Genomic DNA, 57671 nt, shown 5'->3' on the forward strand with positions numbered 1-57671 from the left:
CGGCGTTCGTGACACCGACAATCCAGAAGATCGTCAGAGGAATGGCAATCCAGCTCTCTAGGGAAGAATAGCTATTATGAAAAGGAATATTTACGAAATCAACCGTTATGCCAAACCCGAAAACTACGATACAGGCAGCGGCAATTTGGCCCAGCAGCTTCACTTTGGCTGACAGCTCAAAACGGTCATCCAAACCGCCGATCAATACAATCAGACCTCCGCCGCATAGCAGCGCCTTAATGAAATTAGTCTCCCGGGGAGTGAAGTCATACGGAATAAACGGCAATACGGCAAGCAGGCCTAACACAAACGCCAGAAATATGCCGAGTCCGCCAAGGCGGGGCATGATCTTCGTATGCACTTTCCGGGCATTTGGCACATCTGTCGCACCGATCTTAATGGCGAATTTCTTCACGAACGGCGTCAAAAGCAGTGCAAGCCCCATGCACACAACGAATCCGGCGATGTATATGATTAACATTTGAAAAGTCGACCCCCATTTCTCTACCGCATTGAATTATACGCTGAACCAAAAACAAATTCCAATACTGTTTTTAGGCGGTAACACGGATTTTTTCGGTAAATATCCTCATTTCACTTATCTTTTGTTACTTTATCTTTCTCTCGCACCACTTTTACTGCGAATTTCGGCAGCGCAAGCATTCTTTTGTAACGCGTGGGTTCCTTGAGCAGCCGGTATAACCATTCTGCCCTTAATTTCTGGAAGGCAACAGGGGCACGGCGGCTCTTGCCGGAGATCACATCAAAGCTCCCGCCAACACCCATCATCACCGGGATCTGCAGCCGGGATTTGTATTTGGCGATCCATGGCTCCTGACTGTCCGCCCCTCTGGCGACAAAGAGCAGGTCAGGCTTCGTTTCAAGGATTCCACCCACAATTTGTTCATCCTCTGCCGGACCAAAATACCCGTCATGATATCCAGCGATGACAATACCGGGATATCTTGTTTGTAACCGGGAAGCCGTCTCGCGAATCACCTCAGGGGTTGAACCGAGCAAATAGACCCGCCAGTTGTAGCTTTCGCCTTGGTGCAATAATTCATGTAAAAGATCAAAACCCGCTACACGCTCTGCTACAGGCTCATGACAATATTTCGCTGCCCAGACCACTCCAGTCCCGTCAGGAACTACAAGCTCTGCTGATTTCATAATCTCCATATAAGACGGATTCTCCAGCGCCGCCATGACCATAATCGGATTGGCAGTAATTACCTGATGAGGTTCACGCTTATGAACCGCCTCCGTCAAATAGGATACGGTGGTCTTCATATCCGCCTTAGATACTCGTATGCCAAAAATAGGCACTGTAGGTAATGTACTTTCTGCTTTCACTTGTCACTCATCCTTTATGGCCGAAATATTGGGCGATTCTCCGGGCCGGAGTCTCAGCCTCTTGGGTCAGTGCCGCAATCAGTGGCTCCCGCTCCTGCTTCCAGCTCTCTCCTGACCTCAGCAGCTCCAGAAGCCCGGCAGCCACCGTGTCTGCCTCCAGCGTATCTGTCTTACCCACCGGCTTACAGGCAACCCGTTCAAGAAAATGATCGATCTTCGGATCATAAGAGACACCCATTACCGGGACACGCTGTCCCGCAGCATAGATAAGGCTGTGCAGCCGCATACCTATAAGCGCCTGGCACTGGCTCACCTCCCGCAGCATTTGCAGCGGATGAAGCGCATCTTCACGGATCGTTACCGATCCCCCATTGTCTTCTATTCTCCGGCCCATCTTCTGCATCACATAGCGGGAAGCCTCATTGTCCGCAGAATGATGGAAGGGCAGAAAGTGAACATGTAGCGGCTGCTCCGCAGAAGCCTTCACCAGGCCTTCGGCCAACGCGTCCAGCTCTTGGCGGGACTGCTCCCAGAAGCGCACGGAGACCCCTACAGTAGCGGGCGCACCTTGCAGCCCGGAATTGGGTGTATCTCCAGCTACCGGATCTGCTTCTGCATGTTGTTCTGTCTGCATATCCTCAGGCAATTCCAGACCCATAACCGGGTCGGGCACAACATCTATATCTTCAATGTTAAGTCCCATAGACTGAAGCAGCAGGCGGGATTGTTCATCCCGCACGGAGATATAAGCACATTTACGGAAAATGGATTTAATCAGCGGATGAAACAGCTTCCGGTTCACCGGGCCGATCCCCTGGGCATAGATAAATGTCGGCTTCCCCATCCACTGAGCCAGCTTGATGATGCCCAAGTAATACGGAATGGTCTTGCTGCTTGTTACATCCTGGAGCAGGCTGCCCCCGCCGCTGATCAGACCCGCACTTTCCGATATGGCTCTGCGCACCTCTCCCAGCTTCATCCGGTGGACGGATTCCACACCGTATGTGGCTGCCGTCCACTCCGGATCAATCGATAATACCACAGGCTCCAGTGTTAATCCCGAGGCCTGGGACTGCTTGCGTACAGCATTCAGAATGGACTGCAGAACAGCTTCGTCTCCGCTGTTGTGGAAGCCGTAAAAACCGGAGATTATAATTTTTTGAGCAGCGGTGACCATCGTTTCCAACACCCTTCCGCAATCTGCCATACCCCAACAGCGATAATACCGATAATCAGGCCGAGTCCCAGACCAAGAAGTCCGCGAACCAGCGAGATCAGCACAGGCGAATGAATATGGGCAAAGGTATCCACCATAGACAGCTGGCCGATGACTGCAATAATCATGATGAAGGCCGCACTCCGGTATTTATAGGCCAAGAATGCACCGAGGATCAGGAGCGGATGCGCCAGCAGGAACTCCTTGTTGCGCGGTCTTACCCCGACGGTGTTCTCCAGGAAGGTGCGCAGGAGCTTCTCCGGTCCACTTACACTTCCGGCATTCCCTGTCCGGCTTAAATAGTACATTCCTACGATACCCAGTACACCGGCGGCAATGACCATAGCGAGTGTTATCGGCGTCCGCAGCAGCTTGCCGGTCTTGTTAAAGGCAAACTCTCCACGGTACAAGAGGACATACAGTGCGGTAAGCCCGATCGGGGCCAAATGCAGCAGACTTACACCGCGGAACTGATCCAGTACCAGGGCGTAGGTAATATTATTCAGCAGTGCAATGACGAAAGGCACCGCACTGAATGTAATTAACGCAGTTCTGACATACAGGACCAGACTGTGCGTCAGCCGGCGGCGCGGGCTCATTACGGCAAAGGTTAACGGATTGGCGCGTAAAGGCGGGCCCATCTCATTAATTTTGCGGATAGCCAGCACTATTGCCAAGGTAGGCGCACTTATGGCTACGGCAAGTGCCAGCGCCTGCTCAAATAATGTCGGCTTCAGAATCAGCAGCCCGGCGCTACCTACCAGTCCAAGTATCCATACAGGCAGAGTAAGCCAAGGAATGAAGTAGGAGAACAGCAGGGCAACCATAGCCACGGCTCCGATCACTGCAATCAGCTTGAAATAACGCTGGAAGGAGGAGTCGGCCACATCAAACGCTGTAGCTTGTCCAAGCTTGAAGCCATTAGACTCAATCTTGGCCACCGCACCCTCAGGTCCGCTGAGACTCTCAATCAGATTATCCAGCGTATCTGTAATGGCAGCCTTCTTGGTATCTCTCGAGGGAATCGTATTCAGATAGATCATGCGGATATTGCGGTCTTTCGTCCCCAGTGCGAACCGGTCTGCAATCACTTCAGTCTTCAGGCTGGAATCCGCCTCACTGAGTGAATACAGGCGAGTCACGTTGTAGTCCAGCATATAGGCCAGCTTGGAGAAGCCCTTCTGTTGAACTTTAATATTCTCGATAGCTGCAATCCCCATCCCGTGCTGCTTCAGGAGATTAGCGAAGGCTGTCAGACTGGCCGTATCCGCATCATCGGAGTAACCCTTAACCGACTCGCCTTCAAAAAGAATCCGCTTGACGCCAAGCTCTGCGTAACGGTCCAGCAGCTTTTTCACGGCATCCTGATTGTACGCCAGAGAGTCTACAAGCCGGGGCACAATGCTGAAGCCCTTATCGTGCAGCATTTCCAGCGTGATCGGGTCCGGCTGCAGCGGCTTGAGCGTTGCATTCTCCAGCGGAGTCTCGATGATCAGCCCCTGCTGTCCGCGGTAGTTCCACTCTTCCGTCCGGATGTCCAGACTACTGAAGGCATCGCGGATAACCGGTGAGAGCATTTCACTGTTCTTCGCACTGGTAAAGAGGACATATGTATAGTTCTCATTCTCCGGAATCACAGTATCAGTAAGATTGGCGATATCAGACGCTCCCCAGATCATCAGGCGGCGCGCCTTGCGGAAATCCTCCAGTGTATTCTCGTAGATAGCCATACTCTGAACACCGGCAGTCTTCAGCCGGTCCAGCTGCTCGTTGATGTAATCCTGCGGATTCTGCCGGTAGCTCGCAACCTCAACCAGATCGCGGTAATCAAAGACAAACTCAACCGTTTTGGAAGACTTCTCTGTCTGTAGACGGTCATATACGACCGGAAGCGCACTGATCAGACCAACCACCATAATAATCCATAACCACTTGCGTGATGCTATATTCCAGCGTTGCCATTTCTGCTGCACCAAAGTACCTCCTCTTTCGCTTTAAAGCTGAATGCCGTACCTCACAGATGCCGTTCCTCTTGCCAGCGGCAAATTTAAGCGGAAACGGAGGTCTCTCCATCTGGAGCAGCTCCGTTTCCGCAGGGAGGTTATTTATTGTGTATTATTTCCCGTCTACCCGTGCCATAACCTGACTGGTCAATTCAGCAACCTTGTGCTTGGCGTTATCCAGTGATTCACCCACAACCGCAAAATACACTTTGATCTTCGGTTCAGTGCCGGAAGGACGCAGGCAGAACCACGAGCCGTCCGATAGCAAATACTTCAGCACGTTCTCCTTAGGCAGACCGTCAAGTCCCAATGAATAGTCCAGCACCTGCGTCACGGAAGCCCCTGCGATTTCGTGCGGCGGGCTGGTGCGCCAGTCATTCATAATTCCCTGAATCTGGGCCACTCCATCCTTGCCTTTCAGCGTGCGGGATTCCAGGCTCTCCAGGAAGTATCCGAACTGCGCATACAGCTCTTGCAGCACATCGTACAGGGTCTTGCCCTGGGCCTTGTAATAGGCACCCGCTTCGGCGATCAGCATCGCAGCAAGGACTGCATCCTTATCACGGGCATAGTTGCCGGCCAGGTAGCCGTAGCTCTCTTCATATCCGAACAGATACGTATACTCGCCGGACTGCTCGAACTGGTTCATCTTCTCCCCGATATATTTGAACCCGGTCAGGGTGTTGAATACCGTAGCGCCATAATGGCTGGCTACAGCAGCGCCCATCTCACTGGTTACAATAGTCTTGACTACAGCGCCGTTGGTCGGCAGCTTCCCTTGTTCCTGTAAACGGCTGAGGTAATAATGAATCATGAGCGCGCCGGACTGATTCCCGGACAGCACCACAAATTTGCCTTCATTGTCACGGACCACGGCGCCCATACGGTCAGCATCCGGGTCTGTACCGATCAGCAGATCTGCATTCAATTCTTCGCCCAGCTTCATCGCCAGAGTGAAGGCTTCGCGCTCCTCCGGATTTGGTGATTTCACGGTCGAGAATTCGGAATCCGGCTGCTCCTGCTCAGGAACTACATGCACCTGAGTGAAGCCGATCTTCTCCAGTACACGGCGGACCGGAAGATTGCCTGTCCCGTGCAGCGGCGTATAGACAATGGAGAAGTCGCGGCCCAGCGAAGAAGCGATCTCTTCACGGCTGACACTTACCGCAGCTACCGTATCCGTAAAGGCTTCGTCCGCTTCCGCCCCCAGCCAGTGCAGCAAGCCAGCGCTCTCAGCAGCCTCCTGAGACAGGCGCTTCACCCCATTGAAGGAGTCCACATTCAGAATATTAGCAATAACCTTCTCTGCTTCATGCGGCACCAGCTGTCCGCCCTGGGCGTTGTAGACCTTGTATCCGTTGTATTCAGGCGGATTGTGGCTGGCAGTGATCACAATGCCTCCCGAGGCCTTCAGATGGCGGACGGTAAATGACAGCTGCGGCGTGGAGCGGAGGGAAGAGAACAGATGAGTCTCAATGCCGTTACCGGCAAGGACAAGCGCAGCCTCCAGCGTAAATTCCGGCGAGAAGCGCCGGGAATCGTGGGCAATGACCACCGAGGGTCTGCCTGCGCCCGTATGCTGCCCCAGAATGTAATCAGCGAAGCCCTGAGTGGCCCGGCCGACCGTATAACGGTTCATCCGGTTACTGCCTGCCCCGATGACTCCGCGCAAGCCGCCTGTACCGAATTCAAGATCTCTATAGAATCGTTCTTCCAGCTCCTTCGGTTCACCGGCAAGAGCCTTCAGCTCTTCTTTGGTGTTCTCGTCGACAGAAGGGTCCTGCAGCCAACGTGTCAGGGTCTCCTGCGCCTTCGGGCTTAATCCAGTCATGTCAATCTCTCCTTCTCCATCTATAATGTATAAGTTTATAACAGGAACTAGCTGAGTGCGAACATAATCTCGCCGGAGGCTACCGTCTTGCCGTCCACCTTGGCGGTGGCTTGTCCTTTGCCGATGCTGCCTTTAAGCCGGGTAATCTCTACCTCAAGCACAAGGGTATCGCCTGGGACAACCTGTCCGCGAAAACGGAAGCCGTCAAGCCCGGCCAGAAAACCGATTTTGCCCCGGTTGGCTTCAACTCCAAGAATAGCCACAGCACCCACCTGAGCCAAAGCTTCCGTAATCAGCACTCCCGGCATGACCGGAAATCCTGGAAAATGTCCGGCGAAAAACGGCTCATTTACCGTTACATTTTTGATGCCGACCGCCCGCTTGCCCATTTCTATTTCAGTAATTTTGTCCACCAGCAGAAATGGGGGCCGGTGGGGGATTATTTCTTGAATTTGATTGGTATTTAGCATGATTATTAAAGCTCCCTTCGGTTATAACCGCGTCTATGAACCTCCGCCTATAGCAGCACTTTTGTTTTATTCTTCGCCGCCCTGCATAAATATGGACAGCTTCGGCAAAAACTATAACTATCCTTCACCACCTGCAGCAGTGGAGGTTGAGATAAGGGGCTTTCTCCACCGCACGCGGCAGCATGGCGGAGAGGGCCCTTTTTGGCGCTCTTAGGGCACGCCATCATTATACATTTTTCAGTATAAAAAAGAAAACTCCCCTGCACAACAAGGGAGCCTCCGATATTGGTATACCATAACGTTTCAAGGTGCGAACACCAGATCATATACATGCTTCCAGGTGCTCCACAGGAGCACATCACTTAGTTCCTTTTTGCCGAGGATCACATACCCTACGACCAGCCCGCCTCCAAGCGCGGCAACCAGCAGCAATGGAATCAGGAACCACTGGATAATGGACCAGGCCTTAATCCTGCGCCGCTTCACCGGCTGCTGCTGTTCCTCTTCTGCATTCTGTGCAGTCTTAACCTTCTCACGACTCATTCCTTCACCTCACGCGCGCATGTTATTAGCCAGGCCCAGCATCTGGTCACTGGAGGACAGCGCCCGGGCAGCAAGCTGATACGTACGCTGAATCTGCATCATCTCCGTCATTTCCCGGCTCAGATCCACGTTGGAGGATTCCAGATAGCCTGAACGCACGCCTACATCCTTCGCTGCGCCCGCTGCTCTTGGCACGAATGCCTGCTGCGCAGTCACACCATCAGCCAATACATAGAAGTTACCATCTACAGCTTGCAAAGCAGTCTTGCTGAGCGGCTCTACAATCATTATGCTGCCTGCCAGGACCGGCGGCTGTTTCTCATCCGTCTTGGTCCACACCTGGCCGCGCTCATCAATAGCAGCACTTACATTAGCCCCTACGGTGAGCGGGGTGCCGTTAGCACCCAGCACTGGGTTGCCGGTATTGTCCACAAGAACCATCTTGTCCTTATTGGCGGTATCCGGGGTGAAGTGGAAATTCCCCTGGCGGGTATATGCCGTTTCACCATTCACCTGAACGCCGAACAATCCGTTGCCTTGAAGCGCCAAGTCCGTAGGCTTCCCTGTCTCCTGGAGCGTACCTTCCTCCCAATTACTTGTAACTGTAGGCACACGCACCCCGAAGCCGATATTGAAGCCCAGCGGCATGCTGCGTCCAGTCTGGTCATAATCCTTGGATTGCTGCTGCACACGGGTAAGCACATCCTCGAACGAGCCTTCTTTACTCTTATAGCCATTGGTATTCATATTGGCAATGTTATCCGCTATAATATCCAGCCGCTGCTGCAGACTGGCCATAGAGACAGATGCACCGATTGTCGAGTTGTTCACGGGTCTAACCTCCCACAAGCTTGATAAGAAACTGGCTTACACTGTCAGAACAATGGTCCGTGCAGCCCGGCTATACTCTGCCGACTTCATTCACGGCCTTCTGCAGGCTGCTGTCGTAGAACTGGATCACTTTCTGATTCGCTTCATAAGCGCGGTAAGCAGCATTCATATCCACAGTGACCTGAGTGGCATCCACATTGGAGTTCTCCAGGTACCCCTGCCGTACCTGCAGATTATCGGTTCCATTAGAAAAGCGGATGTCTGCGGCCTCGGCATCATCAGCGTGGAAGACACCATTACCATCACGCACCAGCTCCTGCGGTCTTGTGATGACACTGATTCCGATCCGGGTGCCCGAAGGCTGTCCTGTCAGATTATTCATCAGGTTACCCTGCCCGTCCACTTTAAGGTTATCCTGGGGCCCTGTCAATCTCAGCGGATTGCCGTTACTGTCGAGCACCTTGAATCCGCCGGAGCTAAGCACTTCCCCTGTAGGGGCGACGGTAAAGCTTCCGTTACGTGTATATAAATTATTGCCTTCATTATCCTGAACTGTAAAGAACGCCTGCGGCCGGTAAGTGACCTCGCCATCCGGACTGATATGTTTACCGGAGCCGTCAAAAGCAAGACTTATACCCGGATTGTCCGGATCATCGACCTGTAAGTCGGTAGATAATGCAAAATCTACACTTTTGCCGCTCTCAATGAGGTCGCCCTGCAGGTATTGGGAGACGGACTGCTCGGCAAAAACTCCGGTATTGATCCGTCCGACAGGCTTAGCAGCGCCCCCGTCCATCGCGGTGATCAGCACCTCGGGAAAGGCGTGGCTGACACTATCGACCTGCTTGTACCCCGTAGTATTTAAATTGACCATGTTCTGCGTCGCCGTATCATGTCTGCGCTGCTGCGTTACCATCCCTGCTGCGGCTGTATATAATCCTCTGAGCATGAGGTCAGTCCCTTCCTGGAATCTGCTGTTTTCCTTATTATCGGCAGGCTAGAACTTTTTCTTAACCACCTTGTCCAAATGATCGAGCATAATTCCCGTGCCCTTAACTACGCAGTGCATCGGGTCCTCAGCCACCCAGACCGGAACATGCAGCTGTTCGGAGAGCAGCTCGTCGAGTCCGTTAAGCAGGGCACCGCCGCCGGTCAATACGACTCCACGGTCAATGATATCTGCCGACAGCTCGGGCGGCGTACGCTCCAGCACCGACTTGGCCGCAGCCACAATGGAAGAGACCGGGTCCCACAATGCTTCCTTCACCTCGCCGGAGGAAATGGTAAGGGTCTGGGGAAGTCCGCTCACCATATCACGCCCGCGGATATCCATCTCTGCCTTCATCCCGCCCGGACGTACCGAACCGATGGTCACTTTGATGTCCTCTGCAGTACGTTCACCGATCAGGAGCTTATATTTCTGTTTGATATATCTTAAAATGGCATCGTCGAACTTGTCCCCCGCGATTTTAATGGAAGAGGCGGTAACGACGTCGCCCATGGATAACACGGCTACATCCGTCGTTCCGCCGCCAATATCGACGACCATATTTCCGCTAGGTTGATAAATGTCCATTCCTGCACCAATGGCTGCAGCTTTGGGCTCTTCCTCCATAAACACTTCCTTGGCCCCGCTGCGCTCCGCTGCCTCACGGATGGACTTCTGTTCCACGGAAGTAATATTGGTGGGAGCACAAATCAAAATACGGGGCCGTGAATACCAGGTCCGGCCGCCAACGCTGTCAATAAAGTATTTGAGCATCATTTCCGTAATGGCAAAGTCGGCGATTACACCGTCCCGGAGCGGACGAATCGTCGTTATATTTCCAGGTGTCCGCCCAACCATCCGGCGTGCCTGTTCACCAATCGCAAGGACTCGCTTCGTATCAGTTTCAAGTGTGACGACGGAAGGTTCATCCAGAACGACTCCCCTTCCCTTAACATGAATGAGCACGTTGGCTGTACCGAGATCGATTCCGATATCCTTGCTAAACATAATGAAAGAGCCCCCAAAGTGTTATTTTAAATGAGATTAGTTAGATAGTACCAAATTTAAAAATACCATACTTTGGGGGGTGTGCACAATGGACTAAACCTGAATTTCGGCCCGAAAATCCGAAAATCTTATGGCTTTGAGGCTACGGCAACCTCACGCTTCTTGCCTGTGGTTTTCTTATATTTAATTTTTGTGGCTTCTCCCCCCCGAAGATGACGGATGGACTTGTGATATTCGAGAATGTGCTTCACCTGATCAGCCAGATCCGGATTGATTTCCGGCAGCCGTTCGGTTAAATCTTTATGCACCGTACTTTTTGAAACGCCAAATTCCTTGGCTATGGTCCGGACCGTGTGCCTGGTTTCTACGATGCAGCGTCCGATTTTAATGGTACGTTCCTTGATGTAATCGTGCACGCTCCCGCCTCCCAACTGTGAATAGTTTGGTACATTATATGAGGGGCGGGCCTATATATTCGCGCTTTCAGGACATGACAAGCTCCGGAAGGCTCATTTTATTTCTCGGACAACCCAAATCACTGCATTTCACAGCCTAATTTCCAGAATAGAACCTGCCGGACTGTCCATTTCAGGTCAAGTTGTATGTTCAGAAAAAAAACAGGAGGCTTTCGCCCCCTGCTGATCTTTTTGGCTTAGCGCTGCGGAAGCAGATCCGAAGGATTCACAATCTTGCCGTCCTCATGCACTTCAAAGTGTACATGGTTGCCAAGGCTCTTCTCCATCTCATTGCGTCCCGCAGTTGCCAGCGTATCGCCCTGCTTCACTTCATCGCCCTGCTTCACTTTGGTTTCGCCAAGACTCTGATAGACCGTCTTCAGCTCGCCGGGGGAAGTAACCTCGATGACCTTGCCCAGTACAGCCACATCTTCCACTCGGGTAACTTCACCGCTGAGTGCCGCCTTCACATCAAACGACTTGTTGTCTTCACGGGCAATATCAATTCCGGTGTTGGTGACAAAGGTATTGTTGTACTGCACCATCGCTGCAATATGATTCTCTTCCGTGCCGTTCTCATCGTAGTACGGTTTGACCACTTCCACTTCACTCGGGCTGGCTACCGGCCAGACCAGGCTTTCGGCTGATGCGACGACTTCCAGGGCTTCGGGATCACCGTTTACGGCTCCGGTTTTGCTGCCGGCCTCACCTTGGGATACTACCGCGGCGTTGTCCGGATTCAGCGGCTTCTGGCCGGCATCCTGATAGACCCACACCAAGGTTAGTATAAGTGCCGCTGCCGCCGTGTAGACTGCCGGGAATACCCACCGTTTGGATAACAGTCTGCTCCATGAAGAAGGCTTGGCGCCTGAATCTCCCTGCTTGTTTTTGAGAGATTCATCATGGGTTGATTTGATTTTGTCTTGTTCATTCATATGGTTATCACCTCAGTAACCAGTGTTACCGGGCGCTTCGCTTTTATACGTATCTTGCAGATTATTTTTTCAGGAGAGTTGAGATTCCGGTAAAAGAGACCCCGCTGTAGTAGTGTTTGAGAATCTGTGTGGCCGTCTTCCCCTGCTTCGCCATGCCGTTCGCCCCCCACTGGCTCATGCCGACACCGTGGCCGTTACCATATGTGGTGATCTGCACCTTCCCCGCTTGGCGCTTCCAGGTGAACTGGCTCGAGCGCAGCCCCAGCTTCTCTCTCACTTCCCGCCCGGTAAACACCGTCCCTCCGATAGAGATCTGTTTGATCCGGTGGCCGGCTGTAAGCGACAGTACCTCCGCTGGCAAGCTGGTAGAGGATTGAGAGGAGACTGGCAGCGCTTTGCCCGAAGCTCCCAGACTGGCTACTGCCGGAAGGTCCTTGGTTCCAAGGCCCAGCTTGCTGCGCAGCTCCGAATTGCTAAAGGTGTAGCTTACCGCCAGGTTCGGGGTAATCTGCAGCTCCCAAGGGCTGGCTACACTGCGCAGATAGGGAACCGCAGCATTCCAATACTCCTCGGAGTTCTCGGTATACCCTCCGCTGGAGGCGAAGAAGGAAGCCGTGATCGGCTGCCCCTGATAGGTCATGATGGTCCCGCGCGTCTCCAGGACCGCGCGGCGGATCTTCGCCAGTCCGGCGCGCTTGCTGCCGGACGCCCAGTCCCGTTCCAGCACGGCCTGCGATACGTAAGCCTGATGGCTTACCGTATCGCTCACATCCGCTTCGGGAACGGGTACCCCGCTGTGGTCGCCGGCGACCAGACGGCGGGCAATGAACGTGCGGGCCGCTACGGCCTGCGCTTTGAGCGCTTCGAGCTCAAATTCGGCCGGCATCTCGGCCGCCAGTACGCCGCTGACGTATTCCTCCAGCGGCAGGGTCTCGATTTGTCCGCTCCGCGACAAATAGACGGTTACCTCCGGCTGCGGCGCCTCTGCGGCAGCCGCCGGTGCCGGCGGCGCCGGAGCGGCCGTGGCCTGCGGCACGGCCGGGGGCGCCGGCGGCTGTTGTCCCCCGCGCTGCGGGACAACAGCCAGCGGCAGCAGCAGCGCCGCCAGCAGGGGCGCTGCCAGCCAGGCGGCGGGGACCAGCCGCCGGAGCGGGGGCGCGCCGCGCCGCGCACGCGCGTAGCGGCGCGGACGCTTCAGGATGCGCCGCAGGTTGTTTAACTCTTTCATCTCTATGGCTCCTTCCGTAAGCACCGGTGATTCTTATAGATATGAATTTCCGCCACCTGCTAGAACGGGATTTTGAGAGAAAGAGAGTTGCGGAATCCCCCGAAACATATAAGTTATATCAAGTGGAAACGGCTTTGCCGTCTTTTTAAAGGACGGTACCGTTTCAGCAAGAAATAGAAGGATAAGTTATCATGTGAAACAAATAAATTCTTATATTTTCAAAAAAAAGGACCAGCCGCTTAGCGGCTGGTCCTAATATTTTTAAGAATAGCTATTATACCCAAGACGGTTGAATCTGGAAGCGGGGTCTGATCTCTTCGGCCTTGGAGGATTCGCTTCTGGCCGGTTCAGGCTTAAGCGCTTCTTCCTTCGCAGCAGGAACAGCCGACTCTTCCATGGAAATACGCCATATGTCCGCACCAAGTCCAGACAGCTTCTCAGCCAAGTGCACATATCCGCGGTCAATGTGATGCGTTCCGCTAACTTCTGTAGTGCCTTCAGCCACAAGTCCTGCCAAAATAAGCGCAGCCCCTGCACGCAGGTCCGTAGCACATACCTTAGCGCCGACCAGACTGGCATTGCCGGTCACGATCGCAGAGCGTCCCTCAATCTTGATCTCCGCGTTCATGTTGTGGAATTCATCCACATGCATGAACCGGTTCTCGAAGACGGTCTCTGTCACTACGCTGGTTCCTTCCGAGCGGAGCAGCAGCGCCATCATCTGTGACTGCATATCTGTCGGGAATCCCGGGTAAGGTAATGTCTTGAGATCGACAGCCTTCAGCGGCTTATCGCTGATGACACGGACTCCGTTCTCATCCGGGATAATCGTAACGCCCATTTCCTCCATCTTGGCAATCACCGGACCCAGATGGTCGGCAATAGCTCCCTCAACATACACATCGCCGCCTGTAATCGCTGCTGCCGCCATGTAGGTTCCAGCCTCGATCCGGTCAGGGATAACATGATGTCTTACGCCGTGCATACGCTCCACGCCTTCAATCCGGATCACTCCGGTTCCGGCTCCGCGCACAATGCCGCCCATACCGTTCAGGTAATTGGCAAGGTCAACAATCTCAGGTTCCTTCGCCGCGTTCTCAATCACTGTGGTGCCTTCGGCAAGTGCCGCTGCCATCATTATATTTTCGGTTGCACCTACGCTGGCCACATCCAGATAGATCTTGGCTCCGCGCAGTCGACCGTTACTTTTCGCATCAATGTAGCCCTGGCCCAGACTAATCTCGGCGCCGAGCGCTTCAAAACCCTTCAAATGCTGGTCAATCGGCCTTGTTCCAATGGCACAACCGCCAGGCAGGGAAATACGTGTATGCCCCATACGGGACAGGAGTGGGCCCATAACCAGGAAAGAAGCCCGCATTTTGCGTACCCATTCATATGGCGCTTCACAGGAGGTAATATTGGTCGCATCTACTTCAATCACATCGTTCTGGTATGTAATACCTGCACCCAGAGATTCCAATACCTTGTTAATCGTCATTACATCGTCTAACGGAGGTGCGTCCACAATGACGCTAACTCCTTCTTCTGCCAATAGAGAGGCGGCTATGATCGGTAGTACGGAATTTTTTGCGCCGCTAACTTTCACGCTCCCGGTCAATCTGTTGCCACCGCGGACGATAAATTTGCTCATTTCGGTTTCCCTCCGCGTCCATTATTTCTGATATTAATTTTAAGGTTAAAATTCATCTGTTAAGATATTGAATATTCCGTCATTGCGTCTTAGGTGCAGATTCCTTGCTTAAATTCAGTGTTGACATAATAAAACCTTATTATTCGACACTTTTTTCACTGCGTTGGCCTATACAGATATAACCAAAGCTGTTGCCGTTAAAACATCCGCAGGGTAAGTCCGCTCCAGCCCAGGTAGTCAAGCAGGAACCCGGCCACGAAGTGACCCAGGACAATCGCAAGCAACAGGTGCAGCAGTCTGCCCTGTGGGCTCTTGGGATATCTTATGACCAAATCCAGCTTAAGGTTCTGAAGTGCCCACCAGGATATTGCCACACAGATCAAAGAGACAATCATCGAAATCATATTGCTGGTGCCGACCGCACCCGACAACTCAGCGGATAAACGTGTGTTCATATTAGCCCCCTGTGTTAGGTACTCGGAAATCGACTCTTATATCATACTTGTGCAGGGGAAAAGAATCCAGTACTTTTACGAAATTTTAAACAATTCGGCTTTTACAGGCACATCTGATTACGATATGTTCATACTTTGCTAGATTTATTGAAGCAAAAAAAGCAGTCAAGCCCTGGGCTTGACCGCTTATCTGCTACTGTTGTCCTTTACCGGTCGAAACTTTGATCCGCGTTACAGCACGCTGCAACGCCAGCTCCGCACGGCGGTGATCAATCTCATCCTGCTTGCTTTGCAGCTTGAGGCGGCGCTCAGCCCGCTCCTTAGCCGCTTCAGCACGCTCCACATCAATATCCCGGGGCAGCTCAGCACTTTCAGCCAGCACCGTTACCTTATCTTTGTGCACTTCAACGAACCCGCCATGCACAGCGATGGAGACTGTAACGCCGTCCGCCTTAACGCTAAGCGGAGCAACCTGAAGCGGGGTGACGAGCGGAATATGTCCCGGCAGAATCCCCAGTTCACCATTCACGCCGCGTACCGTCAGGCTGTTCACTTGCTTGGAGTAGACCAGATGCTCCGGAGTAACTATTTCGAGCAAAAAGGTATTCACTTCCATTCCTCCTCAAAGCTTTACAGAATAAAGCCCGATCCCCAGCATAAGTATGCTTAGGGTTACAACGTTTTCGCTTTTTCCACCGCTTCTTCAATCGTGCCTACGAACAGGAACGCTACTTCCGGAAGATCATCATGCTTGCCTTCGAGGATCTCCTTGAAGCTGCGCACGGTTTCTTTGATCGGCACGTATTTGCCTTTGAAGCCAGTGAACTGCTCTGCTACGTGGAACGGCTGGGACAGGAAGCGCTCAACCTTACGGGCGCGGGATACAATCACCTTATCCTCTTCACTCAGCTCATCCATACCCAGGATGGCAATGATATCCTGAAGCTCGGTATAACGCTGCAGCAGCTGCTTAACGCCTTGTGCCACGTTATAGTGCTCTTCGCCGACGATTTCCGGTGCCAGCATCCGCGAGCTGGAAGCCAGCGGGTCAACCGCAGGGAAGATCCCTTTTTCGGAAATTTTACGCTCCAGGTTGGTCGTTGCATCCAAGTGGGCAAACGCCGTAGCCGGTGCAGGGTCAGTATAGTCATCCGCAGGTACGTAGATCGCCTGAATGGAAGTAACGGAGCCTTTCTTCGTGGACGTAATCCGCTCTTGCAATTGGCCCATTTCTGTAGCCAGTGTAGGCTGGTAACCTACCGCAGACGGCATACGGCCGAGAAGAGCCGATACTTCGGAACCCGCCTGGGTGAACCGGAAGATGTTATCGATAAAGAGCAGCGTATCGCGGCCTTCCACATCACGGAAATATTCCGCCATAGTCAGACCAGTCAGTGCTACGCGCAGACGCGCGCCTGGAGGCTCATTCATTTGTCCGAAGACCATCGCCGTTTTCTTGATAACGCCGGAATCGGTCATTTCGTGATAGAGGTCATTCCCTTCACGTGTCCGCTCGCCAACGCCTGCGAAGACGGAAATCCCGCCGTGCTCCTGTGCGATGTTGTTGATCAATTCCTGGATGGTTACTGTTTTACCAACGCCGGCACCGCCGAACAGGCCGATTTTACCGCCCTTGGCATAAGGGGCCAGCAAGTCGATTACCTTAATTCCGGTTTCCAGAACCTCTGCCTGAGTAGACAACTCATCAAAGGTAGGAGCCAGACGGTGAATCGGGTTTCTTGCAGCTACCACTTCAGCACCGTTATCGATTGGATTACCAAGTACGTTAAATACGCGGCCAAGTGTTGCTTCACCAACAGGAACCGAGATCGGCGCTCCCTGGTCAATAGCATCAATCCCGCGAACCAGTCCATCTGTAGAGGACATGGCGATACAGCGCACCAAGTTATCTCCAAGATGATTGGAAACTTCAAGAGTCAGATCCATGTTGCGGCCATCGCTGAGGCTCGCAACAATTTTGATGGCATTGAATATCTGGGGCAACTGGCCGCGTTCAAATTCAATATCGACAACCGGACCCATAATGCTCACAACGCGTCCTTTGTTCATCTTCATTTCCCTCCTCGAAAGCTGTTACATATGGACCTTAAGCCCACTCATATTAAGACTGCGCGTTCGCACCAGCCACGATCTCGGTAATTTCTTGCGTAATGGCCGCCTGACGGGCACGGTTGTACGTAAGTCTAAGTTCTCCGATCATTTTTGATGCGTTCTTCGTTGCACTGCCCATGGCTGTCATTTTGGCTCCCAGCTCACTGGCCTTGCCGTTCAGAAGAGCACCATAGATTAAAGTTTCGGCGTATTTAGGAAGCAGAACCTCCAGTACGCCTTCAGGTGAAGGCTCGTACTCATAAGCGGCTGCTGCTCCGTGATGCCCGCCTTCCCCAACACCTTCCATAGGCAGAAGTCTGTCTACAGTCGGAATCTGGCTGATCGCATTGACAAACTGGTTGTAGCAAATGTAGATCTCATCATAGACACCTGTCTCGAACTGGTTAACCGCCGAATAAGCAATCGACTTGATGTCGGCAAATTTCGGGGTATCGGACAGCTCGGTGATTTCTTCTACAATGGGATACTCACGGCGCCGCAAAAAGTCACGGCCTTTGCGCCCGATCACAAACAGCGCATACTCATCCTTGGACTTATGGCGTTCTGCGATCAGCATCGTTACTTTACGCAGAATGTTCGCATTGTAGCCGCCGGCAAGACCTCTGTCCGAGGTGATGATCAAATAACCTGTTTTTTTGACAGGCCGGCTGACCAGCATCGGGTGCTGGAGATCCTGCGTACCGGCAGCAATACTCGAGACGACCTCTTTAAGCTTCTCTGAATATGGACGGGCTGCTTCTGCCTTCTCCTGCGCCTTGCGCAGCTTGGACGCAGCGACCATCTCCATCGCTTTGGTGATCTGTCTGGTGTTCTGAACGCTCTTAATTTGACGTTTAATATCGCGCATGCTTCTTGCCATGATTTCACCACCTTAGAGCTTTGACGTATGTCAAAGCTAACTTCGTAAGCATAAGCCGAGCTTTGACGTACCAAAGCTAACTTCGTAAGCATAAACGGTAATCTCTATATATTAGCTTGTAGCAAAGCCTCTTTTGAATTTCTCAATGGCATCCTTGAGCGCTGTCTCGTTGTCTGCTGTCAGATCCTTGGTATCCGTGATGGATTTGAGGATTTCAGTTGCACTGCTGTCGATAAAGGCCAGGAATTCCTTCTCGAAACGCTTAACGTCCTTGACAGGAATATCATCCAGATGTCCTTTGACGGCGGTGTACAGACTAACCACTTGATGCTCAACGCCAAGCGGCTGGTTCACGCCCTGTTTCAGAATCTCCATCATACGTGCACCGCGGTTCAGACGGGCCTGTGTTGATTTGTCCAGATCGGAGCCGAACTGGGAGAAAGCCTGAAGCTCACGGTATTGAGCCAGATCCAGACGCAGGGAACCGGCGACCTTCTTCATGGCTTTGATCTGTGCGGAACCCCCTACACGGGATACGGAGATACCAACGTTGATCGCCGGACGCTGCCCGGAGTTGAACAGATCGGATTCAAGGAAGATTTGGCCGTCTGTGATCGAAATTACGTTCGTTGGAATGTAAGCCGATACGTCAGAAGCCTGTGTTTCGATGAATGGCAGGGCGGTTAATGAACCTCCACCAAGCGCATCGCTAAGCTTGGCCGCACGTTCCAGCAGACGGGAGTGCAAGTAGAATACGTCACCAGGGAAAGCTTCCCGGCCCGGTGGACGGCGGAGCAGCAAGGACAATTCGCGGTAAGCCGAAGCTTGCTTGGAAAGGTCATCATAAATGACAAGCACATGCTCGCCTTTATACATGAAGTATTCGCCCATTGCGCAGCCTGCGTACGGAGCAATATAGAGCAGCGGAGAAGGCTCGGAAGCCGACGCGGTTACAACGATAGTGTAATCCAGCGCGCCATGACGGCGGAGGGTTTCAACTACCTGTGCTACAGTAGATTGTTTTTGTCCGATAGCAACATAGATACATTTCATCCCGTTGCCCTTCTGGTTGATGATCGCATCAATAGCAATCGCTGTCTTACCTGTCTGACGGTCACCAATGATCAGCTCGCGTTGTCCACGGCCGATTGGCACCATGGCATCGATTGCCTTTAGACCGGTCTGCATCGGTTCGTGTACCGACTTACGGTCGATAACCCCCGGCGCGTTATGTTCAACCGGACGGAATTCTGTAGTAGCGATTGGACCTTTGCCGTCAAGCGGCTGACCCAGTGCATTGACTACGCGGCCCAGCATGGCTTCGCCAACCGGAACCTGCATGATCTGGCCAGTACGTTTGACCTGATCGCCTTCGCGAATCTCTTTGTATTCCCCCAGAATAACAACACCGACGTTGCTTTCTTCCAGGTTAAGTGCCATGCCCACTACCCCGTTGGAGAACTCCAGCAGTTCCCCTGCCATTGCGTTTTCCAGACCGTAGACACGGGCGATACCGTCGCCGACTTGAATGACGGTGCCAATTTCGGCCACTTCGATATCGGCTTTATATTGCTCAATTTGACTTTTGATCAAAGTGCTGATCTCTTCAGGTCTGATGCCCAATATCCTCACCCCTATCTTCTTTGCTTATCATTAAAGGATTTCTCAAGACGCGTAAGCTTACCAGCCAGACTTCCATCATACAGCGTATCGCCGATTAGGACCTTCAGTCCGCCGAGCAGGCTTCTATCCACTACATTGGTTACACGAATCTTACGGCCAGTAAGCTGGCTGAATTCAGCCGCAACACTATCCTGTTCAGCTTGATTCAGGGAATAAGCGGAATAGACAGTAGCGTAGCCAATGCCAAGAGCATCCCCTTCAATCTTGATATACTTGGCAAGCAACTCTTCGAAAATATCGGTTCTGCCACGCTCTACCAATAATTGTACCGTGTTCATGACCGCTTCCGAGACTTTACCTTGAAGTGTCCCGCGCAGCACATTCAGCTTGTCGGATTGCGAGATGCGGGGTGCGAGGATAAACCGTTTCACCTCAACATCGTTATGAAGCACTTCGACGACTAATTTGAGCTGTTCCTCCACTTGAAGCGTAATGCCTTCATCGAATGCTGCACCGTACAAGGCTTTGGCATAGCGCCCGGCAACTACCGTATCGCGGCTCATGATCGGCCTCCTACCTCTTTGAGGTATTGATCAACAAGCTGTTCCTGCTCGCCGTCAGCTGCAACTTCCTTCTCAAGCAGCTTCGAGGCAATGCGGACCGAGGCTGTACCCAGCTCGCTGCGCAGTGCTTCGACCGCTTTGTTCTTCTCGTTCTCAATGTCACGTACCGCTTCGTCTTTCAGACGGCTCGCTTCCACGTGGGCCTGCTCGAGAATTTTATCAACCTGGTTGTTGCTGGTAGCCTGGGACTGCTGAATGATAGCCTGTGCCTCTTGGCGCGCCTGCTGCAGAGCCTGCTTCTGCTCTTCTACATAAGCGACCGCCTGCTCTCTGGTCTTGGCTGCTTCATCCATTTGCTGCAGCACCATTTCACGGCGCTTCTCCATAATTCCGAACAGCTTGCTGAAGGCAAATTTGCTGAGCAGGAAGTATAGAATTATAAAAGCAGCAATAGAAAACACTATATTTGTCCAAATGATATCCACTGAGGTCACTCCCTTCCGTTACCGCGGCTTGCGGACATATACAAAAGTAAGGCGCGGATGGCACTTGCCCTCCCCGCCAAACCGTAAAAACGGTTTATTAAGTAAACATGATCAGGAACGCGATAACTGTAGCGGCCAAAGGAATAACTTCCACGATACCTACACCGATAAACATTGTTGTCTGCAGTGCGTTACGTGCTTCCGGCTGACGGGCGATAGATTCCACCGTCTTGCTGACGATCATACCGTTACCCAGACCTGCGCCGAGTGCGCCCAAACCAACCGCGATTGCTGCTGCTAAAAATTCCATTTGTAAATATCCTCCTTTAATTTCGGTTCTTTTTGTAATGACTTAATAATATAAAATCTCCCGCGAAGTATTCCGGCACCTGCCGCTATCCTCACGGCAGCTTATTAATGCGCTTCTTCCTCGTGGATCGTCATCTGTGCGATGTAAACCATCGTCAGAATCGTAAAGATAAAGGCCTGAAGTGCCCCGACAAAGATACTGAAGCCTTGCCAGATGGCCAAGAACGGAATACTGAACAGTCCCAGCTTCAGAATTACGGTAATCAAAACCTCGCCGGCAAAAATGTTAGCGAATAGACGAATGGCTAGCGCCACCGGCTTCGCCAGGTTCTCAATGATGTTCAGCGGCAGGAAAATTGGAAACGGCTCAATATAATGCTTGAAATAATGCTTGCCGTTCAATTTGATGCCTAAGTAGTTCATGAGTACAAACACAACAATCGCAAGTCCTGCGGTTACGTTGATGTCTGCAGTCGGCGATTTGTACCACAGAATCTCAGCATGCGCGCCATCGGCCAGGTTCTTGGTTGCTTCGATAACATGTCCGAAGACTGTAACTGGACCATCGGCTTCTGTAATGACGGAAAACGGCAGACCAAGGAGATTGGAGACGAAGATAAACAGTATCAGCGTCAACCCCAGTGATATGTAAGGTTTTCCCTTCTTCAGATCCATGGCGCTGCTGATTAGTCCCTGTACAAATTCGACCACCCATTCCATGAAATTCTGGAGCTTGGACGGATTCTCAACCGACAGGTTGCGGACGGACAGCATGACCAGTACGAACACTATCACCGAGCTGATTACCAGCATCAGCACAGCAGACAGGTCAATCGGTATTCCGCCAACATAGATTAAAGGCATTTCGTGCATAGTATCATCCCCCTTTCTCTTTAATATGGCTACAGCTTATTCTTGATTCCTAGATATATCCCCACGGGAATAGCCAGAAGCTGGGGGATGAACAGGCCGATAATCGTTGCCTCCAGCGAGAAATGCTCATATTTGACTGAGAACATGGTCACCAGAATTGCAAAGCTGATTCTTGTAGCAAAACCAAGGCTGAAGGAGCTTTTCCCTTGCTTCGCCACTGCCGCTGTCACTCTTCTGACCTTGAGGGCAAGATAACGGAAGTTAACCAGTCCTGCCAGCAAGCCGAGTGCCATACCCAGAGTAACTGCACGGGTCTCATGATGGAGAGCCCACCCCATTACCAATCCCGCCATAATGATTACTGTCACCCTGGTGACGATATTGATTACGGGAGTCATATTATCCATTTTGCTCCCCCAAAAAATTTTTGATTAGCAGAGCAACATTCACAACTCCGAGAATCAACCCGGTAATTGTTCCGATAGCCAGCCAAAAGGCAGGTCCGTCCATCAGATTACGCAGCCACTTTGCCACAAAAAAGCCTATTACAATGTAAGCGGCGAGCAAGCTGCCCGCACCCCCGAGTACTAGAGCTGTGCGCCCCAGTCCAGGCTCATTCTTTGGTTCCTTCATAGGCTACAATCCCAACTAATTTTACTGAATATCCAGACTCTTTGTCAATTCACAGAAAATTGCCCAAAATCGCATGAAAATATGAAAATAATCACAGCAAAACACACCAAAACCATATAAACCGTACAGTTTAACTGTATGCTGCTTTTATTAACCTTAGTATATTAGTTGTCTTGCCCTATTTTATTATTTGTGAACATTGTGTGAAATTCTTCCGGACGTTCATCAACAGCTCCGAAATGGTGCAAAATCGCATTGACAATCCTCTCGGAGGCTTTGCCGTCTCCATACGGGTTGGCGGCCCGGCTCATCGACTGATAGAGGTTCTGATCGGTCAAAAGAGCATGTGTCCGTTGATACACCTTCTCCTCGTCCGTTCCCACAAGCTCCAGTGTTCCGGCCTCGATCCCTTCCGGGCGCTCGGTTGTATCACGCAGCACAAGCACAGGAACTCCAAAGGAGGGAGCTTCCTCCTGCAGGCCGCCGGAATCAGTCAATATCAGGTGGGTATGCGGATAAAAGTTATGCAGGTCAACGACATCCAGCGGATCAATCAGCTTGATTCTAGGGTGTCCGCCGAGGATCTCATGCGCCGGTTCCTTTACTGCGGGACTCGGGTGTACGGGATACACAATGGCTACATCTTCAAATTCATCAGCGATTCTTTTGACTGCACGGAAAATATGACGGTGCGGTTCGCCTTGGGATTCTCTGCGGTGCGCCGTCATCAAAATAAGTCTTTTTCCTGAAGCAAAATCAAGGACCGGATGCCGGTAGTCCGGCTGTACGGTATATTGAAACACATCGGTTACGGTATTGCCTGTGATATAAATACTTGATTCTTTTTTGTTCTCGTGTCTCAGGTTGCCCGCTGACCAATGGGTCGGAGCAAAATGCAGATCAGCAAGCACACCTGTCAGCTGACGGTTCATTTCTTCGGGATAAGGCGAAAGCTTGTTCCATGTCCGAAGACCTGCTTCCACATGCCCAACCTGAATCTGCTGCAGGAAAGACGCATAGCTGGCCAGGAAAGTGGTCAGGGTATCGCCGTGCACAAGCACCAGGTCCGGCTTCACTTCGCGGAGCACCGGCTCCAGGCCTTCGAGCACCCGGATCGTGATCTCGTTAAGCGTCTGGCGGTCCTTCATTACATCCAGATCATAATCGGGGGTAATCTTGAACACCTCAAGCACCTGATCCAGCAGCTCCCGGTGCTGCGCCGTTACACAGACAATCGATTCAATCTGCTCAGGATGTCTGTTCAGCTCCAGAACCAGCGGCGCCATCTTGATTGCCTCGGGGCGCACTCCGAAAATCGTCATTACTTTAATTTTGGACATAAGCCCTTCCCTCTCTTCTGAAAACTGCTGTCTGTTGTATTCGTTCTATGATCTGCGGCTCTTACTTGGTTCCGTACAATCTGTCCCCGGCATCTCCGAGGCCCGGAACGATATACCCGTGCTCATTCAAATGATCGTCAAGCGCTGCAACATAGATATCTACATCCGGATGTGCAGCTTGTACAGCAGCAACGCCTTCCGGAGCAGCAATCAGGTTCATCATCTTGATCTGAGTGCAGCCGCGGTTCTTAAGCGAGGTAATCGCTGCAATGGCAGAGCCGCCTGTAGCCAGCATAGGATCGATTACGATCAGCTCGCGTTCCTGCACATCCGTAGGAAGCTTAATGTAGTACTCCACCGGCTGCAGGGTGTCCGGATCACGGAACAGGCCTACATGGCCTACCTTGGCTGCAGGAAGCAGCTTGAGCACGCCTTCGAGCATCCCCAGACCGGCGCGCAGAATCGGAATCAGTCCCAGCATTCTTCCCGAAATCACCTTGCTCTGCGTTTCTGCCACTGGCGTCTGCACCGTAATGGTCTCCAGCGGAATGTCACGCGTAATCTCATAAGCCATAAGTGTTGCTACTTCATCGACATGCTCCCTGAAGTCTTTTGTGTTGGTCCGCACATCGCGAATGAATGTCAATTTGTGCTGAATCAATGGATGATCGCAAATCACCAATTTTCCCATGTTGTCCCTCCGGTAATTGTAAGTCTTATTTATAGCCAAAGTAAGCGTTCTGCTTCTCGGGTGGCTAAATCCTATCTATTATATCATCACCCGGACTGCTTTTCACCTACAGATAGACAAATCTGCCAGCCCTACTGCTTCCTTAAGATTCACGTCTCATGGAAGCTTAAGGGAATACAGCCACCTCTCTGGATATAAAACAAAACTTAGTTTGTACGATTAAGCGCTTTTAATACTATTCACAGTTCTTTCACTAGTTTTTATGAAAGTTCCATGAACTTTCATTACGTTTTCAACATAATTCATGGCGTTTTCTCAGCAGCTATTTGTGAACATTATGTAACAGCAAACAAAAAGCCCTTGCGTAAATCCGGCGGAACCGGACACGCAAAGGCGATGTTAGAGGGATGGGGATTAGTACTGCAATCCAGGGTAAATCGGATATTGTTCAGTCAGCTTCGCTACCTCGCTTGCCGCCTGGGTCAAATTAGCTTCATCCTGCGGGTTTTTCAGGACCTGTGCAATAATCTGACCGATCGTTACCATAGCCTGCTCATCCATTCCGCGCGACGTAACAGCCGGTGTCCCGATGCGGATACCGCTAGTGACGAACGGGCTGGTCGGGTCAAACGGAATCGCGTTCTTGTTGACTGTAATTCCGATGGAGTCGAGCACCTTCTCAGCATCCTTGCCGGTAATGTTCAGGTTGCGGGTATCGAGCAGGATCAGATGGTTATCGGTTCCGCCGGATACAATATTAATGCCTTCGCCGACCAGAGTCTCCGCCAGTACCTTGGCATTCTTAACTACGTTCTCGGCGTAAGTCTTGAATGAAGGCTGCAGCGCCTCACCGAACGACACGGCCTTGGACGCAATCACATGCATCAGCGGTCCGCCCTGGGAACCAGGGAAGACCGCTTTATCGATAGCGGCAGCCCATGGCTGTCTGCACAGAATCATCCCGCCGCGCGGACCGCGCAGGGTTTTGTGCGTAGTTGTAGTGACGAAGTGGGCATGAGGAACCGGATTCGGGTGAAGACCGGCAGCTACCAGACCGGCAATATGGGCCATATCGACCATGAACAGGGCACCTACATCATTCGCGATCGAACCGAGTGCAGCAAAATCAATCGTACGCGGATACGCGCTCGCACCGGCAACGATCATTTTGGGACGGTGCTTGAAGGCGGCCTTGCGCACTTCATCATAATCGATCAGGAAGGAATCCTCCTGTACGCCATAAGCCACAAAGTTATACAAAATTCCCGATGCATTCACCGGGCTGCCGTGGGTCAAATGGCCGCCATGCGCCAGATTCATGCCGAGAACGGTATCGCCGGGCTTGAGCGCAGCCAGGTATACAGCCATATTAGCCTGTGCGCCGGAATGCGGCTGCACGTTGGCATGCTCAGCACCGAACAGCTCCTTGGCACGGTCGCGGGCCAGGTTCTCTACGATATCTACATCTTCACAGCCGCCATAGTAACGCTTGCCGGGATAACCTTCGGCATATTTGTTCGTAAGCACGGAGCCCATAGCCTCCATGACAGCTTCACTTACAATATTCTCTGAAGCAATAAGTTCAATGTTAGCACGCTGACGGCTCAGTTCGAGACCCATCGCTTCCAGTACTGCCGGGTCACTCTTACGCAATTGTTCCATGTTTCTAATTTCCTCCCTGTAACTCTGATTTATGTGGTATTACAAGCGGAAACGGCATTGCCGTCCTTTTAAGGATGGTACCGTTTCAGCGAGAAAGATAAGGATAATTATAGCGCGAAGCATATAATTCTTATCTTTAGAAAAACCGTTAGCTAAACCCTCTTACTTCAGTCACAATTCGCAGAACCGCTAGTCTCGGGCGTGCGGTACACGGCACGCTCCCCGCCGATCAGCGGCGGCCTGCTCCACGCGGCATTTACCCGGGCAGCCCCGATATATCGCAGGCTTGGCCGGTAAGGGACGGCAATCCGGCGCAGATGCATACCAATCAGGGTCTCCCCGATATCAATACCGGCATGTGCTTCAATGGTCTCTGCCAGCACCGGATCTGTCATGGACTGGTAGGCCGCAGCAGCCATGGAGCCTCCGGCTCCCGGAATGGGCACGGCTGACACCTCTCTAAGGCCAAGCGATTCCAGCAGAGTGCGTTCCGTCACCAACGAACGGTTCAAATGCTCACAGCACTGGTAGACCGGGCGAAAACCAAATTCATCCGCAATCTGCGTAATCCCCTCCAGCAGCTGCCGCGCAACCTCCAGCGCACCGCCTGTCCCAATCCGCTTCCCCGCCACTTCGCTTGTGCTGGCTCCGACGACCAGTATCTTCCCCGGACCAAGCTTGCCCGCTACTGCAAGTTCACGCGTTACCGCAGCAGTGGCAGCGGCCAAAGAAAGCTCCCCGCCGCCCGTTAGCTGCTGCTCTGCAGCCGGCATACCGGATAAGCGGTCATCCCCTGACTTCTTCTTCAGGACTTCCTCCATCTTAGCGCCCCCTTCAACCGTTTCTGATTTCCATGGAGATGCAACTTTTAAACAAAAAAGAGCAGTCCGCAGGTTGAACTGCGGATGTGCTCTTTTGCCCAGGCGACCGGCCGTTTATTCCAGGTGCTCCATCGTGGTTTCATCCACACTTGTCGCCAGTTACACCGGAACCGGATCATATTTATTACATCTTAAGGGATAGTCAGCAAAAAATCAACCACTTCAAAGCCGTCTCAGTGATTCGAGCTTATCGAGCAGACCGTACAGCGCCGTGCGGATCTCGGCAGCCGTCAGCTCGTAATCTTCACGCGAGCCGCCGAACGGATCACTGATATCGAAGCTGGGAATACGCTGGCGGATCTCAATCATCCGCTGCATAGCCGCTGCATCCGGCTCGGTGCCCAGGGCCAGATTCAGCTCCGCCTCCGCATACAAGCTGTCCAGCTCCCGGATATCGGCATTCACGGATTCCTGCGTCTGGACATACTCTTTAAGGGTATGGGTCTTGGTAACCGCGTTAGGAAAATACTGCAGCAAGTGCCGCTTATGTGCTCCTGTCAGGGTAAGGATCAGATCGGCCCAGGCCACTGCCTCCCCGTCCAGCTGTGAGGATACGATGCGGTCCTGAATCCCTTCATCCTGCAGAATGCCGCCAGCATGTCTGGATATGGAAGTACCCGGGACAGCAGAAACTCCGGCAGACCGCACCTCCACATGAATGCCCCGCTCCTTCGCAAGCTTCCGCAGAAGCCCTTCGGCCATGGGACTACGGCAGGTATTACCTGTGCAGACAAATAAAATATGCAGCAACCTTTCCACCTCCGGTAAACATTATAATTTCGGCTCAGTACAGCTTAAAAATTATGGGTATTGCCGTTATTGTATCAAAAGATGAACATCAAGCCAAACGCTAGGAGAATCGCTCCGCCCAGCGCTTCCCCGTATTCTCCGAGTCCGCGGCTTACCCTCCGGCCCAGCAGCAGCCCCGTAATCGACATGACACCGCCGCAGGCCCCGAAGGCCAGCACGGTTAGAATAATACTATTCACAAACATCCCGAGTGAAACCCCCACCGAGAAAGAATCCACACTTACACTGAGTGAGATCAGCAGCATCCCCCAGATCGTCCGGTGATCCATCTGCCGGCTGCTGCCGTTATCCTGACGGAAGGAATTAAACACCATATGTCCGCCCAGCATAACCAGCAGGGCTCCGGCGGCATACGTGGTAACCTGTCCCAGCAAATGGCCGACATAGCTGCCTGTGAACAAGCCCAGCAGCGGCATCAGCACATGAAAAAAAGCTATCAGCAGGCTAAGCTGCAGCACATGCAGCAGACGGATGCCCCTCATCCCGATGCCCACGCCCAGCGAGAACGCATCCATCCCCAGCGCAACTGCCATAATAGCTATTGTTACTAACTGGCCCCAGCCCTCATGTATTCCGCCCAAGCCCATGAATAACCCTCCACCCTGAGTCCGTAAGTTCTTGTACAACAACGATATGCGGACAAGATGGTATTCATGACTGTGAGGTGGATGGGAGGTGGGAACGGACACGGTTCATGCTAACAGCAGCCTGCTAACCGGCGTCGATCACCGATTCTCCGGCGTCGATCACCGATTCTCCGGCGGCTTTCATCAGCCGGTTCATGATGGCTGCGCCGAGGCCCGTGACCGGGCAGGCCTCGGCCAGAATGTACGTGGCCCCCGCTTCATCAAACCGCCGCAAGGCGGCATACAGGAAGCGGGCCGCCTCCTCCGGCGAGGACAGCGAGCCGAGAGACACTACGCAGGCGGCCGGGTCGGCGGGATACAGGGCCCTATGCTCCTCGAAGAGAAGCAGGCCCGTGGTCTCGCCCGCCCGCTGCGCCGCCTGCAGCAGCCCTGCGGCGGTCTCCGCCACGCGCTGCGCGGAGGAGCCGCGTACTATGCCAAGCGCGCCGCGCGGGGCATAGTGCGTGTACTTCATGCCCGGCGCGCGCGGCGCCGGGCTGCTGCCTGCGGCCGGCTTCGCTGCGGCCGCTTCAGTGCCGGTCACCGCCGCGAGCTGCTCGGCGGTGATGCCCCCGGGACGGAGCACGGCTACCGTCCCGTCCGGCTGCACCTGCACCACGGTCGACTCCAGGCCGACCCCGGCCGCACCGCCGTCCAGAACCCCGCCGATATATCCGGCGAGGTCTTCCAGCACGTGGGCGGCCAGCGTCGGACTCGGCCGCCCGGAGCGGTTGGCACTGGGCGCAGCAACCGGACAATCTGCCGCGCGCAGCAGCGCCAGCGCGACCGGATGATCCGGCATGCGCACGCCAACCGTATCCAGGCCCGCCGTCACCAGCGGCGAGAGGACGCCGGGACGGACCGGCAGCACCAGCGTCAGCGGGCCGGGCCAGAAGGCGCCGATCAGCGCCGAGGCCACCGGATGCACCTCCGTCACCAGGCGATCGAGATCCTCCCGCCGGGCAATATGCACGATCAGCGGGTTATCCGAGGGACGGCCTTTGGCTGTGAAGACCGCTTCTACCGCTGCGGTATTCCGCGCATCTGCGCCCAGTCCGTACACCGTCTCCGTCGGAAAGGCCACCGTCTCCCCGCTCCGCAGCAGCGCTGCCGCTTCCGAGATCATGCCCAGGTCACTCCCGCTCACCGGCAACCCGGCGGAACTCCCCGATCCTCCATCCGTTCCCTCATTGCCGGAAGCAAGGCTCCAGTACAGAGTAGACTCTATATGACCGCTGCGGCGCTGGGCCGCGAACGGTGAATGCTTATCTTCTGTCATCTATCATCACTAGCTTTCTGATTGAATTATTACGCCAAAAACGGCCCCACCAGGTGGAGCCGCTTCTGCTCAAGTGCTGCAATCATCGTACCATATCCGACGCAAAAACTGTAGAATCCAATATACACTTACGCCATGCCTCACAGGACATTCAGGCGAACAGCCCGCAGATCCAGCTCCAGATATTCTTCAAGAGCTCCCATACGAAGAACTTCACCTTCGGTGCCTCAGCAGCACCACCCGTGTTTGCTTCCTTGTTAGCAGAATCCGAGAGACTGGATACTGCCCCTTGCGCTGTTCCATCCGCAGCCTTCACCTTCGCCCCGTCTCCCGAAGCCTTGGCCGAGACCTTAGCCGCATCCTTAGCCCCTGTTTTGGCAGCAGCCGGTTCCGCAGCCGCAGCATCCCCTGTACCTGCATCGATGAAGCAGAGCGGCGGAAACAGCACACACCACCAGTTCTGCCCTTTGCCTGCTCCAAGCGTGACCCGTACAGCCTCGTATTCTCCGGCAGGGTAGACCCGACCGCCATACATTTTGGTCGGAAAAGGAACCGTGCCCAGCTCCACCTGATAGCCGTATTCAATCCCGCGCTGTGCCAGCTCTCTGCCCACCAGCTCATTCAGCTCCGGCAGATGATTACGGATCAGGGCGCGGGCCTGCTCCAGACTCTGCGGATCTTCCAGCCCGGCCACCCACTGATTGATCTGTTCCACTATCCGGTCACGAATCTGGCGCTTGACCAGCTGATCCCCGGTGCCGTCCGAATTCGCCAGAATACGCAAACGGATCGACTCCTGCGGGATGGATACCTCCGCTACGGCGGCATCGCTTTTTTGCCCTTCCCAGGCCATCATCAGAATCATAAAAAAACAAATTAAAATGGCAGTATACTTAAAGGTAATCCGCAAGGAATCCCCTTGTTCCAGCTTATAATCATCCATCTTCTGCAGCCCCTCTCCCTCTGAAACTCTTATGTTCCCAGTATGTCCAGGAATGAGAGACTGCAAACCTAGTAATCTATGATTTTAGCGGCAGCGGGAGATCTTCCTCCACATCCTGCCCGTAGAGCCTCACACTCATCGCAATCCCCATACAGGCCATATTAATCAGCAGCGAGGTCCCGCCGTAGCTAATGAACGGCAGGGTAATACCGGTCAGCGGCATCAGTCCGGTCATCGCTCCGATATTCTCCAGAATCTGATACAGCAGCATTGCCACGATCCCGACAATCAGCAGCGGCCCGCCGCGGTCCCTGCATTCCAAGGCAATCACAATTAATCTGTGGATCAGGATAAAAAAGAGCATCAGCAGCGCCGCTGCGCCCAGGAAGCCGAATTCTTCCCCAATCTGCACAAAAATCGATTCCGAATACAGATACGGCACACGGTTGCTTTGTACCGAGCTGCCCTGCAAATAACCTTCTCCATCCAGCCCGCCGGAACCAATTGCCGTCTGGGCATTTTTGGTCTGATAGCTCGCAGTGCTGCTGGCCAGCTCAGGTACCAGCCAAGGATCAAACCGTTTGATGAAATGTTCCTTGCCCAGACCCTTTTCGATGAAATGAACCATCTGCTCATGATAGTGAATATAGCTCAGAACGAAGCCCAGAATCATTCCGCCCGCAATAATCATCCCAATCAGAGCATGGGAGAATTTAAGATTCCCGATCCACAAAAGCCCAAGCAGAATCACGATATAACTGAGCGCATTGCCCAGATCATTCTGGAGAATAACCAGCGCGAACGGCATTAACGCGATTAGGCTAAGCGGCACGACATCCCGCCAGAAGCGCAGCGGATTTCTTTTTTTGCGGACAAGCATGGTGGTCAGAAAAATAATCAGAATCAGCTTGAACAGCTCCGCCGGCTGAATACTTAAATCTCCAATACCGATCCAGCCCTGGGCACCGTTCTTCACCTTGCCGATGAAGCTGACCGACAGCAGAATACCGATTCCGGCAATGTAAATATAGAGTCCATACCGCACCAGCAAGCGGTAATCGAACAGGGAGATCAGGATAAAAGCGATAAAACCCAGCGCATAATACTGCAGCATGGTGATATGCATACCATCCAGGCCGTCTCTCCCGTGAGTCACGCTGTAAATGGAGAAGATACAGATCCCCATCAGCACAATCAGAATAAGCACAATGCTGCCGTCTATTCTTTTGATTCTCTGCAACATAAGGATATACCCCTCAACCTCTCCGGATTAGGAATCCGCCCGCTACACCCAGCCCAGGCTGCAATCCACTAATTTCCATTGTAATTCAATTGGGAGCTTTTATTCAAATTTTCTATTTCTGCATAGCTGACCCACTTCACCCGTCCTCTAAGCACGCCAGCCGCAAAAAAAATACCGGAACCCTTCGTAAACGAAGAATTCCAGTGTGGATGAAGCTATTCTTAAGCGGTCAGCTTCTCTTGGCGGGAGCCGGGGAAGAATACAGTGCAGGACTTGGCAGATCCTCTTCCACATCTTGTCCATGCAAACGCACGCTCATGACAAGTCCTATGCTCGCCATATTGATCAGCAGTGAGGTTCCCCCGAAGCTGATGAACGGCAGCGTAATCCCGGTCAGCGGCATCAGACCCAGGAAAGCCCCGATATTCTCGAAAATCTGGTACAGCAGCATCGCCACCACCCCGACGATCAGGAACGGCCCGCCCCTATCCTTGCACTCCAGTGCAATTAGTATCATCCGGTGAATGAGGATAAAGTACAGCAGCAGCACCAGTGCCGAGCCGACAAAGCCGTATTCCTCCGCAATCTGCACAAAAATGGAGTCCGAATAGGTGTATGGTACACGGTCGGTCTGCACCGAGCTGCCCGTCATGTAGCCTTCACCGCTCATTCCGCCGGAGGCGATGGCCATTTTGGCGTTCTTCGTATGGTAGATCGCCTTGGCCGTCGCCTTATCCGGCACCAGCCACGGGTCGAAGCGCTCGATCCAGTGCGAACGCTTGATATCTACCAGGAAATCCTTAATTTCATCATGATAATGAATATAGCTCATAATTCCGGCAGCCGCAGAGCCGCCTATAACCAGCAGTCCGATCAGCGCATGGGTAAACTTAATATTGCCGATCCACAGGAGACCGATCAGAATAACGATGTACGAGAGCGCATTGCCGAGGTCATTCTGGCTGATTACGATGACAAACGGCATGAGACTGAATAATCCCAGCGGAACCACATCACGCCAGAACAGCAGCTTATTTTTATTTTTGCGTACAAGCACAGCTGCCAGGAACAGAATCAGAATCAGCTTGAACAGCTCAGCCGGCTGAAGACTGAAGCTGTTGCCGAACTTGATCCATCCCTGTGCACCGTTCTGCTCTGTGCCGACGAAGCTGACCAGAATCAGAATGCCAATCCCCGTGATGTACACATATAACGCATATTTTACAAGCAGGCGATAATCCACGAATGTCAGCCCGATAAAGGCAATAAAGCCCACGATATAGAATTTGATCATCTTAATATGTGAGCCGTCCAGCCTGTCGCGCCCGTGGGTCACACTGTATATGGAGAAAATGCTGACCACCATCAGCAGCACAAGAATCACCAGGATGACGCCATCAATCTTCTTAATCTTCTGAAGCATATTCTGTCTCCTTACTCAGTACTGGTTCTTCCCGTTCTTGTCCCCCGGCAGCAGCCCAGGCAGAAGTTCCGTCATGTCTATTGTAAAGGAAGCGGCCGCCTAAATACAATTTACCAAGGATTGGCGTTCTTCTGCTTCGCCTGGAGGAGGAGATTGTGCTGTGTGTATGCTCCAATGTCCTCTAGCGTGCAATCCCGAGCACATGCCGGGGAATCCCGGCGAGATCATCGATGGTGATGATCTCGTCCCAATGTCCGGCTGCCCGCAGCAGTCCGGCTACCTGCTCGGCCTGCCCTTGGCCGAGCTCAAAGCCGACCAGGCGCGGCGGAGCCGGGAGCAGCGGCAGCTGCTCCATCATGCGGCGGTACGGGTCCAGCCCGTCCCCGCCGCCGTCCAGTGCCGTGCGCGGCTCATGATCGCGCACCTCGCGCTGCAGCCCGGCGATGTCGCCGCCGGGGATGTACGGCGGGTTGGAGACGAGGATATCCGTCTCCAGCCCCGCGAACGGCTCGAGCAGATCGCCGAGCCGCAGGTCCACCGCCGTGCCGTGCCGCTGCGCATTGCGCCGGGCTACGGCCAGCGCGCCGGGCGAGATGTCGCCGGCGCAGACCCGCCACGCCGGCGCTTCCGCCGCCAGCGTGACGGAGATAGCTCCGCTGCCGGCGCCGATATCGACGGCGGTCAGCGGCCGTGCGGCGCCAGCGAAGCCCGCGCCGCTCTCCCGGCGGGCGGCGCTGCGGCCCGCCGCGCTGTGGGCGGCGGCTTCATCCGCAGCCGCCATACCTTCCGGTGCGGCCTCGCCCCGCACCGCCCCAGCCTCACCGCCCGCAGCTGTCCACTGCTCGTCTCCTTCAGCTTCCGGTGCGGCCTCGCCCCTCACCGCCACCAGCCCGTCCGGCCACAGCTCCGCGCCGTACTTCAGAATCGCCTCGACGAGCAGCTCCGTCTCCGGGCGCGGGATCAGCACATCGGGCGTGACCTCGAAGGCCCGGCCGTAAAACTCCTGCTCCCGGGTGATGTATTGCACCGGTTCTCCCGCCGCCCGGCGGGTCACCAGCGCTTCCCAATCGGCCTTGCGCGCCAGCGGGAACGGATCAGCCAGCGCCATATAATAAGCCGCCCCGGACAAGCCCAGCACATGCTCCAGCAGAAGCTGGCTGCTGCGCTGCGGCTCATTGCATCCGTTCCCGGCCAAAAAAGAAGAAGCCTCCGCAAAGGCTTCCCGGATGCTTTGCAATTCCGACATGACGTAAGAGTCGTGTTTCAAAGCATTATTCTCCTTTTTCCATCAATTCTGCTTGTTCCGCAATCGACAGTGCCGAGATGATCTCGGTAATATCCCCGTTCATCACCTGATCCAAACGGTGGAGGGTTAAGCCGATCCGGTGATCTGTCACACGGCTTTGCGGGAAGTTGTAAGTACGGATACGCTCACTGCGGTCACCGGTCCCCACCTTGCTTTTGCGTTCTCCGGAATACTTCGCTTCCTCTTCCTGACGCTTCAAATCCGAGATCCGGGTACGCAGCACCTTCAGCGCCTTATCCTTGTTGGAGTTCTGGGACTTGCCGTCCTGGCAGGTAGCCACGATCCCCGTAGGTACATGGGTTACACGTACTGCTGATTTAGTCGTGTTAACGGACTGTCCGCCCGCGCCGCTCGAACAGAAGGTATCGACACGGATATCCTTGTCATGAATCTCAATTTCAAAATCTTCCGCTTCCGGCATTACGGCCACGGTAGAGGTAGACGTATGGATACGTCCGCCGGATTCTGTGGTAGGTATGCGCTGCACACGGTGTGCGCCGCTTTCAAATTTCATTTTGCTGTAAGCACCGCGCCCGTTGATCAGGAAAATCACTTCCTTGAAGCCGCCGAGATCGTTCGTGTTCACATCCATCAGCTCCACGCGCCAGCCCTGGGTATCGGCATAACGGGTATACATCCGGTACAGGTCAGAGGCGAACAAGGCTGCTTCGTCCCCGCCGGCTGCGCCGCGGATTTCCACGATTACGTTCTTGTCATCATTAGGGTCTTTAGGCAGCAGGAGCAGACGGATTTTCTCCTCCAGATGGGCCTGCCGCTCGGACAGCTCATCGATCTCCATCTTGACCATTTCTTTCATTTCATCATCAAGCTTCTCGGCCTGCATCATCTTCGCGGCTTCAAGCTCTTCCATTACGTTCTTATATTCGCTATACGCCTCGAAGGCGGGCTGCAAGTCGGATTGTTCTTTGGAATAGTCCCTCAGTTTCTTACTGTCGCTTGCAACATCCGGGTCACATAGCAGTTCACTGAGTTTCTCATAGCGGTCCGCCAGGGATTGCAATCGGTCCAACAAGGGAATTCACCTCTCCTGATTCAAATTCTTCATTCAATATTACTTTAAATTGTTAGCACAACGGAAATAGATATACGACTTTATATTATACCACCACAAGCCTCAATTGGCTACAGTACATGCGGCGGGGACGGGGAGAAATCTTTTGATACGAAACTGCATGATCTTATGATGTTGAACCTCCAGCCAGCTTATGCGCCGGCACCGGGTCCGAATGACACAAAGAAACCATCCAGCAAGCAAATACCTCTACTCCTGAATGGCCTCTCTATAACAAGCGAAAAGTATCTATACGTTGAACCGGAAATGCATAACGTCGCCGTCCTGCACCAGATATTCCTTGCCTTCCAGACGCAGCTGCCCGCGTTCCTTGGCGCCGTTCATTGAACCTGCCGCTACCAGATCGGTGTAGGCTACAACCTCCGCCCGGATAAATCCGCGCTCGAAGTCCGTATGAATCACGCCCGCCGCTCCAGGAGCCTTCGTTCCCTTACGGATGGTCCAGGCACGAACCTCTTGAACGCCCGCAGTAAAATAAGTGTACAGGCCCAGCAGCTTATAAGCCGCTTTGATCAGGCGGTTAAGCCCGGATTCCTGCAGACCCAGCTCTTCAAGGAACATCTCCTTGTCTTCGCCTTCCAGCTCTGCAATCTCCGCTTCCACCTTGGCACTGATCGGCACGACTTCAGCATTCTCGGCGGCTGCGAATTCGCGGACCTGCTTCACATAAGGATTCTCCTCGGCAGACGCCACTTCATCCTCGCCCACATTCGCCGCATACAGCACCGGCTTCAGGGTGAGCAGGTGAAGATCACGCACGATCTGGCGCTCATCCTCAGACAACTCCAGGCTGCGTGCAGGCTGGTCCTGATACAGGGCTTCCTTCACGCGCTCCAGTACTTCTACTTCCTGGGCGTATTTCTTGTCGCCGCCCTTGATATTTTTGCGGGAACGCTCAATCCGCTTCTCCACGCTCTCCAGGTCAGCCAGAATCAGCTCCAGGTTAATCGTCTGGATGTCGCTGATCGGATTCACCTTGCCGTCCACATGGGTTACATTCTCATCGACGAAGCAGCGCACCACATGAACAATGGCATCCACCTCGCGGATATGAGCCAAGAACTTGTTGCCCAGGCCTTCGCCCTTGCTCGCGCCGCGCACCAGTCCGGCAATATCGACGAATTCAAAAGCGGTCGGAACCGTCTTGTTCGGCTGAACCAGCTCCACCAGTTTATCCAGACGTTCGTCCGGTACTTCTACAACCCCGACGTTCGGGTCGATGGTGCAGAACGGATAGTTGGCGGATTCTGCGCCCGCTTGTGTGATTGCATTGAATAATGTCGATTTGCCCACGTTGGGAAGTCCAACGATACCTGCTTTCAAAGCCATTTATATGACAACTCCTATTTTCGGTTGGTTTGATCACCGCATGAATTACCGAACTGATCTCAAACCATTATATATTAGAACAAATTCTCCAGCAACAGCAGATGTCAAGGGGACTGCAAAATAACCCCACAAAGTGAGGCTTTAGCTTAGAGGCGATACATACACAGGTACTTCGGGGGACCCAGAAACATCTGTTTTCAAAAAGACCCCACGCGCAGAGCCTTCATCCTGGTGCTCTATAGCATTTTGGACATTGTAATATCTGTGACTATGAAGCCCATTTTCTTGTACAGCTTAAAAGCACGGTCATTCTGCCCGAAAACATGCAGTCCGATCTTCGTCACCTTCATCTTCCGGGCTTCTTCATCCAGCAGGGTCAGGGCCCGTGTACCGTAGCCTTTGCCCTGGAAGGGCTCGAATATATAAATATCATAAATAAAGGCCTCCCGTACACCGCGGCTCTCATTCACGTTGAACCAGATATACCCGGCTTGGGTCTGTGTCTCAGCCTCAACTATAGAATAGAGGTAAGCCCCCTCTGTGTGTAACCCTTTGGGCAGAAACCGCGTCATCGCTTCCTGGGATAATTTCATCGCGGTCTCCGCGTCCCAGGCTCCGGTCTTGATTTTGTCTTCCGCGTAATCACGGGTGGATTGCTTCATAAAAAATTGAAATGTCGATTCGTCCATTTGAACCAGTGTAATCATTGAGTTTAGCCCTTCCTTCGCCATGTTAAAATCGTCTCGCCTATCGCCGGACAAGCCGCGGCGTTCCCCGCAGCGCTGCAAGGTCCGGCGCGCCGATGCCGAACATCACTGTCCGCAGCTCCAGCTCTACCTGGGCCAGCGCCTGATCCAGCGCCTCCTCGGAGCTGACGGCCGGACCCAGCAGCCCGCGTCCGAAGCCCGCCAGGTCAGCGCCAAGGGCCAGCGCCTTGGCGGCATCGACTCCGTGCTTCAGCCCGCCGCTGCCGATCAGCGCGCCGCGCGGGGAGACCGCGCGGACCTCGGCGATGCACTCCGCCGTGGGAATGCCCCAGTCGGCGAAGGCCTCCGCTGCCGCACGCCGCACCGGATCGATGCTGCGGAACTTCTCTACTTGGCTCCACGAAGTGCCGCCAGCTCCGGCAACATCAATGAAGGCAGCGCCAGCCTGATATAGCCGGGCGGCCGTATCGCCATCAATCCCCCAGCCGACCTCCTTGATCCCCACCGGGATCTCAAGACTCCGGCATAATGCCTCTATCCGCTTCAGTAAGGAACCGAAGCCGGTGTCACCCTCGGGCTGGAATACTTCCTGCAGCCCGTTCAGATGGAGAACCAGCCAGTCCGCTCCGGCAATGTCAACCGCCCGGCGGCATTCCTCTACCCCGAAGCCGTAGGCGAGCTGCACGGCTCCGACATTCGCAATGACCGGAATCGTGGGTGCGTTGGCCCGCACATGGAAGGTTTCCGCAAGCTCAGCGCGTTCTACAGCCGCGCGCACCGAGCCGACTCCAAGCGCCCAGCCCCGGCGCTCCGCCGCTTCGGCCAGCCGCTCATTAATCTTGCCTGTAGCCGCGCTTCCCCCGGTCATGGAGCTGATCAGCAGCGGGGTACGCAGCGTACGGCCCAAGAATTCAGCATTCAGTGAGATTGTATCATAATCCAGCTCCGGCAGCGCATTATGACGGAACCGGTAGTGCTCGAACCCGGTTGTAATTCCGCTGCCAGCCACATCTTCATTCAGGCAGAGCCGCACATGCTCAAGCTTCCGTTCTCCGGTTCTGGAGTCGGGCAGCAGAGATTTATGTCCGGCAATACCTGAGCCTGCTGCCTGCTGCCCTGGCTGGGACCCTGCGCCTGAGTGCTCCACTGCGCTCTGCGGCACACCGTTTCGCGGCATATCATTCATGCTGTCTTCCTCCGTTTCTGCTTTACTTATCTCAAAATATATCCGGCCCCACAAGTACATTTCATTATAGCACAACCCCGCTCGGCAACTGAACGCGCTGGCGGGGTCCTCTCTCTTCATACATGGCTTGCAATATATTCGCCCACCAGTCTGCCGGACAACGACACTACGGGTGTTCCCCCGCCGGGATGCGTGGTTCCGCCCACATACCACAGCCCCTTAACATCGCTGGAACGGTTGCCCGGGCGTGAGAAGGTCTGTTTTACCGTATTGGAGGATATCCCGTAAATGGCTCCCTGATGCGCCAGTGTATAGCGGGCGATATCCTGCGGGGTATACCGCTCCAGCACAGCTGCGGACGACAGCCCGCTCACTCCGTGGCTATCCAGTAGGGACAATACCCGCTCCCCGTACGCAGCGCTCTCCTCGCTCCAGTCACAGGCCGGGCTCAGATAAGGCGCATTAGCCAGAATGAACAGGTTGCTCCCGCCTGCAGGCGCCATCTCAGGCTCGGAATAACCGGAGTGGCATATATACACTGTCGGCTGCTGCGGCGGACGCTTATGCTCGAAGATATCCTTGAATTCCTGTTCATAGTTCTCCGGGAAAAACACCGTATGATGCAGCAGCGCATCATACGTGCGCGGCACGCCTGCCAGCGTTACCAGCCCGGACAGGGAGGGTTCGTACGCTTCAATCCTGCGGTCCGTCATTCCCGGACGAACCGCTTCAGGCAGCAGCATCTTGTTGATGCTCAGAACATCGCCACCGGCAATCACGGTCTTGGCCGGGTAGAAGCCCTGCGCCGTATCCACACCTTCTACCGCACCGGAGACTACGGAAATTCCCGTCACCTCCGTGCCTGTAAGGAGCAGCACACCCAGATTCTGGGCGAGCGCAGTCAGGCCGCTGATTAATTCATAGGTACCGCCCTTCACCCCATATACGCCCTCCTGAATCTCCAGATGACCCAGCATGGCGAAGATGGAGGGGGAACGATACGGCGACGATCCGACATAGGTGGCATAGCGGCCCAGCATAGCCAAGGTATTCGGGTGGCTGAAGTAGCGGAGCAGCAGGTCATGCAGGCTGAGAAAAGGCCTTACGCGTACCAGATCCCGCACAAGTGAAGGGGAGAGCTTATCCCTCCAGGACAGCAGCAGCCTGTTCAGGAACTGCTTCTCACTGAGCTGATACAACCGCGCGGCTTCCGCCAGAAAGTCCGGAAACCGCGCAGCATCTGCCGGGCTATAGGAGGCCATCTGCTCCTGCATTCTTCCGGTGTCCCTTGAGAAATCGACAACCTTGCCGTCTGCGAACACATTGCGGGTGCGCGGCTCCAGCTCATAGAGCTGGACATAATCCTCCATGCGGGCTCCCGCAAGCTCATAGAGCGAGCGGAAGACATGGGGCATCGTAATCGTACTTGGGCCACGGTCGAAGGTGTAGCCCCCCGCCTGCACACGCTGCAGCTTGCCGCCCGGCTGCTGCTGGCGTTCCAGCACAGTGACATCCCATCCTTCAGCGGCAAGGGTGACCGCACAGGACAGCCCCCCAAATCCGGCGCCTATGATTACTGCCTTCGGTTTCATCCATAACGCCTTCCTTTCCATTCATAGCCTGTGTGCGTACGGCTTCCGCGCCAGGACGCCACAGCAATCAGCGACAGGCAGAGCATGCTCACAGGGAATAAGAGACAGAACCAGAACGGCTGCCGTCCGGCAGCATCACTGGTCCGTTTTACGGCCAAACCGGCAAGCAGCGCAGCAGCGGGCCAGAGAAGCGCGCCCGGCTGCCCGCTTAGGCCATAGTACAGAACTGCGGCGGCCGGTGCCACGTACAGCAACAAATATGCAATAAGTACAGCCAGCAGCAGCACCGGGCGGCGGCCGATACCGGCATAGATATTCTTCCGGTAGCCGTTCCATACTTGCCGGGCATTGTGATACATCCGCATGAACACCTGTTCCGTAATATCCATGAGCGTCACCGTCCCGCCCGACCGCTTCACGGCGCGGGCCAGCGCCATATCATCCACCAGTTCGCTGCGGATGGCCTCGTGCCCGCCGCATTCGTAGTAACTATCCCGATGAATCAGGATGAAGCCCCCATGCGCCGCAACAAACCGCGGATCCCGGGAGCTGCGGACCAGCGGAATTGGCAGGTGACAGATGATGGTGAAGACCATCAGGGGAACGACCAGCCGCTCCAGCCAGCTTCCGGTTATCTGCCGGGGGAAGCCGGTAATCATGCCGCCTCCCGCTGCTGCGGCAGCAGAAACTGCCGCCTGAAGCGCCCCTTGCTGAAGACGGACATCCGCGTCCAGGAACAGCAGCCAGTCTCCGCTTGACGCCTCCGCAAGCTGAGCGCAGGCATGGGACTTGCCCAGCCAGCCCTCCGGCAGCTCTCTTCCCTTCAGAACGCGTACTCTGCCGCCGCCCGCTGCTGCGGCAATAGCCCCCGTTCCGTCCGTCGATGAATCATCCAGTACAATAATTTCCGCCCCGATTCCGCCGGTGCTTGAGGCCAGCACAGAGGAGAGACAGTCCCCAATATTATCCGCTTCATTCCGGGCAGGGATCAGTACCGACAAGTGCAAGGCCCGGGAGGACGCCGGTGCTGGCAGCGCCTTCTCTGCTCTTGTTCCGGGCGCTGTCCCCAGCTTGGGGAGCTGCGCTGCATTCCATATTGCGAACAATAGCTGGAGCAGCACAATACCGGTTACAACCTGAAAGAATACGTTCATCCTCTCCCCCCGCCCGGCCGCAACAGGTCAAGCCATTCATTGGTTGATCTCCCCCGGCGGAGCAGCGGTCTGAATTCATCCGGCATATAGCCTTGATGGTTAAGCACCCTGCTGCGGTGTGACTCCAGTTGTCCGCCAAGAACAGTCTCCAGCGTCCGGGCTACCCTTGAGCGGTCCATCTCCGCCCAAGGGAGCAGCAGCGGCGCCCCGGCCAGCAGTGTGGCTTCCGGCTTGGTATGCCGGAACAGGCCATGGTATAGCGTCACCGGCACCACGGCAGTCTGCGGACTGAGCCGCAGCGCCAGGGAAGCCCCCTCTTTTAGACTCAACGGCCGGTGCTCCAACGGCCGAATTTCTCCTTCAGGGTACATCCAGACACTCTCCCCCGCCTCCAGCAGCCCGGCTGTATACCGCAGGGAAGCCCGCGCATCTCCTGGACTTCCTGGGTTAATCGAATACGCGCCAAGCTTTCTGAAGAAGGCATACTTACGGAGCTGCTCCTCTTCCATCATGAAATAATGACGCTTCCCCGGCAGCTTCCCGGCGGCGTGATAGGCCAGCAGGCCGTCCCACCACGAGCTGTGATTCATGAGATAGAGAATCCCCCGGCCGGCAGCGGCAGCGGGCTGAAGCTCTCCGCTGATCCCGATGAAGTGGAAATGTCTGCGCAGCAGATACATGGAATTATAACGGTAGAATAACCAGTCAAACCTTCCCGATGGAACGGCTTCCAGCATAGCGCAGACTCCCTTCGGCCAGAGCGGCGCCTGCCCCGGCGATCACCGCACAGGCTGGCAGTCCCTCTGTCAGGCTGATCAGGCCGAACAGGATTAGGATTGCCTGATACAGGCGGGTGCCCCGGCGGGCAGCCAGGCGGGTGAACGGCACAGCCGGGAGCAGCATGGACAAGGCAGCGCCTGCAATCAGCCAGCCGCCGAAGTTGCTCCAGGGCACCTGATAGAAGCCCCCGCCGCCCTCCCAGTGCCAGAAGTTTCTGGCATGGGCCACAGGGTCAAGCACCAGATCCATCAGCACTGTCCAGAAGCCCACCTGCACGGCCCGCAGCAGCAGGAGCCGGAGGCCGCGCTGTCCGAAATCATGACTGATCAGCACGGCATTGCACACAACAGCAATCCAAGCGAAGCCCAGGGTAACCGGCACACCAAATAATAAAGGCCCTAGAATAGTCGAATAATTATAATCTCCAAACAACCGGCCGGAATGCACGCCTACCCATTCGACCGCCATTCCGCCTAACCAGATAAGAGCCGCAGCATACCAGAATCGCTTGGTCATCCGGCCTCCAGAAGAATTGACTGACCAGTCAGACATGAAGGGTTTGACTTGCCCCTTAGATACTAAGTCCATGGCATATGCGCCGTAGAATACCAGAAACAATCCGTTAGAGAACTTCAGGCTATCCGGAATGCCGAACACGATCAACAGCAGCGCACCGATGGTATACCAGATCCAAAAAAGCGTTCGGACCATCGCTAGACCACCGCAGTTCTTACACCGGCATAACGCACGACCGTACGCTGGAACAGCTGGAGCTTGGCTTCATCGCTGACATAGGATCTTTTGCGGAAAACATCATACTCGTCTGCCTCCACTGCATCCAGAATAGCGGCATAGAAGGATGCGGCAAGTTCAATGGCAAGACCGCTCTCCAAAGGATACGTGTCTACATGCGTAAGTCCTTGCCGGAACCAGTCCAGCGCTTCTGTCCGCAGCTCCTGGATCACAGCGGTGAAACGGTGATTGACCTCCCCGTCCTCCAGCTCCTGCTGGCTGTAGCCATGTCTGCCCATCACCTCAAGCGGCACGTATCTGCGTCCTCTTCGGAGATCCTCACCCACATCGCGGATGATATTCACCAGTTGCATTCCTATCCCCAGCGCAATTCCCGATGTCCGTGCCGCTTCACTCTGATCATCCCGCAGGACAGGCAGCAGCATCTCCCCTACCGTTCCCGCTACAAGATAACAGTAATCCTTAAGCTGCTCCATCGTGTCATAGGCAGTGAAGGTAAGATCTCTAAGCTGTCCCTCCATTTGCAAAAGGAACGGCTCACGCTGAAGCTGCGGGAAGCCGCTGAACAGCCAGCGCAGCGCCGGCCAGATGAAGTGCCCGTCTGCCTGCTCCAGATTCATGAAATGCTCCCGCAGCTCATGAATGCTGTACGGCGCGCCTTCCGGCTCATCCACACTATCATCTATAATCCGGCAGAAGGCATAAATAACATGCACCGCTTCACGCCTGGGACTTGGCAGAACATCAAACGCCTTATGGAACGAAGTGGACCCTTTCTTCATCAGTTCCTCACATTGCTGCAGTATCCTATCATCCATGTACGCTCATCTCCTTTATCATTTCCTGCACGGCAAGCTTCGCACCCTGCATGACAATCGGCACACCGCCGCCGGGATGGACGGAAGCGCCTGCGGCATACAACCCCTTGAGCGGATAAGGCTTCGGCTGGGGCCGGAATACCCCCGACTGGGTCAGCAGCGGTGCAATACCGAAGCTGCCCCCGCCATACATTCCTTCCTGCTCCGCATCGGCAGGCGTTCTCAGCCTGCGCCAGATCACACTCGCGGCAAGCCCGGGGAAGCCCCGCTTCTCGGCATCCGCCATAACTTTATCGGCCAGCGCTCCGGCTATTTCCTCCCACTTCTGATCCGGCACCGCCGGGACGGGAACAAGGAAATACAGCACGCTCTGTCCGGGAGGGACTGCACTATCGTCCAGTGCTACCGGATTAAATACATAATAAGATGAATCCTGGGGAATTTGTCCCCGGTCAAACAGCTCGTGAAGGCTGCTATTCAGACTGTCCGGCAGGAAGAACTGGTGCACCAGCGAATCCGGCCAGCGCTTATCCGTGGCTGCATAGATCAGCAGACAGCCCGAGGAGGGCTTCCAGCTTCCGCGTTTTATGGCCTTGGCCGATACGGGTCTGCCCTTATTCGCCGTCACAACCGGTGCCTGTTCCTGCTTGAATACACCAGGCGGCAGCAATGATTCTACATTCGGGAAATCTCCATTGTACAGTACAGCATCATAGGGAATCGGCTGCCCCTGAACAACAACTCCGCTGCAGCGTCTTCCTTCCACAAGCAAGGATTCCACCTCGGTGCCCGTATGAATCTGTACCCCGCGGTCTTTCAGCTCCCGGGCAATGATCTGCGGCAGCGTCCCATATCCGCCCTTCAGCATCCAGATGCCAAAGGCATGCTCGGCGTAAGGAAGCATGGTGTAGATGCCGGGTGTGCGGAAGGGCGCTCCCCCAATATAGAGGCTCTGTAGGGAGAACGCGTCTCTAAGCTCCTCATTGCGAAAATACTGGCCGATAGCCGAGCGCAGGCTTTGGTAAGCACGCAGGCGGAGCATCAGCGACAGATTAGCCGGACTGAAGAATTCACGCCCGCTGGCATACCCCCGCTCCAGGAACGACTTCCGCCCCTGCGGATACAGCACTGACATGTCCTTCATGAACCGGGTGAAGCCCTTGCCCTCCCCGGGATAGAGCCGGTCAATCTCCTCCGCCTGCGCCGCAGTATCCGCGAATTTGGTTAATACACGCCCGCTTCGGAAGTGAACCCGGTAGAGCGGATCACAGCGCAGCAGCTCCAGGCTGGATCGCGGAAGGCCGCCTTCCTCCAGAATACTGAGAAGCATCTCCGGCAGCAGCACGATGGTAGGGCCGCGGTCAATCCGGTAGCCGTCCTGCTCTTCAAAGGCCACACGCCCGCCCGCTTGAGCTGCCCGCTCATACATCACCACCTCATGTCCCTGACGGGTAAGCAGCAGCGCTGCCGTCAGCCCGCCAATGCCGCTGCCTACGATGGCAATGCGGCTCATAACGGAACCCCCGCACCTGTGCCGGGCGCGCCCGCCTGTACGGTGAACCGGCCCCGCACAGCCTGGTCATGCTCCCGCAGCAGCCGTGCGCTGATCTTGGCCGACTCGAAGATCGTCGGCAGACCGCTGCCCGGATGGGTTCCCCCGCCGACCAGCCAGATGCCGCGTACCTCCTCGAAGGTATTATGCGGCCGCAAATGCATCATCTGCCCGAGATTATGGGCCAGATTGAAGGTGGCCCCGTTATATACATTCTGCTGGTTCTGCCAGTCCAGCGGAGAGAAGAACAGGCTCTCTTCCACCCGTCCGGCGATTCCGGACAGCTGCGGAATCTGCTGCAGCCGCTCCATCATCCAGTCCTCTACCTCCGCACGCTCCTGCTCCCAGTTGATATCTGCACTCAGATTAGGCACCGGCATCAACACGTAGAGCGAGGATTTGCCGGGAGGCGCCAATGTCTTATCGATAACCGACGGATTATGGATATAGATAGAGGCATCCTCCGACAGAACGCCCAGCTCCGTAATCTCTTTGACATTACGCCGGTAATCGGCGGCGAAATGCACCGAATGATGATCCAGGTCTACCTCACCATCCACACCGAGATAGAGCATGGCTGTGGAGCAGGAATATCTTTTACGGGCAATCTTGGCGGGGGTGTATTTCTTCAGAAGTCCGGGTTCGAATAATTGTGTCATCGCAGAGCCAAAGTCTGCACCAATCACAATATAATCCGCATCCACCTTCTCCCCGTTCTCCAGCAGCAAGCCTGTGGCCTGCCCGTCCTTGACGATAACCCGCTTCACTCCGCTTGCAGTATGAACCCGCCCGCCATGCTCCTGGATGACCTCAGCCATAGCCTGGAGCACGCGATTAATTCCGCCAGTCGGATGGTACAGGCCGTAACGGTGCTCCATGTACGACAGAATCGTGAAGGTGCCCGGACATTCCCAAGGCGACATCCCCAGGTACTTGGCCTGGAACGTGAACGAGAACCGCAGCCGCTCATCATCGAAATAACGGGAGAGCCGGTTGTACACGGTGTCTGTAGCGTTCAGCTTGGGCAGCGCGTGCAGCACATCTCTTTTGACATAATCCCGTAGCGATTGGAACGGACGCTGCAGCAGCGGAATCACCCGCTCCAGCTTGTCGGCTTCATCTGCCATGAACCGGCGGTAGCCGCTGCCGTTGCCGGGGAACAGCCGCTCAATCTCCTCAGCCGTCTGATCCTGGTTCGTAGAAGGCCTAAATACGGTATCTCCAAAATGCAATGAATACAGCGGATCAAGCGGCGTAAGGTCAACATAGTCATGCACAGAACGCCCAGCCAGAGTGAACAGCTCCTCCAGCAAATGCGGCATCATCAAGAAGGTGGCTCCCCGGTCAAAATGGTAGTCTCCCAGCTTCAACTCTCCTGACCTTCCGCCCACCGTCGCTTGCTGTTCATAGAGATCTACTTCATATCCTTCGGCGGCAAGCAGCATGGCGGCGGCCAGCCCGCCCGGCCCTGCGCCGATTACTGCGACTTTTGCGGTGTCTGTGGTTTGGATCAAGCGGCATCCTCCTTCGTTCAAACATTATACAAAAACTATACAATAGTGATACAAATATCATACATACTTTGCCGGGCTATGTAAATATCATCCGCCGGACTTCCAGTAATTTGATTGCTAGACTTGTCCACAGCAAAAAGAACCGGCCAGCCCCGCAAGCGGGTTCTGATCGGTTCCATAGAATCTCATGCTCTATTAAAATTTACTAAACTGCTACAAAAGCTACGCTCTATGCCTGATTCCGGCAAATTCCTGATCGAACCAGGCTTGCCAGCGCTCCGGCGGCTCCGCCATCACATAGGTGGCTTTGGTCTCCTGGAGGCTGATTGCCTCATAAGCTTTGCCGCCCGCAATGAGCTGCATCTCCGGGTACTGGCTGCCGAGCCGTTCAAGCAGCTTCTCCGCATAAGGGACCAGCGTGCCATTTGTAACGGACAGGCAGACGGCTCCGATCCGTTCTTGCTTCGCCAGCAGCTCCATCACACCGTCCTCGGGGGTATTGGACCCCAGGTAGATGACCTCAACCCCGTTCCTGCGCAGGAACAGCGAGAACAGCAGCAGGCCGATCTGGTGATGCTCTCCCGCCGGGCAGAAGGCAATCACCTTTTGTAGATGGGCGTACACCGGGAACACGTGAAAAAACTGGGATAGCCGGTTCGAGATCATATGTGTCATATAATGCTCCTGGGCCACTGTTGCCTTCCCTTGCTCCCAGGCATCACCCACCTTCACCAGAACAGGCACCAGCACCTGATGAACCATCGCCTCATAGCCGTACAGGGAGAACCCGAAATCGATCAGGGCATCGGCCCGCTCACCCTGGATGTCGAGCAGCGCTGCATAGATCTGCTGTCTCATTTTGTCCAAAGCATCCTTGGGGTCACCGCCTGCAACAGACAGACGCTCATCCAGGTCCTTCTGCTTATGCTGCTTCAGCATCCGCACGGCATGTGAGATACTGATGCCTTGTTTATCGGTCTGTTCCTTCAACCAGCGAAGGTCCTCAATATTCTCTTGGTTGTACAGTCTATAGCCGGACTCGGTACGTTCCGGGACGACAGCCTGATACCGGTTCTCCCATGCCCGCAGCGTGACAGAGGGAATATCGAGCATTTCGACGACCTGTTTGATGGAATACACGATGGATCTCACTGCCTTCCTGTTTACACTGAATACATTTGAAGATTCAAACCTTATACAAATTATTTACACTCATTATACAATTGCTTCTGTGTTATGTCACCAGAACTTGTATTATGCAGCTTGCAGGTACGGTGCGGATGAAATGGAGCGGTTTTTGCAACACTAGATTTTCCAGGGATTTTGCACTGAGCTGCTTCACTTCTCCTTAGCTGGCGTTATAGGTACTTACCATGCCGGGCCACCATATAACCGCTCTGACCCGGCAGTAGACCCAGGAGGATAAATATGAATCAAGGCCGCCATCCCGTCACACCCGAACAGTTACAGATTACGCTGGCTTCAGGGGCGATTACAGCATCCCGCCACAAGCGGCGGACGTTATTCTTCCTTCGCCGACGCTCCAAGCTCCTGATTGCCCTGATCCTTCTTCTCCTCTGGCTGGCCGGAGTAATGCTCTATCAGACCCACAAACCGCTGCCGCCCGGACTTTCTGTGGAGAGTCCTGCTTATAAGGTGAATACGGTCGCCTTCTGGCATGATCTGACCTACCAGGACACCAGCGGGAAGCAGGCAAGGGAAGAACAGATTCTGCCCAGAATCCTGAAGATTATTGAAGAGTCCAGACAATTCCTTGTGATCGATCTGTTCCTGTTCAATAACTATACCCACACCGACCAACAGTTCCCTGCTGTCAGCAGACAGCTTACCGATAAGCTGCTCGCCCAGAATGCCGCCTATCCCGCCATGGAGATCGTCTTCATCACCGATGAGGTGAATACGAATTACGGCTCTGCGCCGAATGCCCTACTGGATGAGCTGAGCGCAGCCGGGATTAAGGTCATCCTGACCGATGTGGATGAGCTGCGGGATTCGACACCGGCTTATTCGGCGGTCTGGCGTACCTTCATCCAGTGGTTCGGTCAATCCGGCACAGGCTGGATTCCGAATCTGATGGCCAGCGGAGGGCCCGATATTACCGCACGATCCTATCTGAAGCTGCTGAATGTCAAGGCTAACCACCGCAAGGTTGTACTCAGTGAGAACACCGCGCTGATCTCCTCCGGCAATGTGCATGATGCCAGTGCCTATCATTCCAATATTGCCCTGGAGGTACAAGGCCCCATCCTGGCGGATATTCTGCAGAGCGAGCAAGCTGCGGCTAATCTGTCGGGAGCCGGTCCCCTGCTGAGCAAGCAGCCTGACTTCGGAAAGCCTTCCGCCACCGCCGGAGGGGCTCCGCTTGAAGTCCGCTATTTGACCGAAGGCAAGGTGTACAAATATGCGCTGGAAGGAATCGCTGCTGCGGGACCGGGGGACGTCATCTGGATGAGCATGTTCTATCTGGCGGACGACAGAATTATTGATGCCCTGCTTGCCGCTGATGCACGGGGCGCCCAGGTCAGGCTGCTGCTTGATCCTAACCAGAATGCCTTCGGACGGGACAAAATCGGCATTCCGAACCGTCCCGTTGCGATGGATCTGGACCGCCGCTCGGAAGGAAATATCCTGATCCGCTGGTACAACACAGGCCAGGAGCAATATCACAGCAAGCTGCTGTTCATTGCCAAGGCGTCAGGCGACTCCATTATCCTAGGCGGATCGACGAACTTCACAGCCCGGAATCTGGACGACTATAACCTGGAGAATAACCTCTGGGTGTCCGTTCCACGGGAACAGCCGCTGTATGCGGAGGTGGAGGGCTACTTCAAGCGGCTGTGGAACAACGAGGGGGCCGAATACAGCCTGCCGCTGGGGGAATATCAGAGTGAGATCACCTGGTTGAAATACATCCTCTACCGGATACAGACCCGGCTTGGATTCACTACCTTCTGAAACAAAAAAACGGTACCGTTCCCCAAAAGGACGGTACCGTTTTTTTGTTCTGCTTGTCCGCTTACAGCAGCGGAGACATCAGCCGGGCTGCGGATTCCAGCAGCCGCTCCAGCAGTCTTTTCTCCATGAAGGTCTCATGGACAATCTGCCGCGTGGACTGCAGGTCACGCTCGAAGTCTGCAACAATGCGCGAGACACTCTCGGTCTGCAGCAGCAGCGCGTTCACCTCAAAATTAAGATGGAAGCTGCGCATATCCATGTTCGCTGTTCCAATCGTAGCAATCTCCCCGTCGGCAATCAGCAGCTTGGAGTGGATGAAGCCCTTCTCATATTCATAGATCTTCACGCCAGACTCCAGCAGCGCCGGGAAATAGGAATGGGAGGCCAAAAACGGAATCCATTTATCCGGCTTGGCCGGGAACAACAGGCGGACATCCAGCCCCGACATCGCCGCCACACGCAGCGCAGTCAGTATATCCTCATCGGGGATAAAGTAGGGACTGGCGATCCAGACGGATTTTTCCGCAGTAGTAATCATGGAGAAGAAAATATTCTTGAGCGCACGCCGCTCATTATCCGGGCCGCTGGCAATAATCTGCACCGCCCCGTCTCCGGTAGTGAAGCGAAGCTGCGGGGAGAGGTAATCCTGCTCCAGGATTTTCTCGCCGGTGGTGTGCATCCAGTCCTGCAGGAAAATAATCTGCATCGTCCGCACCGCTTCGCCTCTCAGCAGCATATGCGTGTCCCGCCAGAACCCGTAGGTCTTGCTGCGGCTCAAGTACTCGTCCCCGACATTCAGCCCGCCCATGAAGCCGACATCGCCGTCGATGACTACGATTTTGCGGTGATTCCGGTAATTCACCCTGCTGGAGAAAAAGGAGGTAGAGTTGCCGTAAGCAGCCACCTGCACACCCGCATCACTCAGTTCCTTAAGGAAGGCTCTGGAGAGCTGCATGCTCCCGACCGCATCATACATGAACCGGACCGCCACGCCCGCGCGGGCTTTCTCAATCAGAATCTGCTGAATGCGTGTGCCGATATGATCCGCCCGGAAAATATAATATTCCATATGAATATGATGCTGCGCCTGCCGCAGCTCCAGCAGCAGCGTACCGAAGGTCTCCTCACCGTTCGTTAGGATGCGCGTCTCCGAGCTGAACGAAATCGGCGTCCGGCCCAATCTCTGCGACAGACCCAGCAGCTTCTGCCGCGCAGGGCTGAACACCGACCAATCCTGGTGCATCCGCAGGGCGTCATTCTCAATCCGTTCATAGGCCATGAGATCGCGCTGGGCTTTTTTGTCATACTTGCGCCGTTTGAACACATTCTGTCCGAACAGGAAGTAGAATACCAGTCCCAGCACCGGAATCAGCGCAAGCAGCAGAATCCAGGATACGGTGGTCGAAGGATTGCGGTTCTCCATGAAAATACCCAATGCGATAGAGATGACCGTCAATGTGGAAAAAATACTTATAATCGTGCCGGCTGTACTGCCGAATACGCCAAATCCAAAATAATAAAAAGCCAGCATAGCTCCTATGATGACTATAGCCTGCAGTCCTCTTCTCATATGCAACCTACCTTCTCATTCTACCGTTCCTCACCAAACTGACACATTTATATCTTACATGAAGAATCCGTTTCTTCCTACTGAAACCTGCAAATTTGTAATGCTGCAGGATATATAATATAATCGCACTGACCTTTCAGTCAAATACAGAACTTCCAAGTCAGAACGGAGGCCTATATAGCCTTGACCGCCAAAAGCATGACCAGAAAAGAACAAATCATCAAGACCGCCATGCAGTTATTTGCTGTAAAAGGCTCCTCCTCCACTTCGATGCAGGAGATTGCCGAATTATGCGGGATCTCCAAGGGAAGTCTCTATCTGATCTTCAAATCCAAAGAAGAGCTGGAGCGCAGCATATACATCTATTGCTTCCGGATGATTCATGATCCGCTGCAGCAGGAGGAGCAGGCAGCAGGCAGAGAACCCCGGGAGAAGCTGCGCAACCAGCTCGAAATACTGCTCAGTCATGTATTCGAGCTGCGCGAATTCCTGCAGCGCCAATTTCAGGAGTTGGCCGGCAGAGGTGTGGCCGAGATTCCCGATTGGGTGAAGCAGAACAACGCCGCCCTGCTGCGCTGGTTCCAGCAGAAGCTGGAGCTCATGTACGGGCCAGAGATTCTGCCCTATGCAGGCGAGCTGTGCGTGCTCAGCCACGGCATGATCAGCTCCAGCATTAAGCTGCTATTCGGTCAGGAGACCGTTATTTCCATCCCTGAACTGGCTGACCGGCTGGTGGACTGGCTGGACATTATGGTCTCCGGCCTGCTTGCAAGGCAGCCCGTCCCTCTGGTCTCTTCCGCAGTCCTGGCCGGATGGGCTGAGGCTCAAGGAGAAGGACCGCGCCAGAGCCCGCTTCAGCTGATCAAGGCGATGAAGCTCCTGCTCAGTGAAGCTGAGGGTCTTCACCCGGAGCATACCGAAGACGGGCTCGAGTCCCTGGGCATTTTGGAGAGCGAAATCCTTACCTCCCAGCCCCGTAAAGCGATCATTCAAGGGATGATGGCTAATCTCGAGGGGTATCCCGAGCTGTCCGGCGAGCTAAGTCAATTGAAGAAAGTATTCACACCTTATATGCACACTTCCTGCGGACTTCACTCAAGGACAGATGCAGCACGATTGTAATATCAAGATTAATTGTACTGGAGGACCATTTACTGATGAAAAGCCTAATTAATTTCTCGCTCCGCAACAAATTCGCCGTCTGGCTGCTGACGATCATTATTGTCTTCGCTGGTCTGTACAGCGGGTTGACTATGAAGCAGGAGACCCTGCCTAACATTAGTATCCCTTATCTCAGCATTACTACTATTTATCCCGGAGCTGCGCCGGAAGGTGTCGTGAATGACGTCAGCAAGCCGCTGGAGCAGAAGCTCCGCAATGTGGACGGGGTCAAGATGCTGACCTCTACATCACTTGAGAATGCCTCCAGTGTAACCATAGAATTCAACTACGGCACCAACCTGGACAATGCGACAGCAGCGGTGCGCGAGGCGCTCAACGAGGTGACTCTGCCGGATAATGTGCAAAAGCCGCAAATCTCACGCTTCAGCCTCAGCTCGCTGCCGGTCATCTCCCTCAGTATCTCTGATGAGAGCTCCGGCGATCTCGAGGAGCTGACACGGGTTGCGGAGAACGATATCCGCCCGGCGCTGGAGGATATCGAAGGCGTCGCCTCTGTGCAGATTGCCGGACAATATGTCAAGGAAGTCTCCCTGAAGTTCAATCAGGAGAAGCTGAAGCAGTACGGACTGACCGAGGATACGATCAAAGGCATTATCCAGGCCTCCTCCCTGCGGGTACCGCTCGGATTGTTCGAGATGGACAAAGCACAGAAGGCTGTTGTCGTTGACGGCAACATCACTACGGTGGAGGACTTGCAGAATGTCAGCATTCCGCTGGTTCCCTCTGCCGCAGGCGCTGCGGGCGCGGCTGGCGGCGCAGCTTCAGGCGGTGAAGGTGCTGCTGCGGGCGGTACCGGAGCTGCGGCTGGCAATACCGGCGCTGGCGCGGGTGCCATGACCGGGCTGCCGACCGTGAAGCTGAGCGAGCTTGCTACTATTGAAGTGGTCGGCAAATCGGAATCGATCTCCCGCACTAACGGCAAGGAGTCGATCGGGATTCAGATTGTGAAGGCCAATGATGCCAACACCGTCGATGTCGTGAACGGGGTCAAGGATAAGACCGAAGAACTGAAGCAGCAATACAAGTCGATGGACCTCACCGTGCTGCTGGATCAAGGCAAGCCGATTGAGGATTCCGTGAACACGATGCTGTCCAAGGCTGCCTTCGGCGCCCTGTTCGCCGTGCTTATCATTCTGCTGTTCCTGCGCAATATCCGTTCTACCATTATTTCCATTATCTCGATTCCATTATCACTGCTGATTGCGATATTATGCCTGCGGCAAATGGATATTACACTGAATATGATGACGCTCGGCGCCATGACCGTGGCCATCGGGCGGGTAGTCGATGACTCCATCGTTGTCATTGAGAACATCTTCCGGCGGCTTACACTATCCAGCGAGAAGCTGCGCGGCAGAGAGCTGATCAGCGCCGCTACCCGTGAGATGTTTGTGCCGATTATGTCCTCAACCATTGTGACGATTGCCGTCTTCCTGCCGCTCGCTTTTGTCAGCGGTATGGTCGGTGAGCTGTTCCTGCCGTTCGCCCTCACAATGGTATTCGCGCTGCTGGCTTCACTGGTGGTTGCCATTACCCTGGTGCCTGCATTGGCCCACACCCTGTTCCGTAATGGACTGAAGAAGGGGAAAAAGGGGCACGAAGACAAGCCCGGCGCATTGGCGGGCGGGTATGTCCGTATCCTGGACTGGTGTCTCTCGCATAAGCTGATCACCATGGGTGTTGCTGTCCTGCTGCTGGCAGGCAGTCTGTTCCTGATCAAGCCGATCGGCGTCAGCTTCCTGCCTTCCCAGGAAGAGAAGAATGTTACGCTGACCTTCTCCCCGAAGGCCGGTCAGACGCTGGAGGATGTGAAGGCGCTGGGCCTGAAGGCTGAGAAGTTTATTCTGGCGCAGAAGCATCTGGATAAAATGCAATATTCCATCGGCGGCAGCAGCCCGTTCGGACTTAGCTCAGGCAATTCCGGGCTGTTCTATGTCACGTATGACAGCAACACGCCTGATTTTGATACCGTGAAGGAGAAGTTAATTGAAGGCTTAACCCAAGCGGTGCCGGATGGCGTGTGGGGCGATCTGTCCGGCATGGCCGGAGGCGGGCTCGGCGGCAGTACACTTACTGTCAATATCTACGGCGATACGCTGGAGCAGCTCAAACCGGTAGCAGATGAAATTGCCGGGATCGTTCAGGCAGATACCAAGAACTTCAAAGACGGGAAGACCAGCCTCTCTGAAGCTTATGATCAATACACCATCGTAGCTGACCAGGCCAAGCTTAGCTCACTGGGCTTAACTGCCGGACAGCTTGCGATGAAGCTGAGCCCTGCCGGAACCCGGCCTGTACTCACTGAGGTAGAGCTGGACGGCAAGAATTACAAGGTCTACATTGAGACAGACAAGGATTCCTACAGCAGTATTGAAGAAATGAAGGCGGCCACGCTCACTTCGCCGCTGGGCATTACCGTACCGATTGGCGAGGTAGCAAGCATTGAACAGGGCCAATCCCCGGATTCCATTACCCGTGAAGACGGCAAAATGAAAGTCGGGGTAACCGCCGACATTATCTCCAGTGACATTAATAGTGCCTCCAATGCTGTTCAGGACAAAATAGATGCTCTTGATCTCCCGGACGGCGTGACCATCACCTTCGGCGGAGTCACCGAGCAGATTAATGAGACCTTCGGACAGCTTGGCATTGCCATGCTGGCGGCTATAGCCATTGTATACTTCGTGCTTGTGGTCACCTTCGGCGGCGGTCTGGCTCCGTTCGCCATCCTGTTCTCCCTGCCGTTCACAGTCATCGGCGCGCTTGTCGCCCTGCTCCTGGCTGGCGAGACCTTGAACGTGTCCGCACTGATGGGCGCACTGATGCTGATCGGGATCGTGGTCACCAATGCGATTGTCTTAATTGACCGCGTAATCCATAAGGAGCAAGAGGGAATGTCTACCCGCAAGGCGCTGCTTGAGGCCGGGGCTACCCGCCTTCGCCCGATTCTCATGACTGCGCTCGCAACCATTGGCGCCCTGCTGCCATTGGTTACCGGCCTTGAGAACAGCGCCGGGATCATCTCCAAAGGACTTGGCGTAACAGTCATCGGCGGTCTCGTCAGCTCCACACTGCTGACCCTGGTCGTTGTACCGGTGGTGTATGAGTTCCTGATGAAGTTTCGGGGTAAGAAGACTTACGAATAAATAGGGGATGAACTTCAGTTTCAGTTATATAGAGTGAACTGGGGCACCTCCGCTTCAGGCAGGACCGTGACTGCAGAGAATGTTTGGACTTCCGGTCGCTGTTAGGTTGGAAATTCCTGATTCGAACCGCTCTTCGCGGTAGAATTTCCAACCTAAAGGCGAACGCTATCGCTCCTACAGTTCCAAAATTCTCCTCCGCCACTCTCCCTGAAGGAGATTCTCCAGATCACAACCTATAAAGTGAAAGCTTAAGTTCAAGACCCCGCGAGCAGAAATAAGGCGCCCTTCCGATTGATGGAAGGGCGCCTTATTAATTGAGTATGGATGCATAATTAAGCCATGGCTGCTGCGCTGCTCTCCAGCGAAGCCTTCCAGGCACGCAGCATGTGCAGATCCTGCGGCAGGAATTCCTCCAGCATATGGCTGAGTCCCAGATACAGCGGGCTGTCGGTGGCAGCGTTCATTCTCGCACAGAATTGTGGAGTCCACTTCAGCAGATGCTCTTCGAGGAACTTCTCCTGAATCTCCAGAAGCTCCATGGCACTGCGGACCGAGAAGCTGTTGTACAACATCCGCTCGTGCATCACCGCCATGAATTCCAGCTCAATGGCAATATGGTCGTCGGCTTCGCCGCTGCACTTCTTGAAGACAATGCCCGCCGATGCGTACACATCTGACAGCACGTTGCAGAATTCTTCCTCACGGCCCAGCTGAGCCGCTTCACGGGCTACGAAGGAGCTTACGGCGCGTTCGTTCATCAGGCGTTTGTATTCGAGCTTCTCTTTCTCACAGATGGCCGGGAGCATTGATGGCTCCTGGCTGCACAGGTAACGCTTCAACTCACGGCCGCCTTCGGTCATCTCCGCAGCAACACTCATCTCACGGTTACGGCTCCACTGGGCGACCAGTGAGAGGGATGGTTTTCTTCCATAGAAGTCCACCAGCAGCTGATATATTAATCCCCGACTCTCCAGCCAGCGGCTGCAAGCCTCCGGCACGACAAGCGATGGAACAGTTGGTATAGTCATTTTGCAAATCCTCCCTACTTAGTTTGCCGGATGCCCGGGGTATCCTTGGGATTGCCGCCTGAGCCTTCCGGAATCATAGCTGTGCTTCGCAAAAGTTAAAGTATCTAAAGTTTGAATCTTCCGCACCTAAATTATATCGAATATGTTAAACGCTTTCGGTGAGCATTCTATGACCATTCCCGTTAATTGTCGCACTTTTGTCATAATTAGGATGCTGCTTTGGCCTTCTGTCCCCCTATGCTTTAGGTTATTCGCTTGTGCATTGACGCAGCGGAAAGCTTTCTTTAAAATTTAAACTAAAATGAACAGGTGAAGGAGCAACGTTATGGAGCCGCTAACTGATCCTTTTGGACGTATACATGATTACCTCCGTATCTCGGTTACAGACCGCTGCAACCTGCGCTGTATCTATTGTATGCCCGCAGAAGGAATGCAATTCCAGCCGCAGGACGAGATTATGAGTTATGAGGAAATTACCGCTGTGGTGGAGTCTCTTGCGCCGCTGGGCTTGCGGAAAGTCAGGCTGACCGGGGGAGAACCGCTGGTGCGCAAGGATCTGGAGAAGCTGGTCTCTATGATCGCCGTCATACCCGGCATCGATGATATATCATTGACTACGAATGGCCTGATGCTGCCAGCCAA

Annotated in this window: 54 protein-coding genes and 1 riboswitch (2 of these 55 running past the window's edge); of the genes, 4 read left to right on the forward strand and 50 right to left on the reverse strand. The window is 54.3% G+C overall.

Going from position 1 to position 57671, the window contains the following annotated elements; translation table 11 throughout:
- The 48 genes from NST43_RS28570 to NST43_RS28805 form a co-directional block, all read right to left on the reverse strand.
- Nucleotides 1-481, reverse strand: the beginning of a protein-coding gene (locus NST43_RS28570; RefSeq protein ID WP_209988932.1) for an MraY family glycosyltransferase. Its footprint begins 644 nt before the window's first position; only the first 481 of its 1125 coding nucleotides appear in the window; the start codon lies at nt 479-481; the stop codon falls past the left edge of the window.
- A gap of 113 nt (nt 482-594) precedes the next feature.
- Nucleotides 595-1353: a WecB/TagA/CpsF family glycosyltransferase gene (locus NST43_RS28575; protein WP_339220753.1), complete on the reverse strand. Its 759-nt coding sequence runs from the start codon at nt 1351-1353 to the stop codon at nt 595-597.
- Nucleotides 1354-1360: 7 nt separating this feature from the next.
- Nucleotides 1361-2530, reverse strand: a complete 1170-nt coding sequence (gene csaB / locus NST43_RS28580; protein WP_339225551.1) for a polysaccharide pyruvyl transferase CsaB — start codon at nt 2528-2530, stop codon at nt 1361-1363.
- Nucleotides 2503-4542: a DUF5693 family protein gene (locus tag NST43_RS28585; RefSeq protein ID WP_339220754.1), complete on the reverse strand. Its 2040-nt coding sequence runs from the start codon at nt 4540-4542 to the stop codon at nt 2503-2505. The genes csaB and NST43_RS28585 overlap by 28 nt, the downstream gene beginning before the upstream one ends.
- A gap of 142 nt (nt 4543-4684) precedes the next feature.
- Nucleotides 4685-6403 carry a phospho-sugar mutase gene (locus NST43_RS28590; RefSeq protein WP_339220756.1) on the reverse strand — a complete coding sequence of 573 codons (1719 nt, stop codon included), beginning with the start codon at nt 6401-6403 and terminating at the stop codon, nt 4685-4687.
- A 47-nt stretch (nt 6404-6450) separates the two neighbouring features.
- The gene (fabZ, locus tag NST43_RS28595; protein WP_209988942.1) at nt 6451-6873 is read right to left on the reverse strand and encodes a 3-hydroxyacyl-ACP dehydratase FabZ; all 423 of its coding nucleotides are present in this window, start codon (nt 6871-6873) and stop codon (nt 6451-6453) included.
- 303 nt (nt 6874-7176) lie between these two features.
- On the reverse strand, nt 7177-7416 hold the full coding sequence (locus tag NST43_RS28600) for a DNA-directed RNA polymerase subunit beta (protein ID WP_209988944.1): 240 nt from the start codon (nt 7414-7416) through the stop codon (nt 7177-7179).
- Between the two features lie 9 nt (nt 7417-7425).
- Entirely contained in the window at nt 7426-8247 is an 822-nt protein-coding gene (locus NST43_RS28605) for a flagellar hook-basal body protein (protein WP_339220758.1), read from the reverse strand.
- A 70-nt stretch (nt 8248-8317) separates the two neighbouring features.
- A complete protein-coding gene (locus NST43_RS28610) occupies nt 8318-9196 on the reverse strand; it encodes a flagellar hook-basal body protein (RefSeq protein ID WP_209988950.1) in 879 nt (292 codons plus the stop codon).
- 48 nt (nt 9197-9244) lie between these two features.
- Nucleotides 9245-10243 (reverse strand): rod shape-determining protein, encoded by a 999-nt coding sequence (locus NST43_RS28615; protein WP_209988953.1) that lies wholly within the window; start codon nt 10241-10243, stop codon nt 9245-9247.
- Nucleotides 10244-10371: 128 nt separating this feature from the next.
- Entirely contained in the window at nt 10372-10659 is a 288-nt protein-coding gene (gene spoIIID, locus NST43_RS28620) for a sporulation transcriptional regulator SpoIIID (RefSeq protein WP_019915029.1), read from the reverse strand.
- A 236-nt stretch (nt 10660-10895) separates the two neighbouring features.
- Nucleotides 10896-11633, reverse strand: coding sequence for a M23 family metallopeptidase (locus NST43_RS28625; protein WP_339220760.1), 738 nt, complete (start codon nt 11631-11633; stop codon nt 10896-10898).
- Between the two features lie 61 nt (nt 11634-11694).
- Nucleotides 11695-12861 carry a stage II sporulation protein D gene (gene spoIID, locus NST43_RS28630; RefSeq protein WP_339220761.1) on the reverse strand — a complete coding sequence of 389 codons (1167 nt, stop codon included), beginning with the start codon at nt 12859-12861 and terminating at the stop codon, nt 11695-11697.
- Between the two features lie 274 nt (nt 12862-13135).
- A complete protein-coding gene (gene murA / locus NST43_RS28635) occupies nt 13136-14512 on the reverse strand; it encodes a UDP-N-acetylglucosamine 1-carboxyvinyltransferase (RefSeq protein WP_036699206.1) in 1377 nt (458 codons plus the stop codon).
- Between the two features lie 197 nt (nt 14513-14709).
- A complete protein-coding gene (locus tag NST43_RS28640) occupies nt 14710-14967 on the reverse strand; it encodes a DUF1146 family protein (protein WP_209988961.1) in 258 nt (85 codons plus the stop codon).
- A gap of 193 nt (nt 14968-15160) precedes the next feature.
- Nucleotides 15161-15577, reverse strand: a complete 417-nt coding sequence (locus tag NST43_RS28645) for a F0F1 ATP synthase subunit epsilon (RefSeq protein ID WP_036699230.1) — start codon at nt 15575-15577, stop codon at nt 15161-15163.
- A gap of 62 nt (nt 15578-15639) precedes the next feature.
- Nucleotides 15640-17037, reverse strand: coding sequence for a F0F1 ATP synthase subunit beta (atpD, locus tag NST43_RS28650; RefSeq protein ID WP_036699208.1), 1398 nt, complete (start codon nt 17035-17037; stop codon nt 15640-15642).
- A gap of 52 nt (nt 17038-17089) precedes the next feature.
- The gene (gene atpG / locus NST43_RS28655; protein WP_209988967.1) at nt 17090-17959 is read right to left on the reverse strand and encodes an ATP synthase F1 subunit gamma; all 870 of its coding nucleotides are present in this window, start codon (nt 17957-17959) and stop codon (nt 17090-17092) included.
- A 111-nt stretch (nt 17960-18070) separates the two neighbouring features.
- Nucleotides 18071-19582, reverse strand: coding sequence for a F0F1 ATP synthase subunit alpha (gene atpA / locus NST43_RS28660; RefSeq protein ID WP_339220763.1), 1512 nt, complete (start codon nt 19580-19582; stop codon nt 18071-18073).
- A gap of 11 nt (nt 19583-19593) precedes the next feature.
- Nucleotides 19594-20145 carry a F0F1 ATP synthase subunit delta gene (locus NST43_RS28665; RefSeq protein ID WP_209988974.1) on the reverse strand — a complete coding sequence of 184 codons (552 nt, stop codon included), beginning with the start codon at nt 20143-20145 and terminating at the stop codon, nt 19594-19596.
- Complete coding sequence (gene atpF, locus NST43_RS28670) at nt 20142-20630, reverse strand: F0F1 ATP synthase subunit B (protein WP_339220764.1); 489 nt, start codon at nt 20628-20630, stop codon at nt 20142-20144. The genes NST43_RS28665 and atpF overlap by 4 nt, the downstream gene beginning before the upstream one ends.
- Nucleotides 20631-20727: 97 nt before the next feature.
- A complete protein-coding gene (gene atpE / locus NST43_RS28675) occupies nt 20728-20940 on the reverse strand; it encodes a F0F1 ATP synthase subunit C (protein ID WP_036699216.1) in 213 nt (70 codons plus the stop codon).
- A 104-nt stretch (nt 20941-21044) separates the two neighbouring features.
- Nucleotides 21045-21812, reverse strand: coding sequence for a F0F1 ATP synthase subunit A (gene atpB, locus NST43_RS28680; RefSeq protein WP_036699217.1), 768 nt, complete (start codon nt 21810-21812; stop codon nt 21045-21047).
- 29 nt (nt 21813-21841) lie between these two features.
- On the reverse strand, nt 21842-22219 hold the full coding sequence (locus tag NST43_RS28685) for an ATP synthase subunit I (protein WP_209988983.1): 378 nt from the start codon (nt 22217-22219) through the stop codon (nt 21842-21844).
- Nucleotides 22212-22445, reverse strand: a complete 234-nt coding sequence (locus tag NST43_RS28690) for an ATPase F0F1 (RefSeq protein WP_209868447.1) — start codon at nt 22443-22445, stop codon at nt 22212-22214. Before NST43_RS28690 ends, NST43_RS28685 begins: the two co-directional genes overlap by 8 nt.
- A gap of 164 nt (nt 22446-22609) precedes the next feature.
- The gene (gene wecB, locus NST43_RS28695; RefSeq protein ID WP_339220768.1) at nt 22610-23785 is read right to left on the reverse strand and encodes a UDP-N-acetylglucosamine 2-epimerase (non-hydrolyzing); all 1176 of its coding nucleotides are present in this window, start codon (nt 23783-23785) and stop codon (nt 22610-22612) included.
- Between the two features lie 61 nt (nt 23786-23846).
- Nucleotides 23847-24476, reverse strand: a complete 630-nt coding sequence (upp, locus tag NST43_RS28700; protein ID WP_209988995.1) for a uracil phosphoribosyltransferase — start codon at nt 24474-24476, stop codon at nt 23847-23849.
- Nucleotides 24477-24890: 414 nt separating this feature from the next.
- Entirely contained in the window at nt 24891-26138 is a 1248-nt protein-coding gene (gene glyA / locus NST43_RS28705; protein ID WP_209988999.1) for a serine hydroxymethyltransferase, read from the reverse strand.
- A gap of 167 nt (nt 26139-26305) precedes the next feature.
- Nucleotides 26306-26911 (reverse strand): TIGR01440 family protein, encoded by a 606-nt coding sequence (locus tag NST43_RS28710; protein ID WP_339225553.1) that lies wholly within the window; start codon nt 26909-26911, stop codon nt 26306-26308.
- 137 nt (nt 26912-27048) lie between these two features.
- A riboswitch (ZMP/ZTP riboswitch) is annotated at nt 27049-27132 on the reverse strand.
- A 49-nt stretch (nt 27133-27181) separates the two neighbouring features.
- A complete protein-coding gene (locus NST43_RS28715; RefSeq protein WP_209989006.1) occupies nt 27182-27769 on the reverse strand; it encodes a low molecular weight protein arginine phosphatase in 588 nt (195 codons plus the stop codon).
- A 74-nt stretch (nt 27770-27843) separates the two neighbouring features.
- Nucleotides 27844-28416 (reverse strand): manganese efflux pump MntP family protein, encoded by a 573-nt coding sequence (locus NST43_RS28720; protein ID WP_339220769.1) that lies wholly within the window; start codon nt 28414-28416, stop codon nt 27844-27846.
- Nucleotides 28417-28540: 124 nt separating this feature from the next.
- Nucleotides 28541-29581, reverse strand: a complete 1041-nt coding sequence (locus tag NST43_RS28725; protein ID WP_339220771.1) for an L-threonylcarbamoyladenylate synthase — start codon at nt 29579-29581, stop codon at nt 28541-28543.
- Nucleotides 29582-29885: 304 nt separating this feature from the next.
- A complete protein-coding gene (spoIIR, locus tag NST43_RS28730) occupies nt 29886-30677 on the reverse strand; it encodes a stage II sporulation protein R (protein WP_339220773.1) in 792 nt (263 codons plus the stop codon).
- 76 nt (nt 30678-30753) lie between these two features.
- Nucleotides 30754-31920, reverse strand: coding sequence for an FtsW/RodA/SpoVE family cell cycle protein (locus tag NST43_RS28735; protein ID WP_339220775.1), 1167 nt, complete (start codon nt 31918-31920; stop codon nt 30754-30756).
- Nucleotides 31921-32149: 229 nt separating this feature from the next.
- The gene (locus NST43_RS28740; protein ID WP_209989021.1) at nt 32150-33343 is read right to left on the reverse strand and encodes an FtsW/RodA/SpoVE family cell cycle protein; all 1194 of its coding nucleotides are present in this window, start codon (nt 33341-33343) and stop codon (nt 32150-32152) included.
- A gap of 181 nt (nt 33344-33524) precedes the next feature.
- Entirely contained in the window at nt 33525-34589 is a 1065-nt protein-coding gene (locus NST43_RS28745) for a HemK/PrmC family methyltransferase (RefSeq protein WP_339220776.1), read from the reverse strand.
- A 25-nt stretch (nt 34590-34614) separates the two neighbouring features.
- Entirely contained in the window at nt 34615-35682 is a 1068-nt protein-coding gene (prfA, locus tag NST43_RS28750) for a peptide chain release factor 1 (protein ID WP_209989026.1), read from the reverse strand.
- 288 nt (nt 35683-35970) lie between these two features.
- Nucleotides 35971-37071, reverse strand: coding sequence for a redox-regulated ATPase YchF (gene ychF / locus NST43_RS28755; RefSeq protein ID WP_209989044.1), 1101 nt, complete (start codon nt 37069-37071; stop codon nt 35971-35973).
- Nucleotides 37072-37307: 236 nt separating this feature from the next.
- Complete coding sequence (locus tag NST43_RS28760) at nt 37308-37778, reverse strand: GNAT family N-acetyltransferase (RefSeq protein WP_339220777.1); 471 nt, start codon at nt 37776-37778, stop codon at nt 37308-37310.
- Between the two features lie 40 nt (nt 37779-37818).
- Entirely contained in the window at nt 37819-38964 is a 1146-nt protein-coding gene (gene fni, locus NST43_RS28765; protein ID WP_339220778.1) for a type 2 isopentenyl-diphosphate Delta-isomerase, read from the reverse strand.
- Nucleotides 38965-39080: 116 nt separating this feature from the next.
- Nucleotides 39081-40556 carry a phytoene desaturase family protein gene (gene crtI, locus NST43_RS28770; RefSeq protein ID WP_339220779.1) on the reverse strand — a complete coding sequence of 492 codons (1476 nt, stop codon included), beginning with the start codon at nt 40554-40556 and terminating at the stop codon, nt 39081-39083.
- Nucleotides 40553-41710: a glycosyltransferase family A protein gene (locus tag NST43_RS28775; RefSeq protein WP_339220780.1), complete on the reverse strand. Its 1158-nt coding sequence runs from the start codon at nt 41708-41710 to the stop codon at nt 40553-40555. Before NST43_RS28775 ends, crtI (NST43_RS28770) begins: the two co-directional genes overlap by 4 nt.
- On the reverse strand, nt 41707-42447 hold the full coding sequence (locus NST43_RS28780; protein WP_209989056.1) for a lysophospholipid acyltransferase family protein: 741 nt from the start codon (nt 42445-42447) through the stop codon (nt 41707-41709). The genes NST43_RS28775 and NST43_RS28780 overlap by 4 nt, the downstream gene beginning before the upstream one ends.
- Nucleotides 42416-43201 (reverse strand): carotenoid biosynthesis protein, encoded by a 786-nt coding sequence (locus NST43_RS28785; RefSeq protein WP_209989059.1) that lies wholly within the window; start codon nt 43199-43201, stop codon nt 42416-42418. The genes NST43_RS28780 and NST43_RS28785 overlap by 32 nt, the downstream gene beginning before the upstream one ends.
- 2 nt (nt 43202-43203) lie before the next feature.
- A complete protein-coding gene (locus NST43_RS28790) occupies nt 43204-44061 on the reverse strand; it encodes a phytoene/squalene synthase family protein (RefSeq protein WP_339220781.1) in 858 nt (285 codons plus the stop codon).
- Nucleotides 44054-45574, reverse strand: coding sequence for a phytoene desaturase family protein (gene crtI, locus NST43_RS28795; protein WP_339220783.1), 1521 nt, complete (start codon nt 45572-45574; stop codon nt 44054-44056). Before crtI (NST43_RS28795) ends, NST43_RS28790 begins: the two co-directional genes overlap by 8 nt.
- Nucleotides 45571-47127 (reverse strand): phytoene desaturase family protein, encoded by a 1557-nt coding sequence (gene crtI, locus NST43_RS28800; protein ID WP_339220784.1) that lies wholly within the window; start codon nt 47125-47127, stop codon nt 45571-45573. The genes crtI (NST43_RS28795) and crtI (NST43_RS28800) overlap by 4 nt, the downstream gene beginning before the upstream one ends.
- A gap of 222 nt (nt 47128-47349) precedes the next feature.
- Nucleotides 47350-48267, reverse strand: a complete 918-nt coding sequence (locus tag NST43_RS28805; protein WP_339220786.1) for a MerR family transcriptional regulator — start codon at nt 48265-48267, stop codon at nt 47350-47352.
- A 288-nt stretch (nt 48268-48555) separates the two neighbouring features.
- Here NST43_RS28805 and NST43_RS28810 point away from each other — a divergent pair, with 288 nt between their 5' ends.
- Nucleotides 48556-50103: a phospholipase D family protein gene (locus tag NST43_RS28810; RefSeq protein ID WP_339220788.1), complete on the forward strand. Its 1548-nt coding sequence runs from the start codon at nt 48556-48558 to the stop codon at nt 50101-50103.
- 61 nt (nt 50104-50164) lie between these two features.
- On the opposite strand, the gene cls is transcribed toward NST43_RS28810, so the two are convergent.
- Complete coding sequence (gene cls / locus NST43_RS28815) at nt 50165-51673, reverse strand: cardiolipin synthase (protein ID WP_209989078.1); 1509 nt, start codon at nt 51671-51673, stop codon at nt 50165-50167.
- Nucleotides 51674-51871: 198 nt separating this feature from the next.
- On the opposite strand from cls, the gene NST43_RS28820 reads away from it, so the two are divergent.
- Both NST43_RS28820 and NST43_RS28825 read left to right on the forward strand, forming a co-directional pair.
- Entirely contained in the window at nt 51872-52795 is a 924-nt protein-coding gene (locus NST43_RS28820; protein WP_339220790.1) for a TetR/AcrR family transcriptional regulator, read from the forward strand.
- A 35-nt stretch (nt 52796-52830) separates the two neighbouring features.
- Nucleotides 52831-56001 (forward strand): efflux RND transporter permease subunit, encoded by a 3171-nt coding sequence (locus NST43_RS28825; RefSeq protein ID WP_339220791.1) that lies wholly within the window; start codon nt 52831-52833, stop codon nt 55999-56001.
- Between the two features lie 332 nt (nt 56002-56333).
- Here NST43_RS28825 and NST43_RS28830 read toward each other — a convergent pair whose 3' ends face one another.
- Nucleotides 56334-57029, reverse strand: coding sequence for a molecular chaperone TorD family protein (locus NST43_RS28830; RefSeq protein WP_209989085.1), 696 nt, complete (start codon nt 57027-57029; stop codon nt 56334-56336).
- 325 nt (nt 57030-57354) lie between these two features.
- On the opposite strand from NST43_RS28830, the gene moaA reads away from it, so the two are divergent.
- A protein-coding gene (gene moaA / locus NST43_RS28835) for a GTP 3',8-cyclase MoaA (protein WP_339220794.1) crosses the window boundary here: on the forward strand, nt 57355-57671 show its 5' end (the start). It continues 685 nt past the right edge of the window; 317 of the gene's 1002 nt are visible here — the first part of the coding sequence; the start codon lies at nt 57355-57357; its stop codon lies beyond the right edge, outside the window.

It is taken from the genome of Paenibacillus sp. FSL H8-0332 (genome assembly GCF_037963835.1).
Classification (GTDB): Bacteria; Bacillota; Bacilli; order Paenibacillales; family Paenibacillaceae; genus Paenibacillus_AQ; species Paenibacillus_AQ rhizoplanae.

Excerpts from the sequence above, each read along its gene's own strand:
- csaB (WP_339225551.1), bottom strand. The coding sequence starts at position 2,530 with ATGGTCACCGCTGCTCAAAAAATTATAATCTCCGGTTTTTACGGCTTC.
- NST43_RS28590 (WP_339220756.1), bottom strand. The coding sequence starts at position 6,403 with ATGACTGGATTAAGCCCGAAGGCGCAGGAGACCCTGACACGTTGGCTG.
- fabZ (WP_209988942.1), bottom strand. The coding sequence starts at position 6,873 with ATGCTAAATACCAATCAAATTCAAGAAATAATCCCCCACCGGCCCCCA.
- NST43_RS28600 (WP_209988944.1), bottom strand. The coding sequence starts at position 7,416 with ATGAGTCGTGAGAAGGTTAAGACTGCACAGAATGCAGAAGAGGAACAG.
- NST43_RS28610 (WP_209988950.1), bottom strand. The coding sequence starts at position 9,196 with ATGCTCAGAGGATTATATACAGCCGCAGCAGGGATGGTAACGCAGCAG.
- NST43_RS28615 (WP_209988953.1), bottom strand. The coding sequence starts at position 10,243 with ATGTTTAGCAAGGATATCGGAATCGATCTCGGTACAGCCAACGTGCTC.
- NST43_RS28625 (WP_339220760.1), bottom strand. The coding sequence starts at position 11,633 with ATGAATGAACAAGACAAAATCAAATCAACCCATGATGAATCTCTCAAA.
- spoIID (WP_339220761.1), bottom strand. The coding sequence starts at position 12,861 with ATGAAAGAGTTAAACAACCTGCGGCGCATCCTGAAGCGTCCGCGCCGC.
- murA (WP_036699206.1), bottom strand. The coding sequence starts at position 14,512 with ATGAGCAAATTTATCGTCCGCGGTGGCAACAGATTGACCGGGAGCGTG.
- NST43_RS28640 (WP_209988961.1), bottom strand. The coding sequence starts at position 14,967 with ATGAACACACGTTTATCCGCTGAGTTGTCGGGTGCGGTCGGCACCAGC.
- atpD (WP_036699208.1), bottom strand. The coding sequence starts at position 17,037 with ATGAACAAAGGACGCGTTGTGAGCATTATGGGTCCGGTTGTCGATATT.
- atpG (WP_209988967.1), bottom strand. The coding sequence starts at position 17,959 with ATGGCAAGAAGCATGCGCGATATTAAACGTCAAATTAAGAGCGTTCAG.
- NST43_RS28665 (WP_209988974.1), bottom strand. The coding sequence starts at position 20,145 with ATGAGCCGCGATACGGTAGTTGCCGGGCGCTATGCCAAAGCCTTGTAC.
- atpE (WP_036699216.1), bottom strand. The coding sequence starts at position 20,940 with ATGGAATTTTTAGCAGCAGCAATCGCGGTTGGTTTGGGCGCACTCGGC.
- atpB (WP_036699217.1), bottom strand. The coding sequence starts at position 21,812 with ATGCACGAAATGCCTTTAATCTATGTTGGCGGAATACCGATTGACCTG.
- NST43_RS28685 (WP_209988983.1), bottom strand. The coding sequence starts at position 22,219 with ATGGATAATATGACTCCCGTAATCAATATCGTCACCAGGGTGACAGTA.
- NST43_RS28690 (WP_209868447.1), bottom strand. The coding sequence starts at position 22,445 with ATGAAGGAACCAAAGAATGAGCCTGGACTGGGGCGCACAGCTCTAGTA.
- wecB (WP_339220768.1), bottom strand. The coding sequence starts at position 23,785 with ATGTCCAAAATTAAAGTAATGACGATTTTCGGAGTGCGCCCCGAGGCA.
- upp (WP_209988995.1), bottom strand. The coding sequence starts at position 24,476 with ATGGGAAAATTGGTGATTTGCGATCATCCATTGATTCAGCACAAATTG.
- glyA (WP_209988999.1), bottom strand. The coding sequence starts at position 26,138 with ATGGAACAATTGCGTAAGAGTGACCCGGCAGTACTGGAAGCGATGGGT.
- NST43_RS28710 (WP_339225553.1), bottom strand. The coding sequence starts at position 26,911 with ATGCCGGCTGCAGAGCAGCAGCTAACGGGCGGCGGGGAGCTTTCTTTG.
- NST43_RS28720 (WP_339220769.1), bottom strand. The coding sequence starts at position 28,416 with ATGGGCTTGGGCGGAATACATGAGGGCTGGGGCCAGTTAGTAACAATA.
- NST43_RS28725 (WP_339220771.1), bottom strand. The coding sequence starts at position 29,581 with ATGATCTCGGAAGCGGCAGCGCTGCTGCGGAGCGGGGAGACGGTGGCC.
- spoIIR (WP_339220773.1), bottom strand. The coding sequence starts at position 30,677 with ATGGATGATTATAAGCTGGAACAAGGGGATTCCTTGCGGATTACCTTT.
- NST43_RS28735 (WP_339220775.1), bottom strand. The coding sequence starts at position 31,920 with ATGTTGCAGAGAATCAAAAGAATAGACGGCAGCATTGTGCTTATTCTG.
- NST43_RS28740 (WP_209989021.1), bottom strand. The coding sequence starts at position 33,343 with ATGCTTCAGAAGATTAAGAAGATTGATGGCGTCATCCTGGTGATTCTT.
- NST43_RS28745 (WP_339220776.1), bottom strand. The coding sequence starts at position 34,589 with ATGTCGGAATTGCAAAGCATCCGGGAAGCCTTTGCGGAGGCTTCTTCT.
- ychF (WP_209989044.1), bottom strand. The coding sequence starts at position 37,071 with ATGGCTTTGAAAGCAGGTATCGTTGGACTTCCCAACGTGGGCAAATCG.
- NST43_RS28760 (WP_339220777.1), bottom strand. The coding sequence starts at position 37,778 with ATGATTACACTGGTTCAAATGGACGAATCGACATTTCAATTTTTTATG.
- fni (WP_339220778.1), bottom strand. The coding sequence starts at position 38,964 with ATGAATGATATGCCGCGAAACGGTGTGCCGCAGAGCGCAGTGGAGCAC.
- crtI (WP_339220779.1), bottom strand. The coding sequence starts at position 40,556 with ATGAAACCGAAGGCAGTAATCATAGGCGCCGGATTTGGGGGGCTGTCC.
- NST43_RS28775 (WP_339220780.1), bottom strand. The coding sequence starts at position 41,710 with ATGAACGTATTCTTTCAGGTTGTAACCGGTATTGTGCTGCTCCAGCTA.
- NST43_RS28780 (WP_209989056.1), bottom strand. The coding sequence starts at position 42,447 with ATGCTGGAAGCCGTTCCATCGGGAAGGTTTGACTGGTTATTCTACCGT.
- NST43_RS28785 (WP_209989059.1), bottom strand. The coding sequence starts at position 43,201 with ATGGTCCGAACGCTTTTTTGGATCTGGTATACCATCGGTGCGCTGCTG.
- NST43_RS28790 (WP_339220781.1), bottom strand. The coding sequence starts at position 44,061 with ATGGATGATAGGATACTGCAGCAATGTGAGGAACTGATGAAGAAAGGG.
- crtI (WP_339220783.1), bottom strand. The coding sequence starts at position 45,574 with ATGAGCCGCATTGCCATCGTAGGCAGCGGCATTGGCGGGCTGACGGCA.
- NST43_RS28810 (WP_339220788.1), top strand. The coding sequence starts at position 48,556 with ATGAATCAAGGCCGCCATCCCGTCACACCCGAACAGTTACAGATTACG.
- cls (WP_209989078.1), bottom strand. The coding sequence starts at position 51,673 with ATGAGAAGAGGACTGCAGGCTATAGTCATCATAGGAGCTATGCTGGCT.
- NST43_RS28820 (WP_339220790.1), top strand. The coding sequence starts at position 51,872 with ATGACCAGAAAAGAACAAATCATCAAGACCGCCATGCAGTTATTTGCT.
- NST43_RS28825 (WP_339220791.1), top strand. The coding sequence starts at position 52,831 with ATGAAAAGCCTAATTAATTTCTCGCTCCGCAACAAATTCGCCGTCTGG.
- NST43_RS28830 (WP_209989085.1), bottom strand. The coding sequence starts at position 57,029 with ATGACTATACCAACTGTTCCATCGCTTGTCGTGCCGGAGGCTTGCAGC.